Origin of the sequence: Pseudomonas sp. FeN3W (assembly GCA_030263805.2) — a bacterium.
Lineage (GTDB): Bacteria > Pseudomonadota > Gammaproteobacteria > Pseudomonadales > Pseudomonadaceae > Stutzerimonas > Stutzerimonas stutzeri_G.
This window is the reverse complement of record CP136010.1, coordinates 288,358-346,028: the sequence shown is the minus strand read 5'-3', so window position 1 is coordinate 346,028 and position 57,671 is coordinate 288,358. Positions and strand designations below refer to the sequence as shown.

40 protein-coding genes (2 of these 40 only partly in view) are annotated in these 57,671 nt (G+C 64.0%); 19 read left to right on the top strand and 21 right to left on the bottom strand.

Annotated elements, in window-relative coordinates; translation table 11 throughout:
- The 5 genes from malQ to P5704_001480 form a co-directional block, all read left to right on the top strand.
- Positions 1-914, top strand: the 3' portion of a protein-coding gene (gene malQ, locus P5704_001500) for a 4-alpha-glucanotransferase (GenBank protein WOF79207.1). It extends 1,162 nt beyond the left edge of the window; only the last 914 of its 2,076 coding nucleotides appear in the window; its start codon lies off the left edge, out of view; its stop codon occupies positions 912-914.
- Positions 914-3,724, top strand: a complete 2,811-nt coding sequence (locus P5704_001495; GenBank protein ID WOF81146.1) for a malto-oligosyltrehalose synthase — start codon at positions 914-916, stop codon at positions 3,722-3,724. Before malQ ends, P5704_001495 begins: the two co-directional genes overlap by 1 nt.
- A complete protein-coding gene (locus P5704_001490; protein ID WOF79206.1) occupies positions 3,721-4,071 on the top strand; it encodes a DUF2934 domain-containing protein in 351 nt (116 codons plus the stop codon). Before P5704_001495 ends, P5704_001490 begins: the two co-directional genes overlap by 4 nt.
- Before the next feature lie 99 nt (positions 4,072-4,170).
- Positions 4,171-6,321, top strand: coding sequence for a glycogen debranching protein GlgX (gene glgX / locus P5704_001485; GenBank protein ID WOF79205.1), 2,151 nt, complete (start codon positions 4,171-4,173; stop codon positions 6,319-6,321).
- Positions 6,322-6,553: 232 nt separating this feature from the next.
- On the top strand, positions 6,554-7,405 hold the full coding sequence (locus P5704_001480; protein WOF79204.1) for a M23 family metallopeptidase: 852 nt from the start codon (positions 6,554-6,556) through the stop codon (positions 7,403-7,405).
- A gap of 67 nt (positions 7,406-7,472) precedes the next feature.
- Here P5704_001480 and P5704_001475 read toward each other — a convergent pair whose 3' ends face one another.
- The 3 genes from P5704_001475 to P5704_001465 are packed head-to-tail and all read right to left on the bottom strand — an operon-like array spanning position 7,473 to position 9,158.
- Positions 7,473-7,994, bottom strand: a complete 522-nt coding sequence (locus P5704_001475; protein WOF79203.1) for a cytochrome b — start codon at positions 7,992-7,994, stop codon at positions 7,473-7,475.
- A gap of 28 nt (positions 7,995-8,022) precedes the next feature.
- Entirely contained in the window at positions 8,023-8,304 is a 282-nt protein-coding gene (locus P5704_001470; GenBank protein ID WOF79202.1) for a DUF2218 domain-containing protein, read from the bottom strand.
- A gap of 29 nt (positions 8,305-8,333) precedes the next feature.
- A complete protein-coding gene (locus P5704_001465; GenBank protein WOF79201.1) occupies positions 8,334-9,158 on the bottom strand; it encodes a class III extradiol ring-cleavage dioxygenase in 825 nt (274 codons plus the stop codon).
- Between the two features lie 102 nt (positions 9,159-9,260).
- Between P5704_001465 and P5704_001460 the strand changes: the two genes are divergently transcribed.
- The 5 genes from P5704_001460 to P5704_001440 all read left to right on the top strand — a co-directional run bounded on the left by P5704_001460 (position 9,261) and on the right by P5704_001440 (position 14,411).
- Positions 9,261-10,181, top strand: a complete 921-nt coding sequence (locus P5704_001460; protein WOF79200.1) for a LysR family transcriptional regulator — start codon at positions 9,261-9,263, stop codon at positions 10,179-10,181.
- Between the two features lie 270 nt (positions 10,182-10,451).
- Positions 10,452-11,369 carry a DUF72 domain-containing protein gene (locus tag P5704_001455; protein ID WOF79199.1) on the top strand — a complete coding sequence of 306 codons (918 nt, stop codon included), beginning with the start codon at positions 10,452-10,454 and terminating at the stop codon, positions 11,367-11,369.
- Positions 11,366-12,169, top strand: a complete 804-nt coding sequence (locus P5704_001450) for an endonuclease/exonuclease/phosphatase family protein (GenBank protein ID WOF79198.1) — start codon at positions 11,366-11,368, stop codon at positions 12,167-12,169. The genes P5704_001455 and P5704_001450 overlap by 4 nt, the downstream gene beginning before the upstream one ends.
- Complete coding sequence (gene clsB / locus P5704_001445; GenBank protein ID WOF79197.1) at positions 12,166-13,407, top strand: cardiolipin synthase ClsB; 1,242 nt, start codon at positions 12,166-12,168, stop codon at positions 13,405-13,407. The genes P5704_001450 and clsB overlap by 4 nt, the downstream gene beginning before the upstream one ends.
- Positions 13,404-14,411: a lysylphosphatidylglycerol synthase domain-containing protein gene (locus P5704_001440; GenBank protein ID WOF79196.1), complete on the top strand. Its 1,008-nt coding sequence runs from the start codon at positions 13,404-13,406 to the stop codon at positions 14,409-14,411. The genes clsB and P5704_001440 overlap by 4 nt, the downstream gene beginning before the upstream one ends.
- 299 nt (positions 14,412-14,710) lie before the next feature.
- Here P5704_001440 and glgB read toward each other — a convergent pair whose 3' ends face one another.
- From glgB to P5704_001420, 4 genes are all read right to left on the bottom strand, one after another.
- Positions 14,711-16,924 carry a 1,4-alpha-glucan branching protein GlgB gene (gene glgB, locus P5704_001435; protein ID WOF79195.1) on the bottom strand — a complete coding sequence of 738 codons (2,214 nt, stop codon included), beginning with the start codon at positions 16,922-16,924 and terminating at the stop codon, positions 14,711-14,713.
- Entirely contained in the window at positions 16,917-20,243 is a 3,327-nt protein-coding gene (gene treS / locus P5704_001430) for a maltose alpha-D-glucosyltransferase (protein WOF79194.1), read from the bottom strand. Before treS ends, glgB begins: the two co-directional genes overlap by 8 nt.
- A gap of 138 nt (positions 20,244-20,381) precedes the next feature.
- A complete protein-coding gene (locus tag P5704_001425; GenBank protein WOF79193.1) occupies positions 20,382-22,394 on the bottom strand; it encodes an alpha-1,4-glucan--maltose-1-phosphate maltosyltransferase in 2,013 nt (670 codons plus the stop codon).
- 129 nt (positions 22,395-22,523) lie between these two features.
- A complete protein-coding gene (locus P5704_001420; protein WOF79192.1) occupies positions 22,524-22,745 on the bottom strand; it encodes a hypothetical protein in 222 nt (73 codons plus the stop codon).
- On the opposite strand from P5704_001420, the gene P5704_001415 reads away from it, so the two are divergent.
- On the top strand, positions 22,744-22,908 hold the full coding sequence (locus tag P5704_001415; protein WOF79191.1) for a hypothetical protein: 165 nt from the start codon (positions 22,744-22,746) through the stop codon (positions 22,906-22,908). The genes P5704_001420 and P5704_001415 overlap by 2 nt on opposite strands.
- A gap of 24 nt (positions 22,909-22,932) precedes the next feature.
- On the opposite strand, the gene ligD is transcribed toward P5704_001415, so the two are convergent.
- From ligD to P5704_001395, 4 genes are all read right to left on the bottom strand, one after another.
- A complete protein-coding gene (ligD, locus tag P5704_001410; GenBank protein ID WOF79190.1) occupies positions 22,933-23,853 on the bottom strand; it encodes a non-homologous end-joining DNA ligase in 921 nt (306 codons plus the stop codon).
- A 12-nt stretch (positions 23,854-23,865) separates the two neighbouring features.
- Positions 23,866-24,816 carry a Ku protein gene (locus tag P5704_001405; protein ID WOF79189.1) on the bottom strand — a complete coding sequence of 317 codons (951 nt, stop codon included), beginning with the start codon at positions 24,814-24,816 and terminating at the stop codon, positions 23,866-23,868.
- Positions 24,817-24,840: 24 nt separating this feature from the next.
- Positions 24,841-25,698, bottom strand: a complete 858-nt coding sequence (locus tag P5704_001400; GenBank protein ID WOF79188.1) for an SDR family oxidoreductase — start codon at positions 25,696-25,698, stop codon at positions 24,841-24,843.
- Between the two features lie 106 nt (positions 25,699-25,804).
- Positions 25,805-26,821 carry a zinc-dependent alcohol dehydrogenase family protein gene (locus P5704_001395; GenBank protein ID WOF79187.1) on the bottom strand — a complete coding sequence of 339 codons (1,017 nt, stop codon included), beginning with the start codon at positions 26,819-26,821 and terminating at the stop codon, positions 25,805-25,807.
- A 257-nt stretch (positions 26,822-27,078) separates the two neighbouring features.
- On the opposite strand from P5704_001395, the gene P5704_001390 reads away from it, so the two are divergent.
- The 7 genes from P5704_001390 (at position 27,079) to P5704_001360 (ending at position 36,801) form a co-directional block, all read left to right on the top strand.
- Positions 27,079-27,996 (top strand): LysR substrate-binding domain-containing protein, encoded by a 918-nt coding sequence (locus P5704_001390; GenBank protein ID WOF79186.1) that lies wholly within the window; start codon positions 27,079-27,081, stop codon positions 27,994-27,996.
- 305 nt (positions 27,997-28,301) lie between these two features.
- The gene (locus P5704_001385) at positions 28,302-29,531 is read left to right on the top strand and encodes an efflux RND transporter periplasmic adaptor subunit (protein WOF79185.1); all 1,230 of its coding nucleotides are present in this window, start codon (positions 28,302-28,304) and stop codon (positions 29,529-29,531) included.
- 96 nt (positions 29,532-29,627) lie between these two features.
- Complete coding sequence (locus P5704_001380) at positions 29,628-32,798, top strand: efflux RND transporter permease subunit (protein ID WOF79184.1); 3,171 nt, start codon at positions 29,628-29,630, stop codon at positions 32,796-32,798.
- The gene (locus tag P5704_001375; protein ID WOF79183.1) at positions 32,795-34,183 is read left to right on the top strand and encodes a TolC family protein; all 1,389 of its coding nucleotides are present in this window, start codon (positions 32,795-32,797) and stop codon (positions 34,181-34,183) included. The genes P5704_001380 and P5704_001375 overlap by 4 nt, the downstream gene beginning before the upstream one ends.
- A 263-nt stretch (positions 34,184-34,446) precedes the next feature.
- On the top strand, positions 34,447-35,235 hold the full coding sequence (locus tag P5704_001370) for an aminoglycoside nucleotidyltransferase ANT9 (protein WOF79182.1): 789 nt from the start codon (positions 34,447-34,449) through the stop codon (positions 35,233-35,235).
- Positions 35,235-35,591 carry an MmcQ/YjbR family DNA-binding protein gene (locus P5704_001365; GenBank protein WOF81145.1) on the top strand — a complete coding sequence of 119 codons (357 nt, stop codon included), beginning with the start codon at positions 35,235-35,237 and terminating at the stop codon, positions 35,589-35,591. The genes P5704_001370 and P5704_001365 overlap by 1 nt, the downstream gene beginning before the upstream one ends.
- A 217-nt stretch (positions 35,592-35,808) precedes the next feature.
- A complete protein-coding gene (locus P5704_001360; protein ID WOF79181.1) occupies positions 35,809-36,801 on the top strand; it encodes a TRAP transporter substrate-binding protein in 993 nt (330 codons plus the stop codon).
- A gap of 76 nt (positions 36,802-36,877) precedes the next feature.
- On the opposite strand, the gene P5704_001355 is transcribed toward P5704_001360, so the two are convergent.
- The 4 genes from P5704_001355 to P5704_001340 form a co-directional block, all read right to left on the bottom strand.
- Positions 36,878-38,371: an efflux transporter outer membrane subunit gene (locus P5704_001355; GenBank protein ID WOF79180.1), complete on the bottom strand. Its 1,494-nt coding sequence runs from the start codon at positions 38,369-38,371 to the stop codon at positions 36,878-36,880.
- Complete coding sequence (locus tag P5704_001350; GenBank protein WOF79179.1) at positions 38,368-41,472, bottom strand: efflux RND transporter permease subunit; 3,105 nt, start codon at positions 41,470-41,472, stop codon at positions 38,368-38,370. The genes P5704_001355 and P5704_001350 overlap by 4 nt, the downstream gene beginning before the upstream one ends.
- A gap of 184 nt (positions 41,473-41,656) precedes the next feature.
- Positions 41,657-44,737: an MdtB/MuxB family multidrug efflux RND transporter permease subunit gene (locus P5704_001345; protein WOF79178.1), complete on the bottom strand. Its 3,081-nt coding sequence runs from the start codon at positions 44,735-44,737 to the stop codon at positions 41,657-41,659.
- Positions 44,734-45,975: an MdtA/MuxA family multidrug efflux RND transporter periplasmic adaptor subunit gene (locus tag P5704_001340; protein WOF79177.1), complete on the bottom strand. Its 1,242-nt coding sequence runs from the start codon at positions 45,973-45,975 to the stop codon at positions 44,734-44,736. The genes P5704_001345 and P5704_001340 overlap by 4 nt, the downstream gene beginning before the upstream one ends.
- Before the next feature lie 282 nt (positions 45,976-46,257).
- Here P5704_001340 and P5704_001335 point away from each other — a divergent pair, with 282 nt between their 5' ends.
- Positions 46,258-47,724, top strand: coding sequence for a lipid II flippase MurJ (locus P5704_001335; GenBank protein WOF79176.1), 1,467 nt, complete (start codon positions 46,258-46,260; stop codon positions 47,722-47,724).
- Between the two features lie 105 nt (positions 47,725-47,829).
- On the opposite strand, the gene P5704_001330 is transcribed toward P5704_001335, so the two are convergent.
- The 6 genes from P5704_001330 to P5704_001305 form a co-directional block, all read right to left on the bottom strand.
- Complete coding sequence (locus P5704_001330; GenBank protein WOF81144.1) at positions 47,830-49,023, bottom strand: NAD(P)-dependent oxidoreductase; 1,194 nt, start codon at positions 49,021-49,023, stop codon at positions 47,830-47,832.
- 311 nt (positions 49,024-49,334) lie between these two features.
- Positions 49,335-49,835 carry a thiol peroxidase gene (gene tpx / locus P5704_001325; protein ID WOF79175.1) on the bottom strand — a complete coding sequence of 167 codons (501 nt, stop codon included), beginning with the start codon at positions 49,833-49,835 and terminating at the stop codon, positions 49,335-49,337.
- A gap of 139 nt (positions 49,836-49,974) precedes the next feature.
- Positions 49,975-51,318 (bottom strand): sodium:alanine symporter family protein, encoded by a 1,344-nt coding sequence (locus P5704_001320; protein ID WOF79174.1) that lies wholly within the window; start codon positions 51,316-51,318, stop codon positions 49,975-49,977.
- A gap of 504 nt (positions 51,319-51,822) precedes the next feature.
- On the bottom strand, positions 51,823-55,500 hold the full coding sequence (locus P5704_001315; GenBank protein WOF79173.1) for a translocation/assembly module TamB domain-containing protein: 3,678 nt from the start codon (positions 55,498-55,500) through the stop codon (positions 51,823-51,825).
- Entirely contained in the window at positions 55,500-57,227 is a 1,728-nt protein-coding gene (locus P5704_001310) for an autotransporter assembly complex family protein (GenBank protein WOF79172.1), read from the bottom strand. The genes P5704_001315 and P5704_001310 overlap by 1 nt, the downstream gene beginning before the upstream one ends.
- A 150-nt stretch (positions 57,228-57,377) precedes the next feature.
- Positions 57,378-57,671 carry the end of a GNAT family N-acetyltransferase gene (locus tag P5704_001305; GenBank protein ID WOF79171.1) on the bottom strand. It continues 342 nt past the right edge of the window, so only the last 294 of its 636 coding nucleotides appear in the window; its start codon lies beyond the right edge, outside the window; the stop codon is at positions 57,378-57,380.

Here is a 57,671-nt window from a genome sequence, read left to right as displayed (position 1 = left end):
AGGCCTGGAGCCGCCAGGCGGAGCTGTTGGCATCGCTGAGCGTCGGTGCGCCGCCGGACATCATGAATCGCGACGGCCAGAACTGGGGTATTTCGGCGTTTTCGCCCTGGGGCCTGCGGCAGAATGGCTTTCGCGCCTATATCGAAATGCTGCGCGCCAACCTTGCTCATGCCGGCGGCATGCGTATCGACCACGTACTAGGCCTGAAGCGCCTCTGGGTTGTGCCTGCCGGCGCTGACCCGAAGCGTGGCGTGTACCTCAACTTCCCCTTCGACGACATGTTGCGCCTGCTCTGCCTCGAAGCCTGGCGCCATCAGGCAGTGATCCTCGGCGAGGATCTCGGCACCATTCCCCATGGCCTGCGGGATGTCCTCGCGGCACGGGGAATTCTCGGCATGCGGGTGCTGCTGTTCGAACAGCACGACGGGCATTTCCAGCCCCCAGGCCAATACCCGGCGCAGGCGCTGGCGACCAGCACCACTCATGACATCCCGACTCTGACGGGCTGGTGGCAAGGTCACGATATCGACTGGCGTATCAAGGTCGGCCAGGTGCCCGAATCCGACCGCGACGCCCAGTGGCGAGCCCGCGAGAAGGAGCGTGCCGGGCTGAATCGCGCCTTGTGCGACTACAGCGGCAAGAATCCGGATGTGTTGTTGAATGCAGCTGACGCGGTCGATGCCGCCATCTGCTTTCTGGCGCACACCCCGGCGCCGCTGGTACTGGTGCCGGTGGAAGATGCGCTCGGTCTGGAAGAACAGACCAACATGCCCGGCATCGTCGAAACCCATCCCAACTGGCGTCGCCGCTATCCCGGCGACAGTGCAACGTTGCTCGACAGCCCGGTCAGCAGCCGTCGGCTGGCATCCTTCGCGCAGGCCCGTCGTAACCATCGTGGAGCTGCGAATCGATGATGAAAGACCTTACCGCCACACTGCGACTGCAGTTTCACCGCGATTTCACGCTGGACGACGCCACCGCACTGGTGGATTACTTCGCGGAACTCGGCATCAGCCACATCTACGCCTCGCCCCTGCTGACCGCCCGCCCCGGCTCCATGCACGGTTACGACGTGATCGATCCGACCCGCATCAACCCTGAGCTGGGTGGCGAGCCAGCCCTGCACCGCCTCGTCGATGCCCTGCGCGACAAGGGCATGGGGCTGATCCTCGACATCGTGTCCAACCACATGGCGGTCGGTGGCTCGGGCAACGCCTGGTGGCTGGATGTACTGGAGTGGGGCCGCCGCAGCCCCTACGCGCAGTTCTTCGATATCGAATGGAATTCACCGGACCCCCTGCTCGAAGGGCAGCTGTTGGTACCCTTCCTTGGCAGCGACTATGGCGAGGCGCTGCAGCAAGGCACCGTGAAGCTGCGTCTAGATATCGACAATGGCGCGCTCTACGCCGAGCATTACGAGCATCGCTTCCCCATCACCCCGCCGAGCTACGGCGAGGTATTGCGCGCCGCCGATCATCCGCAGCTGCGCGCCTTGGCGCAGCATTTCGATGCCCTGAAGACCGAACCCGCGCCATACCAGGCAGCTCGTTTGCTGCGCACCGAACTTGCCGAGCAGCTGCAGGACGCCAGCACCCGCCAGGCGCTGGAGCAGGCGCTCAACTGCTACGACTCGACCACCGATGACGGCTTCCGCCGCCTGCACAGCCTGCTCGAACGGCAGAACTACCGGCTGGCCAGCTGGCGGACCGCGGGTGACGACATCAACTGGCGGCGTTTCTTCGACATCAACGAGCTGGGCGGCCTGCGCGTCGAACGCCCGGTGGTCTTCGAGGAAACCCACGCGAAGATCTTCGAGCTGATCGGTGATGGTTTGGTCGACGGCCTGCGCATCGACCATATCGACGGCCTGGCCGATCCGCGCGGTTACTGTCGACGCCTGCGCCGGCGTGTCGATCGGCTGAATGCCGGGCGCCCGCAGGACGCGGTGCAGGATCACGTGCCGATCTACGTCGAGAAGATTCTCGCCGGCGGTGAGCGCCTGCATGACGACTGGGGTGTGGATGGCACCACCGGTTACGAGTTCATGAACCAGGTTTCGCTGCTGCAACATGACCCGGCAGGCGAATCGCTGCTCTGCGCCTTGTGGAGCGAGACCAGCGGGCGCACCACCGACTTCATGGAAGAGGCTCGCCAGGCGCGGCAGCTGGTATTGACCGGCCCACTGGCGGGCGATTTCGAAACCGTCGCCCTGGCGTTGCTGCAGGTTGCTCGCGGCGACGTGATGACCCGCGATATCACCCTCGGTGCGATTCGCCGCGCCCTGCTGGAGCTGATCATTCACTTCCCGGTGTATCGCACCTACATTGCCGCACCGGGCCGCCGCGAGGCCGATGAGCCGTTCTTCCAGCAGGCGCTGGACGGCGCGAAGGCGACCTTGAGCGAAGCCGACTGGCCGTTGCTCGAGCATCTGCAACGCTGGCTCGGCGGTGAAAGCCTGCGGCAACTGCCACGCAGCCTGCGCAAGATTCGCCGTTACGCCTGCACACGCTTTCAGCAGCTGACCTCCCCGGCTGCGGCAAAGGCCGTCGAGGACACCGCCTGCTACCGCTCCGGCATTCTGCTGTCGCGCAACGATGTCGGCTTCGACCCGCAACATTTCAGCGCGCCGTTGCAGGCATTCCACGACGAATGCCTGCAACGTGCCGAGCACTTCCCGCGCAACATGCTGACCACCGCGACCCACGACCATAAGCGTGGCGAGGATACCCGTGCGCGCATCGCAGTGATCAGCGAGCGCGCCGAGTGGTTTGCCGGCAAGGTGCGGCGCTGGCGCGAGATGAGCGCCAGCCGAATCCAGCAGCTCGGCGATGGTGCGGCGCCCTCGCCCGGCGATGAGCTGATGCTGTTCCAGATTCTGCTCGGCAGTTGGCCGCTGGACCTGCGGGCCGACGATAGGGCGGCGATGGAGCAGTACTGCACGCGCATCCTGCAGTGGCAGGAAAAAGCCCTGCGCGAAGCCAAGCTGCGTACCACCTGGAGCGACCCCAACGGCGATTACGAAAGCGCCTGTCGGCAGCACGTCGAGTACCTGCTGCTCGCCGACCAAGGTGCACCATTACGGGACGAAATCGCTGCGGCCGCCGCCGAACTGGCCCCTGCCGGTGCGTTGAACAGCCTTGTGCAAAGTTTGCTGCGCATGACCACCCCCGGCGTGCCCGACCTCTATCAGGGCACCGAGTATTGGGACTTCAGCCTGGTCGATCCCGACAACCGGCGGCCGGTGGACTTCACTGCACGGCAAAACAGCCTCGCTAGCACCGCCCCGCTCGATGAATTGCTGCAAAGCTGGCACGACGGTCGCATCAAGCAAGCCGTGATCCGCCGTACGCTGCAGCTGCGTCGACGCCTTCCACGGCTGTTCAGCGAAGGCCGCTATCTGCCGCTTGCGGTGTCTGGTGAACAGGCCGAGCAACTGCTGGCCTTCGCCCGCGAGCTGGAAGGCGAGTGGGCGGTAGTCGTGGTACCCCGGCTGGCGGCGGATCTGCTGGGTGATCGTGGAGTACCGAGCATTCCGGCGCAGCGCTGGGGCAACACCCGGATCGCACTGCCCGAGGCGCTAAACGGTAGTGAATTCGAGCGACTTTTCGACGGAACGACAGTCTCATCCCAACAAGCCAGCCTAGAGGTTGCGCGCGTTCTGGACGGACTATCGGTGGCCGTCCTGCATACGTCTATGACCGCAAATGGAGAATCCCAACAATGAGTTCAGAAGAGCAACGTATCCGCGAGTTCGCTTATCAGATCTGGCAATCCGAGGGTTGCCCGGAAGGGGAAGATGAGCGCCATTGGGCCATGGCGCGCAAGCTGGTCGAGGCCGAACACGGCGCTGCCGATGCCAAACCTGCCAGCCGCCCACGCAAGACCACCAAACCCACCGACGCCGTACCCAAAGCCAAGGCCAAAGCCAAGGACGTGAAAGAACCGAAAGACGCGCCGACTGCCAAGCCTCGCGCGAGCCGTGCTGCACCCAAGGCTGGCACTGACGCCAAGGCCGGCACCCCCGAAACCATCAAGAAAACACGCACCCCGCGGGCAAAGAAGGAAAGCTGACCGGCGGCAGGCATCTTGTCGGCGTCGGATCGGTCGAATGATCGTCCGCGCCGACACCCGCCTCGGCACGTCATCCGGAATGCGCCTTTTGGAGATTTCATGAGTAAGAAAAAGCCCTACGTGCCGCAGGTTACGACCCCATCCAGGATCAGCGAGGGCTTGCCCTTCCCTCTTGGGGCAACCTGGGATGGTCTGGGCGTCAATTTCGCCATTTTCTCCGCCCATGCCACCAAGGTAGAACTCTGCCTGTTCGACCCCAGTGGTGAAATAGAACTCGAGCGTATCGAGTTGCCCGAGTACACCGATGAGATCTGGCACGGCTACCTGCCGGATGCGCATCCCGGGCAGATCTACGGCTACCGCGTATACGGTCCGTACGACCCGGAGAACGGCCACCGCTTCAACCCGAACAAGCTGCTGATCGACCCCTATGCCAAGCAGTTGGTGGGCGAGCTGAAATGGTCGGAGGCGCTGTTCGGCTACACCATCGGCCACCCTGATGGCGACCTCAGTTTCGATGAGCGCGACAGCGCCCCCTTCGTGCCCAAGTGCAAGATCATCGACCCGGCCTTCACCTGGGGTCGCGATCATCCGGTGCAGGTGCCCTGGGACAAGACGATCATCTACGAGACTCACGTGCGCGGTTACACCATGCGCCACCCGGCGGTAGCGGACGATGTGCGCGGCACCTTCGCCGGCTTCAAGACGCCGGAAGTGATCGACTACATCCGCAAGCTTGGCGTTTCCTCGATCGAGCTCTTGCCGATCCATGCCTTCGTGCAGGACCAGCATCTGCTGGAAAAGGGCATGGCCAACTACTGGGGCTACAACAGCATCGCCTTCTTCGCGCCGCACCCGAAGTATCTGGCCAGCGGCAAGATCACCGAATTCAAGGAGATGGTCGCGCACCTGCACAACGCCGATCTCGAGGTGATTCTCGATGTGGTCTACAACCACACGGCCGAAGGCAACGAGCGGGGCCCGACCCTCTCCATGCGCGGCATCGACAACGCCTCGTACTACCGCCTGATGCCGGACGACAAGCGCTACTACATCAATGATTCCGGCACCGGCAACACGCTGGACATGAGTCATCCCTGCGTCCTGCAGATGGTTACCGACTCGCTGCGCTACTGGGCGACCGAGATGCACGTGGATGGCTTCCGCTTCGATCTAGCGACCATTCTCGGCCGCGAGCACGATGGTTTCGACGAGCGTCACGGCTTCCTCGTCGCCTGCCGCCAGGATCCGGTGCTGGCCAAGACCAAACTGATTTCCGAGCCCTGGGACTGCGGCCCCGGTGGCTATCAGGTCGGCGGTTTCCCGCCGGGCTGGGCCGAGTGGAACGACCAGTTCCGCGATACGGTGCGCTCGTTCTGGAAAGGTGACGACGGCCAGCTGGCCGATTTCGCCAGCCGTCTCACCGGTTCCGGCGATCTGTTCAACCAGCGCGGGCGGCGTCCGTTCAGCTCGGTCAACTTCGTCACCGCTCATGACGGCTTCACATTGAAGGACCTGGTGTCCTACAACCACAAGCACAACGAAGACAACGACGAAGACAACCGCGACGGCAGCGACAACAACCTGTCGTGGAACCACGGCGTCGAGGGGCATACCGACGACCCGGAGATCAACGAGCTGCGCTATCGGCAGATGCGCAATTTCCTCGCCACGCTGCTGTTCTCCCAGGGCACGCCGATGATCGTTGCCGGTGATGAATTCGCCCGCACCCAGCACGGCAACAACAACGCCTATTGCCAGGACAGCGAGATCGGCTGGGTCAACTGGGACATCAGCGAAGATAGCTATGGCCTGCTGGGCTTTGCCCGCAAGCTCATTCGCTTGCGCCAGCGCTTCCCGATGCTGCGCCGCGGGCGCTTCCTGGTCGGTGCCTACAATGAAGAACTGGGCGTGAAGGACGTGACCTGGCTGGCACCGAATGCCGAGGAGATGTCCATCGAGCAGTGGCAGGACGCGCACAACCGCTGTATGGGCATGCTGCTCGACGGCCGAGCCCAGCCCACCGGCATCCGACGTGCAGGCTCCGACGCGACGCTGTTGATCATCGTCAACGCCCATCACGGCCTGGTGAATTTCACGTTGCCGGAGGTGCCGCAGGGGATCTACTGGAACCGCCTGATCGACACCAACCACCCGACCGCTCGACCGGAACGGTTCGACTTCAACGACGAATACGCCGTGACCGGCCGTTCGCTGCTGATGCTCGAACTGATCAAATCCGACGAGTGACCAAATACGCCTCGGCCCAGTGCGGCCGGGGCGCTTTCGCTTTCTTTATCCGGGTACGTACCCCGGTATCCGCTACAGGTTTACTCCCGCACCCGCGCGCAAAAAACGACACGCGGTAGTGAACCTCATTGCGTGACTCAAGTCCCAAAACCAGCGCGGCCCCTAACCAACCCAACGGATTCGTTCTGCTCGTCGCCGGCAGCCTTGTCTTTTCCGTGATGGATCACACGTCATGCTCCCTCTGCGACCGCTTCTTTATCCCCTTCTATTAGTGCTCGGGCTGACACCTCTGGTGCCGGCCTTGGCTTCCAGCAATCAGGCAAAAGCCGACAAACCGGGCTCGGTGCGCCTGTTCATCAACCGTGCCGGCAGCGGCAAGGCGATGGACGTCAGCAACACGCTGGAAGTACCGGTCGAGGTCACCTTGCGGCTGACGCGCATGGTCAATGTGGCCGGCGTTGGCAACGGTGTGATTCGCAAGACCATACCGGCCAACAGCCGCGTTCGCGTGGCTACCCTGAGCAAGCGCAAGGCCGGCGGGCCGATCATGTTCAAGCATTCGTTCAGCTACGCGATGCTGTTCTCGCCGGAGCCGGATCAGCCTGATTCGGTCTCGGTGCCAGGGCCGGCGTATGCGCTGCCCTGGCAAGGCGGACCGTTCCGCATCTCCCAGGGCGCTGGCGGCGATTTCAGCCACAACTCGCCCAGCGGCCGCTATGCCGTGGATATCGCCATGCCTGTCGGCACCCCGATCGTGGCGGCGCGGGCGGGCACCGTGGTGAAGATTCGCAATGGCCAGGGCGGTCGGTTTCCCGACCCGGCCGGCAACTATGTGCGCATCGAACACGAGGACGGCACCCACAGCGCCTACCTGCATCTGAGCCGCGGATCGGTACGGGTCAAGCCAGGGCAGCAGGTCAAGGTCGGAACGCTGCTGGGCAAGTCCGGCAACACCGGCCGCAGCACCGGCCCACACCTGCACTTCGTGGTGCAAAAGGCCTATGGCAGCTCGATGTTGTCGATTCCCTTCCGCTTCAACCAGCCGGTTAGCTCGCTGCCCAACTTTGCGTTGAGCAGCCAGTGAAGCCAGGGCGTAGGGTGCGCCCGTTTCGTATACGGCCCTCCGGTTTGCGACGAAACGGGAACAGCCCCTAGAGCATGCGCTGCATGATGTCGTCGCGCTTGATCAGGCGGTGATACAGCGCAGCGCCGATATGCCCGAGCACCAGCAGAACGGTGAGCCAGGCCAGCGGTGAATGCACGCTGCCGAGTGAGGCGGCCCTGGCGATTTCCGGGCCTTTCTCCACCATCTGCTGACCGAACACCTTGAGCCCGTAGCCATTGCCGACCAGATACAGCACACCGCTGATCGGCATCAACAGCATGCAGCCGTACAGCGCCAGGTGACCGCCCTTGACCAACCACGCCGTGGCCGGATCGTGCGGTGGGCGCTGCTTGAGCTGGCTCGCCGCCCAGACGATGCGCAGTACCACCAGTACCAGCAGCACCGCGCCCAGGGAAACGTGCCAGGGCACCAGGGTCTGCCCGACCCAGTGCTCGCCTTCGGCGATGCGGTCGCCCAGCTTGAGAAACTGCCAGACGATCAGCAGCGCCATCAGCCAGTGGAATGTTCGCGAGATGCTGCCGTACTTCGTTCTCGAGTCGTTGATCATGGGGGCTTGCTCCTTGTGGTTGACGATCTCAGGACTGCCAGTCGATGCTCAGTGGCTCGTCACCAGCCATGCGCAGCAGATGATCGGCGACCACCGTCTGCAGGCGCTGCAGTTGCTCCTGATCGGCAGAGGCCAGCTGCGCGTCCACATGGCCTTCGGCAATGCGCAGGTTGCAGTTCCCGAGCGGTAGCTCGATAGCCCCGCCCTGCTCGTCCAGCTGCACGGGAAACTTGTGCCGCCAGTGGTTGCACAGCCGCTTGATCAGCCGCTGCGGGTTCTCGGCCGCGATATGAGCATGTGATCGATACATCGTTTGTTCTCCTCTAGAAAATTTCCGTGTCAGCCGAAGCGATAGGCTGACAGCGTGGTGTGCATGACACGGTCGCTGAAAACCTTGCGCCCGATGGAGTCGCCGCCCGCGCCAGCCGCGACCAGCAGCGGAAGCAGATGCTCCTCGGCGCGCGGCGGATGGCATAGACGTGCCGACGGCGCCTGTTCCCAGCGTTGCAGCGCAAGCTCGCGTTGCTCGGGCGCGGCTTCGATCGCGGCGCTCAGCCAGTGATCGAACTCGTCGGAGATCGCCGCGAAACGTGGGTCGCCGTAGCCGCGCATGTTGTGGAAGCTCATGCCGCTGCCGACGATCAACACCCCGTCCTTGCGCAGGTCCTGCAAGGCACGACCGGCCTCGATATGCGCCCGAGGGTCGAGATCACTGCGCAGCGAGAGCTGCACCACCGGAATATCCGCGTCGGGAAACATCAGCTTCAGCGGGATGAACATGCCGTGGTCGAAGCCGCGCTGCGCGTCCTCGCGGCCACCGAGCGAAGCGCCTTCGAGCAGGCCGGCGATACGCGCAGCCAGGCGCGGTTCACCTGTAGCCGGATAGCGCAGCTCATAGGTATGTGGCGGAAAGCCGTGATAGTCGAAGATCAGCGCCGGCCGTGCAGCGCTGGTGACGCTGAACGTCGGCTGCAGCCAGTGCCCGGAAATCAGCACGATGGCCGTGGGCTTCGCCGGCAGCGTCGCAGCGATGCCCTTGAGGAAATCGGCCGTGGCATTCCAGGCGGTCGGCGGGTTCCACTCCATGAAGAAGCAAGGCCCGGCGCCATGCGGCACGAACAGCGTCGGCATGGTTCGATCGGTAGCAGGATCACTGGCAATCATCAGCGGACTCCATGAAGGACGTGCGACAAAGCATGGCCTACACTCACTGGTTATAGAACCCGCTAAAAAGCACAGACAGTTTTAACCAGGAGTAGGAGCGCGATGCTCGATCGAATCACCGGCATGCGCGTATTCGTCCGCGCCGCCACGGCTGGCAGCCTCTCGGCAGCGGCGCGTCATCTGGACATGTCGCCGGCGATGGCCAGCAAGCATGTCGATGCGCTGGAAGCCCGCCTCGGGGTCAAGTTGTTCCACCGCAGCACGCGTCGCCTGAGCCTTACCGAGGCCGGCAGCAACTATCTGGAGGCCTGCCAGCGCATCCTTCCGGAGATCGAGGAAGCCGAGGCCAGCGTTGCGTCGCAGCGGATCGAGGCCACCGGGCTGTTGCGCATGAATGTGCCGCTGACGTTCGGCACGCAATTCATCGCCCCGCTCATTCCGGAATTCAGCCGTCGCCATCCCGCGGTGAAAGTGGAGCTCGGCCTGACCGACAGCCGGATCGACCTGATCGATGGCGGCTGGGACATGGCCGTGCGCATCGGCAGGCTGCAGGACAGCCCCATGCAGGCGCGGCAGCTTGCAGACTGCCCGTTATTGGTCTGTGCCGCGCCGCGCTACCTGGATGAGCGAGGCGTGCCGCGCAGCGTCGCCGATCTGGGACAGCACAACTGTCTCGGTTACAGCCTGGCGAGCCTCGCCGCGGGCAAGGTCTGGCCTTTCGGTCGCAATGCCGAAGTGCGGATCGCAATCAGCGGCGATCTGGTCGCCAACAATGGTGAAGCCCTGGTGGCCGCCGCGGTCGGTGGCCAGGGCGTGATCTACCAGCCGCAGTTCATTGTCGCCAAGGCGCTGCGCAGCGGTGAGCTGGTCGCCCTCGAGCTGGATCAGCCGTGCGTCGAGCTCGGTGGGATTCATGTGGTCTACCCGCCTGATCGCCGTCCACCGGCCAAGGTCCGGGTCATGATCGACTATCTGGTCGATGCCTTTTCCGTTGACCTGCCGTGGAGCCTGCAGTTGGACTGAGTCGGCCCTACTCCAGCCGCGCAAGCGCAGCCCAGAGCGCATCCACCACGCTAAAACTGCCACCTCAGCGATAGAAAAGGTGAACCGCTACTGCGCGCAAAAGTCGGAACAGATGTGCGCACTGGCGATGTACGCACTTGTCTGGGCGAATTGGAGTGGTTATGAAAGCGGTCAATCCCATCACCGGTGAAACGCCCTGCAGAGCAGCTGCCGTCGCCGGTGCTTCGGCAAGCGCAGCGTTCGTTCTGATTGCACGGTAGGGCCGACCGCATGGCAAACATCCATATCGGCATATCCGGCTGGCGCTACGCGCCCTGGCGCGGTGATTTCTACCCCAAGGGACTGACGCAGAAGAAGGAACTGCAGTTCGCCTCGCGCGCGGTGAGCAGCATCGAGATCAATGGCTCGTTCTATTCGCTGCAGACCCCGGAGCGCTATGCCGACTGGTACGCCGATACGCCAAAGGGCTTCGTCTTCAGCATCAAGGGACCGCGCTATATCACCCACATTCGTCGCCTCAACGACGTGGAGATGCCCCTCGCCAACTTCTTCGCATCGGGTATCTTTCGGCTCGAGGAAAAATTGGGGCCGATCCTCTGGCAGTTCCCGCCTTCGTTTAAATTCGATGCGGCACTGTTCGAGACTTTCCTTCGCCAACTGCCCCACGATACCGAAGCCGCGCTGGCCATCGCCAAAGCATGTGAGCCCCGCATGGAGGGGCGCAGCTACCTGTCCATCGACCGCAAGCGGCCGATGCGGCACGCGGTGGAAATCCGCAACGCCAGTTTCGTCGAGCCCGAATTCATCGACCTGCTGCGCAAGTATCGGGTCGCGCTGGTGGTGGCCGACACCGCCGGCAAGTGGCCGCACCTTGAAGACCTCACCAGCGACTTCGTCTACATCCGCCTGCATGGCGCCGAAGAGCTCTATACCAGCGGCTACACCGATACCGCGCTGGACCACTGGTGCCATCGCATCCAGCGCTGGAGCGACGGCGAGCAGCCCGATGACGCGCGCCTGACCAGCCCACGCAAGCCACGGCCGCGAAAATCCCGCGCGGTGTACTGCTATTTCGACAACGACGTGAAGGTTCGCGCGCCCTATGACGCGCGGCAACTGCTGCGCCGGCTCGGCCTGGATGAACATCTGCAGGCCACGCCTGGCCAACTGGAAGGAGCAATGGTTTGACTCTGGACAAAAATCACCCGATCGAAAGCGCCGACCTCGATGCCCATATGGCCACAGCGGTCAATTCGATCCGCATTCTCACGGTCAATACGCACAAAGGCTTCACCGCACTCAACCGTCGCTTCATCCTCCCCGAGTTGCGTGAGGCGGTACGCAGCGTCTCGGCGGATGTGGTGTTCCTGCAGGAAGTCCTCGGCACGCACGACAAGCACGCACTGCGCTTTCACAACTGGCCGTCCACGCCGCAGTACGAGTTCCTGGCCGACAGCATCTGGACCGATTTCGCCTACGGCCGCAACGCGGTCTACCCGGACGGCGACCACGGCAACGCCCTGTTGTCGAAGTTTCCGATCATCCGCTACGAGAACCTCGACATCTCCATCGCCGGTCCCGAACGGCGCGGCTTGCTGCACAGCGTGCTGCAGGTGCCGGGCCACGAGGAGTTCCATGCCATCTGCGTGCACCTCGGCCTGCGTGAGGCGCACCGCCAGCAGCAGCTGGAGCTGCTCTGCAACCTGCTCGACTCGCTGCCCACAGGTGCGCCCGTGGTGGTCGCCGGGGACTTCAACGACTGGCGACTCAAGGCCACCAAGACGCTGGACCGCTGCGCCGGCCTGCATGAGGTCTTTGCCGTGTCCCAGGGCCGGGTGGCGAAAACCTTTCCGGCACGCTGGCCGATGCTGCGCCTGGACCGTATCTACGTGCGCAATGCCAGCAGCCACGACGCGCGAATCCTCGGTAACAAACCCTGGACGCACTTGTCCGATCATCTGCCCCTAGCGGTGGAGATACATCTATGAGTTACCACTGGAGAGACGGAAATCGCCTTCAGTTACTGGAAAACGGCGAAGAGTTCTTTCCTCGAGTGTTCGAGGTCATCGCCCAGGCCAAGAAAGAAGTGCTGCTGGAAACCTTCATCCTGTTCCAGGACAAGGTAGGCACGGAGCTACAGAAAGCGCTGATCGCCGCCGCGGAAAACGGCGCCAGCGTCGATGTGACCGTGGACGGCTACGGCTCGGCGGACCTGCATGGTGAATTCGTCACCGCCATGACCCGGGTCGGCGTGCGTATCCACATGTTCGACCCCGGCAAGCGCCTGCTCGGCCGCCGACTCAACGTGTTCCGCCGCATGCACCGCAAGATCGTCGTGGTCGATGGCGAGATCGCCTTCATCGGCGGTATCAACTTCTCCGCCGATCACCTGGGCGACTTCGGCCCGGCTGCCAAGCAGGACTATGCCCTGCAGGTGGAAGGTCCCGTGGTGCGTGATATCCACCACTTCGCACTGGCGCAGATCGCACCGGACAAGCCGACCCATCGCTGGTGGCGGCGGCGCATGCGCCATCAGACGCCGGGTTACGGTGGCGTCAGCCGCGGCGAGGCGCGAGCGTTGTTCGTCATCCGCGACAACGACCAGCACCGCAACGACATCGAGCAACACTACCTGCAGGCGATTCGAGATGCACGCTCCAGACTATTGATTGCAAACGCTTATTTCTTTCCTGGCTATCGCGTGCTGCGGGAAATCCGCAATGCCGCGCGGCGCGGCGTACGGGTGCGGCTGATCCTCCAGGGCGAGCCGGACATGCCCATCGCCAAGTTCGGCGCGCGCATGCTCTACAACTACCTGATGCGCGATGGCGTGGAGATCCACGAGTACTGCCGCCGCCCGCTGCATGGCAAGGTCGCGCTGGCCGACTACGAGTGGTCCACGGTGGGCTCGAGCAACCTCGATCCGCTGAGCCTGTCGCTCAATCTGGAGGCCAACCTGATCATTCGTGATCATGTGTTCAATCGCCACCTGCACGAGCGCCTCGACCATCTGCTGCAGACCGACTGTCGGCGCATTCCGCTGGAGCGGATCATCCGCGGTTTCTGGTGGCGCGCGCCGCTGGCCTTCCTGATCTTCCACTTCCTGCGGCATTTCCCGGGGTTGGTGAGCCTGTTCCCCGAGCACAAGCCGCGCCTGGAGCTGATCGACCCGGACAACCGCCCACTCGACCCCGTACCCTCCCCCTTGCAGCGAGACCACCAATGAGCCAGACCACCCCGGCCGAGGCGAAAAGCGGCTGGCGCCGACGCTGGCCGCTGATCAAGAAGATCCTCACCTATGTCTTCTTCGCCCTTATCGTCGGCCTGCTGATCGGCCTGGCGCGCAACCTCGACTGGGCAGAGGTCTACAAGACCCTGCGCAACTACCAGGCGAAAACGCTCTGGATGGCCGGCGCGGCCGCCTTTGGCAGCTACCTCGTGTACTGCTTCTTCGACGTATTGGGCAAGCGCTACGCACGGCATGACCTGCCGGTCCGGCAGATCCTGCCGGTGACCTTCGTCTGTTATGCCTTCAACCTCAACCTGAGCGCCTGGGTCGGCGGCATTGCCCTGCGTTTCCGCCTGTATTCGCGTCTGGGGTTGAAGCCATCGCAGATCACGCGGGTGTTCACCATGAGCATCCTGACCAACTGGCTGGGCTACATGTGGCTGGCCGGGGTGATCTTTGCCATGGGCTGGATCCAGCCGCCGGCCAACTGGGAAATCGGCTTCACCGCCCTGCGGGTGCTCGGTGCCGGCCTGCTGGTCGCGTGCGTGGTGTATCTGTGGCTGTGCGGTTTCTCCAAGCGCCGCTCGTGGACCATACGCGGCCATGAGATCCAGCTGCCTTCATTGCGCCTGGCGCTGATTCAGCTGGTGCTGGGCGCAGCCAACTGGTCGCTGATGGCGCTGGTGGTGTACTTCATGCTCTCCCAGAAGGCCGCCTATCCCGAAGTGCTCGGCATCCTGATGATCAGCAGCATCGCCGGCGTGGTTACCCACATCCCGGCCGGGCTCGGGGTCATCGAGGCGGTATTCGTGGCGATGCTCGCCGACGAGATGAGCAAAGGCGCCATCGTCGGCGGTCTGATCGGCTACCGGGTCATCTACTTCCTGATCCCGCTACTGTTCGCCACCTTGGTCTATGTGGTGCTCGAAGCACGGGCGAAGAAACTGCGTAGCAGCAACCAGGCCGGCGACCAGCAGGCTGCCTCCCAGGAAACGAGCTGAGGGTTAGCGAAGCGACTTTCTGGGAAGACCGCGACTTCAGATGTGCTCCGTTCGACGCGAAGGCCGCTCCCGCAAGGGCGGGTGCTCCAACGGAGCTAGCCGCCTGACGGCTCTGTCAGCGACATGCTCGATCGCGGTATCTGTGGAAGTGGCCTTGACCGAGAATCGGGGTACGTAACGGCGTCTACGACGCATCTTCCAGGCACTCAAGAAAGCAAAGGCACGCCCCAAGAGGCCCTCTCCTTTCCCTCAAAAAAACGCCGCTCAGGTTGCCCCGAGCGGCGCTTGATCGCTGCGTCTCAGACCTGCGGCCGCAATACCAGCACGCCCAGCGGCGGCAGGGTCAGTGACAGCGAGACCTTCTCGCCGTGGCTCTCGATCGGCTCGGCCAGCATGCCGCCGCCATTGCCGGTGTTCGAGCCGCCGTAGCATGCCGCGTCGCTGTTGAACACCTCCAGCCACTTGGCCTCCACCGGAACGCCGATGCGGTAGGCCTCACGCACCACTGGCGTGAAGTTGGCGAGCACCAGCAGCGGATGCCCGGTCGAGCTCTTGCGCAGCCAGGCGAACACGCTGTTGGCGCGGTCGTCGCCTATCAGCCACTGAAAGCCCTGCGGGTCGCTGTCCAGTTCGTGCAAAGCCGGTTCCTGGCTGTACAGTCGGTTCAGATCGCGCACCAGGTTCTGCACGCCACGGTGATCGGCCTCTTCCAGCAGGTGCCAGTCCAGTTCGCGGTCGTGGCTCCACTCGCGCCACTGGCCGAATTCGCAGCCCATGAACAGCAGCTTCTTGCCCGGATGGGTCCACATGAACGAAAGATAGGCGCGCAGGTTGGCGAACTTCTGCCAGCGATCCCCGGGCATCTTGTCCACCAGAGAGCCTTTGCCGTGGACCACTTCGTCGTGGGAAATCGGCAGCACGAAGTGCTCGGAATAGGCGTAGACCATGCTGAAGGTCATCTTGTCGTGGTGGTACTGCCGATTGATCGGGTCTTCCTGGATGTACTTCAGCGAGTCGTGCATCCAGCCCATGTTCCACTTGTAGGAGAAGCCGAGACCACCTTCGCTGGTGGGCTTGCTGACCCCTGGAAAGGCCGTCGATTCCTCGGCGATCACCAGCGCGCCGGGGGTTTCCGTGGCCACCACGTCGTTCAGATGACGGAGGAAATCGATCGCCTCGAGGTTCTCGCGCCCGCCGTGGCGGTTCGGGATCCACTCGCCCTCCTTGCGCGAGTAATCGCGATAGAGCATCGACGCCACCGCATCGACACGCAGGGCATCGACGTGGAATTCACGCAGCCAGTGCAGCGCCGAAGCGAGCATGAAACCATGCACCTCGGTGCGGCCGAGGTTGTAGATGTAGGTATCCCAGTCCTGATGGAAGCCCTCGAACGGGTGCGCGTATTCGTATAGCGCGGTGCCGTCGAATTCGCCGAGGCCATGGGCGTCGGTGGGAAAGTGCGCCGGCACCCAGTCGAGGATCACGCCGATGCCGGCGTTGTGGCAGGCGTCGACGAACTCGGCGAAATCATGGGCGTTGCCGTAGCGCGCGCTCGGTGCGAACTGCGAAAGCAGCTGGTAACCCCAGGAACCGCCGAACGGATGCTCCATGATCGGCATCAGCTCGATGTGGGTGAAGCCCATGTCCACCACGTAGGGGATCAGCCGCTCGGCCAGCTCGTGCCAGTCATACAGGCGGCCATCGTCACCGCCGTCACGTCGCCAGGAGCCCGCATGCAGCTCATAGATGCTCATCGGTGCCTTGATCGACTGGCGCGCCGCGCGCTGCTGCAGCCAGCCATGGTCCTTCCATTGGTAATCCAGCGGACGGGCGATGACCGAAGCGGTTCCCGGCGGATGCTCGGTTGCCAGGGCGATCGGGTCGGCCTTGAGCGGCAGGATGCCATTCGGCCCGAGAATCTCGTACTTGTAGGTGTCACCGGGCTGCAAGCGCGGAATGAACAGCTCCCAGACGCCGGACGGAAAGCGCAGCCGCATCGGATGACGGCGGCCGTCCCAGCCGTTGAAGCTGCCGACCACCGACACGCGCCGAGCATTGGGCGCCCAGACGGCGAAACGCACGCCCTGCACACCGTCGACTTCCAGCACCTGCGAGCCGAATACCCGGCCGATCTGCCGGTGATTGCCTTCGGAGAACAGGTGCATGTCCAGCTCGCCCAGTTGCGGGCCGAAGCTGTAGGGATCTTCGGTGATCTGCTCGCCGCCGGCCCAGCGAATCTTCAGCAGGTAGGGTTGCTGATGTGGCAGGCGAACGAAAAAGAACCCGGGCACCTGCCCCTGCTCCATCACGGCGAGCAGTTGCTCATCGCGATCGAGCACTTCGGCACCCAGGGCGTTGGGCAGGTAGGCGCGAATCACCATTCCCTCGCCGTCCGGGTGCGGCCCGAGAATGGAAAACGGATTGCCATGCTCGGCTCGCACCAGCGCGTCCACATCGGCGTCGCTGGGCATCAGGGTTTCCCCTGGCATGGTCAGAACCGGGCGATCAGTCATTGGAGCCTCCATCGAAAAGCTGTTGTGCCAGGGCCAGCAATCCCTGTAGCGGGACGGGCAACCAAGTGGGTCGGTTCTCCGCTTCGTAAACGATCTCGTAAGCGCATTTTTCCAGGCTGAACAGCAGCAGTGCAGCATTCGCGCCATCCGCGTCGCGCCAGTCGTGCGGCAATTCGGCGGTCGCCTGGCGATAGGCTTCGAGGAAGGCCGTCTGCGCACTGCTCTGGTAGCTCGCCGCGATACGTTGCCGCGCCTGATCGGCTTCGGACGTGCTGTCGCTGATCTGCGCACCGCGAATGGTCATGGCCGCGGCGTATTCGAACGAACGCAGCAGGCCTGAGACATCCTTGAACGGACTATGTTTGGCACGCCGTTCATCCAGCGAGCGGGCCGGCTCCCCTTCGAAGTCGATGAAGTAGGCATCGCCCTGCACCACCAGCACTTGGCCGAGGTGCAGATCGCCGTGGACACGGGTCCGCACGCCACCAACGGTTCTAGCAGCCAGACGTTGCACTTGTTCGAGCAGTTCGTCGCGCCGCGCCAGCAGCTGGCCGAGCGCGGTGGCCTCCTTGCGATCGAAGCTCGAGCGATGTTCCTCGAGGCGCTGCAGCGCCTGCTCCAGCTGCGCGCTGACGCTCTGCTCCCACTGCTTGGCGTCGGCTTTGCTGGTGCTTTCGTAGGCAAAGGCCGGATCTTCAGTCGGCGTGGCAAGCGCCATGTGCATCTCGCCGAGCCGCTGGCCGAGCAGGCGGTTGAAGGCCTGCAGTTCGTCGAGGGCGCTGAACTGGTTCTCGTGCATCGACACGCCACCAGCGATCTCGTCACGCACCGCGCGGTCGAGGTTGTTCAACGTCCACACCCAGGCGTCGCCCTGGCTGTCGAGGAAGTGCTGGATCACCATCAGGGCCACCGGCTCGCCCTGCTTGTTGATGCGGCTGACCTGGCCGAGCATGCCGGAGATATGGGCGAAGCCGCGTTCGGTGAGGAAACCGCCCATTTCCAGTTCAGGGTGGATGCCCGGTGCCACGCGACGGAGCAATTTGATCATCACCTTGTTGTCGATGATCGCCGAGCTGTTCGACTGCTCCGCGGAGATGAAGCGCACCTCGGGGTGCGCCGGCAATTGCAGGTCGGCCAGCTGCGGCATCGGCACGAAGCGGATCTCACCGTCGTTGCAAGGCAGCACCAATTCATCGCGCAGGCCCTGAATCACTGCGGCGCTGAATTGCTCGAGGGCGAAGGCATCGGTCATCAGGCCGACCTGCGGCCCGCGGCGCACCCGCGCCAGGGCCAGTTGCTGCGGCAATGCGACCTCGAACTCGGTCTCGGCCAGGAAACCCAGCGGCAGCTGGTATAGATCGCTGCGCCCGGCGGATTCCACACAAAGCTCGCTGAGCAGCACCGGGCGGTTCGGATCGCCGAACGGCACGCAATAGCTGATGCGGATCGACTCGATCGCTACGTCCTTGGCCGCGAACCAGCGCCGTTTCGGCAGATAGGCCGGCAGCGCTTCGGTTTCCAGAATGCGCCGATTGGTAGCGGTCAGGGTATCCAGGCGCTTGAGTACCAGCGTCTGGAAGTCCGGCATGGTGTCCACCGGCTCCTGGTGCCAGCTTGGCATCTGGTTGGTCAGCGCGAGCTGGAACCAGTAGAAGCCATAGGGCGGCAAGGTCAGCAGATACGGCAGTTGGCCGATGGGCGGGAAGGCACTGCCGCCGACCATCTCCACCGGCACCATGCCGGCGTACTGCGACATTTCCAGCTCCGCAGCCTGGGCGGAGCGCGAGACGTTGGCGACGCAGAAGATGATCTCGGTTTCGCCGTTCGCTCCGGTGAATTCGCGCAGGTAGGCGAGGATGCGCCGGTTGCTCGGGGCGAGCATCTTCAGCGTGCCGCGGCCGAAGGCCTTGAACTGCTTGCGGATGGTCAGCATCCGCCGCGTCCAGTTGAGCAGCGAATGCGGATCGCGCTGCTGCGCCTCGACGTTGATCGTGTAGTAGCCGTAGAGCGGGTCCATCACCGGTGGCAGCACCAGGTTCGGTGGGTCGGCGCGGGAGAAACCGCCGTTGCGGTCCACCGACCACTGCATCGGCGTGCGTACGCCGTCGCGGTCGCCGAGAAAGATGTTGTCGCCCATGCCGATCTCGTCGCCGTAGTAGATCACCGGCGTACCGGGCATGGAGAGCAGCAGACTGTTGAGCAACTCGATCCGCCGCCGGTCACGCTCCAGCAGCGGCGCCAGGCGCCGGCGTATGCCCAGGTTGATCCGTGCACGCTTGTCCGAGGCGTAGTAGTTCCACAGGTAGTCGCGCTCCTTGTCGGTCACCATCTCCAGCGTCAGCTCGTCGTGGTTGCGCAGGAAGATCGCCCACTGGCAATTGTCCGGGATGTCCGGCGTCTGGCGCAGGATGTCGGTGATCGGGAAGCGGTCTTCCTGAGCGATGGCCATGTACATGCGCGGCATCAGCGGGAAGTGGAAGGCCATGTGGCATTCGTCACCCGGCCCACCGTCTTCGCCGCCGAAATACAGCTGGGTGTCTTCCGGCCACTGGTTGGCTTCGGCGAGCAGCATGCGGTCGGGGTAGTTGGCGTCGATTTCGGCGCGGATCGCCTTGAGCACCGCATGGGTCTCCGGCAGGTTCTCGTTGTTGGTGCCGTCGCGTTCGACCAGGTAAGGAATCGCATCCAGACGCAGGCCGTCGATGCCCATGTCCAGCCAGTAGCGCATCACCGCCAGCACGGCCTTCATCACCTGCGGATTGTCGAAGTTGAGGTCCGGCTGGTGCGAATAGAAGCGGTGCCAGAAGTACTGCTTGGCCACCGGGTCCCAGGTCCAGTTGGATTTCTCGGTGTCGAGAAAGATGATTCGCGTGCCGTCGTATTTCTTGTCGGTATCCGACCAGACGTAGAAATCCCGGGCCGCTGAGCCCTTCTTTGCCTTGCGTGCACGCTGGAACCAGGGGTGCTGGTCGGACGTGTGGTTGATGACCAGCTCGGTGATCACCCGCAACCCACGCTTGTGCGCCTCGGCGATGAAGCGACGGGCGTCGGCCATGCTGCCGTATTCGGGATGCACACCGCGGTAATCGGCGATGTCGTAACCATCGTCACGCCGCGGCGACGGATAGAACGGCAGCAGCCAGATGGTATTCACCCCGAGGTCGGCGATGTAATCCAGCTTCTCGATCAGGCCGGGGAAGTCGCCGACGCCGTCGTTGTTCGAATCGAAGAAGGATTTCAGGTGCACCTGATACACCACCGCGTCCTTGTACCAGAGCGGGTCCTTGATGAAAGCGGCGGGCTTGCGCGGTTTTGCCATGTTCTTCATTCCTGTCGCGGTGTGAAGGCCCCAAGCCGGATCGGCGCGTAAGGCAACGGCAGAGCTACAGCTGAAGCCACATCAACAAAGCTTCATAAGTCTTTGATATGTTTTGGGTTAGCAGCTGCGCTCGAGAATTCACTTGAGGTCCGGGTCCGGCTCCTGTGCGGTCAGGCGCCAGATGCCGAACGGCAGATGCCAGGGTTCGATCCGCATCCACTGGGTCTTGCCGTACCAGGTCCAGCGATGGCCATTCATCAGGTCCTCGCCCTGGGTATGGGCGTCATCCGGCAGGCCGAGCTCCCACAACGGCAACTCGAAATTTGCCTCCTGGGCGTTGTGCGGATCGAGGCTGACGGCCACCAGGATGAAGTTCGACAGGTCTGGTGTGCGCTTGCCGAAGTAGAGGATGTTGTCGTTCCAGGCCATGTAGGCCTTGAAGCCCAAGTGCGTCTGCAGTGCCGGGTTCTGCCGGCGGATGCGGTTGAGCTGGGCGATCTCGGCAATGATATTGCCCGGTGCGCGGTAGTCGCGGACGCGAATCTGGTACTTCTCCGAGTCCAGATATTCCTCCTTGCCCGGAATCGGTGCCGACTCGCACAGCTCGAAGCCCGAATACATGCCCCACAGCCCCGAACCCATGGTCGCCAGCGCGGCGCGGATCAGGAACCCGGCGCGGCCGGAGTCCTGCAGGAAAAACGGGTTGATGTCCGGCGTATTGACGAAGAAGTTCGGCCGGTAGCAGTCGCGCAGCGGCGGCTCGTTCAGTTCGGTGAGGTACTCGCTCAGCTCGGTCTTGGTGTTGCGCCAGGTGAAGTAGGTGTAGCTCTGGCTATAACCGATCTTGCCCAGACGCGCCATCATGCCGGGGCGAGTGAAGGCCTCGGAGAGGAACATCACGTCGCGGTCGCGCTCGCGGATATCGGCGATCAGCCATTCCCAGAACGGCAATGGCTTGGTGTGCGGGTTGTCGACCCGAAACACCTTCACGCCCTGCTCCACCCAATGCCAGACCACGTCGCGCAGCGCCAGCCAGAGCTCGGGCATGGCGTCTTCGGCATAGAAGTCGACGTTGACGATGTCCTGGTACTTCTTCGGTGGGTTTTCGGCGTATTTGATCGTGCCGTCCGGCCGCCAGGAGAACCAGCCCGGGTGCTCTTTCAGCCACGGGTGGTCCTGCGAGCACTGGATGGCGAAGTCCAGGGCGATCTCCAGGCCATGCTCGCGGGCCGCGGCGACCAGCTCGCGGAAATCGTCGAGCGTGCCCAGCTCGGGATGGATGGCATCGTGACCGCCGTCCTCGCTGCCGATGGCATAAGGGCTGCCCGGATCGTTCGGGCCGGCCTGCAGACTGTTGTTCGGGCCCTTGCGGTGCTGGCGACCGATCGGGTGGATCGGCGGGAAATACAGCACGTCGAAACCCATGTCGCGAATCGCCGACAGGCGCTTGTGCACATCGCGGAAGGTGCCGTGGCGATTGGGATCGTCGGTCTCCGAGCGTGGAAACAGCTCGTACCAGCTGGCGAACTGTGCCAGCGGGCGTTCCACATCCAGCGGATACACACGGCTGCGGCTGCAGTGCTCGCGTGGGTCTGCCGCAGCCATCGCCACGGCCGTCTCCTGTGCGAGCAACAGCGACACGCGCTCGTCATCGGTATGCGCCATGCCAAGGCGGTGCATCAGATCGTCGAGCACCGCGCGATTCTCGCCCTGTGCTCGTGCGGTGGCCTGCTCCAGCAGCAGACGCCCTTCTTCCAGCTCCAGATGCACCGGAACACCGGCCGTGTGCTTCTTCGACAGCTCGTAGCGGTAGCTCTCGAATACGTCCCACCAGGCCTCGATGACGAACTCATGTTCGGCGACCTGGGTGGGCGTGAACTGGCCTTGCCAGGCGTCGTTACCGAGCAGCTTCAGCCGTGCCCGTCGCCAGCTGGTTTCGCCTTTTTCACGCCAGCACACGGCGGCGGCGAGCTGGTCGTGGCCGTCAGCGAAAATCTTGCTGGTCACGACCACTGGCTGGCCGATGACCGCCTTGGCAGCGAAGCGTCCCTCATCCAACACCGGCAAGGTGGATTCGATGGCGATGCGCGGCATCTGCAGGGCTTCTTCGAGTCGAGGGTGAATCGTCGCGGTAGGCTGTGCATCGCTCATCGAACGGGCTCCTGGGGCGCATGGGTTCGGGTTGCCCGAGCCGCCTCTGGACGCGTCATCGTCGGTTCGGGAGGCGACCGGTACGGTTTTCGTCGGCTCTTTCTTCCGAGCCAAGGGACCCTGGAAAGTTCAGCCCCGCGCGGCCGTTAGCCAGCCCGTCCGGCGACCGGTCGAGGGAATGCTGCGGTTACCGGTTTCAAGCCTCGGCAAGCGGGTACCGAACCCGCCCACGCCGACTGTCGTCAGTGCCGCGAGCGCCGACGATTGGCCGGAACCCCATCCATACAGGCCGATCAATGCAGAACGGCCGCCAAGGTTACGCTGGCGGGCGAACACCAGGAGAACGAGCATGACTCACGTGCGACCCGATGTGCCGCAACCCGACCCGATCGTGCATGACAAGCCGGGCGATGTGCCGCAGGTGCCTTGTGCCGAGGAGCTGGACGAGCACAAGCCCGGCGCGCCATACGGGAACCAGACCGTGGCGGACACCGACGATCCCCAGACGACCTGATCGCTCGTCAGCCACGCCGTTGCATCAACCCTTCTCCAGGCGCTTGAGCAGTGCCTGCGTCAGTCCCTGGCGAACGGCGCCGTAGCGCGCCCAGGGGTCGCTGCGCAATGCCTGCAACCGTTCATCCAGGTTGCCGATGTTCCAGCAGTCCGCGCTTTCCAACTGCGCCAGCTCCTCACGCTCAATAGGTACGGATACCGCCAGCCCCGGACGTGCCCTGACCGAGTAGGCGGCAACGGTGCTCGCCCCGCGCTGGTTGCGCAGGTAATCCACGAAAATTCGCCCGACCCGATTCTGCGGCCCCATTTTGTCGACGATCAGCTCCGGCGCCTCGCGCGCCAGCCGCTCAGTGACCGAGCGAGCGAACTGCCGGACCAGGTCCCAGTCGTGCCGACGGTCGAGCGGCACCACGACATGCATGCCGCGGCCTCCGCTGGTCTTGAGGAAGGCCTGCAGTCCCAGGTCGTCCAGCAGCTGCAGGGTCAGCTCGGTCGCCTCCACCATGCTCGACCAGGCTAATGCGGGATCGGGGTCGAGATCGAAAATGACTCGATCGGGCCGCTCGACGCGATCGCTGCGCGCGTTCCAGGTGTGGAACTCGACGGTACCCATCTGCACGGCCTCGATGACCGCGGTGATGTTGTCCGCCTGGATCAGCCGCGCATGCTCAGGGTCGAGGTTTTTCGGCAGTGCGCGCATGTGCGGCATCTTCAACCGACCACAATGGCGCTGGAAAAAGCTCTCGCCGTCGACACCGTCGGGCGCACGAACGATGGACAGTGGCCGGCCAGCCAGTTGCGGCACCAGTCGGTCGGCGATTCCCAGGTAGTATTCGGCCAGCGCAAGCTTGGTTGCCCCGCTGGCCTTGTCGATCACCCGTTGTGGATTGCTGATGCCGACGCCGCCCACCAGCGGGCGGCTGCCGCTCTTGCGCTGTTCTGGCATGGGTTACCCCGATCAGCTCGCCTTCTTGCTGGATTTGCTGCCCGCCGCTGGCGCCTTGCGCGTGCGCGAAGCCGACGAGGAGGACTTGCTGGTCTTGGCCTTGCTCGCAGTCTTGGGCTTGACCGGCGCTTTTTCCTTCTCCTCGTCATCTTCGTCTTTGCTGGCCTTGCCCGACTTGCCGGCAAGGCTGCGCTTGAGCAATTCGGTAAGGTCGATGACATCCGCCGAGCGACGATCCACCGCCTCCTCCGGCCCGCCGACGGCTTCCAGCTTGCCTTCGCGGGCCTTCTTCTCCACCAGCGCCATGATCTGGTCCTGGAAGGTGTCCTTGTACTGTTCCGGCTTCCACTTCTCGGTCATGTCCTCGACCAGGCGCTTGGCCATGTCCAACTCACGCTCGGCCAGCTCCGGATCGAGGGCCTCGTCCTTCAGCTCCAGGTACTCGACGCCGCGTACCTCGTCGGCCCAGCGCAGGGTGTTCATCACCAGCGCCTTGCCCAGCGGCATCAGCACTGCCAGGTGCTGTTTGTTGCGCAGCACCACGTTGGCGATGCCGACCTTACCGGTCTGGATCAGTGTCTCGCGCAGCAAGGCATAGACCTTTTCGCCACGGCGGTCCGGCGTCAGGTAATACGGCGTGTCGATGTAGAGAAAGGAAATGTCCTTGGCATCAACGAAGGCGACGATATCCACGGTCTGGGTCGCCTTGGGATGCGCGCCTTTGATCTCGTCATCGCTGATCACGACGTAGTGACCCTTCTCGTACTCGACGCCCTTGACGATGTTCTCGCTGTCGATGTCTTCGCCGGTGGTCTTGTTGATGCGCTTGTAGCCGACCCGGTCCATGCTGCGTTTGTCCAGCCAGTCGAAATCGATGCCCTGGCGGGTGGTGGCCGGTACTAGCGCCACCGGGATGTGTACCAGTCCGAAACTGACTGCGCCTTTCCAGATCGTGCGTGGCATGGTCGTTCTCCAGCATGGGTTGGCTCAGCCGTTAACCACCGTGCCGCCATTGACGTGCAGCACCTGACCGCTGACATAGGCCGCATCGCTGCTCGCCAGGTAGACGTAGGCCGGCGCCACTTCATCGGGCTGGCCGGGGCGTTTCATCGGTGTATTGGAGCCGAATTCGGCCACCTTGTCGGCATCGAAGGTCGAAGGAATCAGCGGCGTCCAGATCGGCCCCGGTGCGACGCCGTTGACGCGAATGCCGCGCTCGGCGAGGTTCATCGACAGCGAACGGGTGAAGGCCGTGATGGCGCCCTTGGTTGCCGAATAGTCCAGCAGCTGCGGGCTGCCCTTGTAGGCGGTGACCGAGCTGGTGTTGATGATCGAAGCGCCCTTGCCCAGATGTGGCAGCGCCGCCTTGGTCATTTGGAACATGCCGAAGATGTTGGTGCGGAAGGTCTTTTCCCACTGTTCTTCGCTGATGTCTTCGAGCTTTTCCTGCGGGTGCTGCTCGGCAGCGTTGTTGATCAGAATGTCGAGCTTGCCGAACGCGGCGAGGGTTTCGTCGATGACCTTGCGGCAGACCTCGCGATCGGCCACGTCGCCGGCGAAGGTCAGGCAGCGGCGACCGTATCGTTCGACCACGCTGCGGGTTTGCTCGGCGTCCTGATGCTGGTCGAGATAGAGAATCGTCACATCGGCGCCCTCGCGGGCGTACAGCACCGCGACCGAGCGACCGATGCCGCTGTCACCACCGGTGATGATCGCGACCTTGCCTTCGAGCTTGCCCGCCGCCTTGTAGTCTTCGCCGCGGTATTCCGGGCGCGGGTTCATCAGCCCTTCCTTGCCGGGCTCGGGCTGCTCCTGCGGCGGTAGGGTCTGCTTGTCTTCGGCCATGGAAGATCCTCCGTCAAGGTTGTGAGCCTGTCTTCGGAGGACTGGAACGGTGCGAGAAAAGTTTCTGCGGGGTGATGAGAGGACTCTGTACCGGGCCCTCGAAGAATCAGTTCAGCGTCAGCACGACGCGGCCGCGAGGTACGCCGCTTTCGACATATTGGTGGGCTTCGATTGCCTGCTCGAAGGGGAACTGTCGGTCGAGCTGCGGCCAGATCAGCCGGTCCACTGTGAGCTGGTTGATATGCTGCAGCGCACGCTCCACGGCTTCACGGTTCTGCTCGATGCCCAGCTCCGGCTGCCCGGTGAAGTCGCACAGGCAGTGCAGGAAGAACTTGAAGTTCTTCTTGAAAGCCGCACACACCGGCAGGGCCGTTTCGTTGCCGCCGTTCATGCCATAGAGAATCAGCTTGCCCAGTGGCGCCATGACGTCGCCGAGCAGTTTCATCTGCGAACCGCCACAGGCATCCAGCACCACGTCTACGCCGCGGCCTTCGGTCACCTTCTGCAGGCGTCCGACCAGGTCTTCCTCTTCGGTGACGATCACGGTCTCCGCGCCCAGCTCGCGCAGGTAGTCGCGGTCCTCGCTGGTGTCGCAGGTGGCGATCACCCGTCCACCCAGCGCCTTGGCCAGCTGTACGGCTGCCGGCCCGGTGCAGTGCGCCGCCTGGTTGATCAGCACGTATTGGCCGGCTTCCAGCTGAGCAAGTTCGACCAGCGCGAAGTAGCTGACCAGCATCGGCGTGTAGTGGATCGCCGCCTCGCTGGCGCTGAGCATGTCCGGGTAACGCACCAGCGCCTGCTGCGGCAACAGTGCATGCTCGGCGTAGAGCGGATACTGATTGAGGTCGTGGGCCGGGAAGCCGGCAACATGATCGCCGACGCTGAAGCCCTGAACGCCCTCACCCACCGCCAGCACCTCGCCCGCCACCTCGCTGCCGAGCCCGGCAGGCAGACGCGCGTGTCGTGGCGCGAGGTCCTGGCGCCAGAGCACGTCATTCCAGCTGACGCCGATGGCTCGCACGCCAATCAGCACCTCGCCTGGGCCGGCAACCGGCATTGCGCGTTCCTCGTGGCGCAACACGTCGGCCGGGCCGAATTGATGAAAACGGATGATGCGGGACATTTCGACCCCTCACTTACTACTTGTGCGAACGGACTCTATCGTCAGTATCGTCACAACTCCAGCGCACGGCGTGGATTCCCATCGATAGTTCCCATGCGCAGCAATGATGGAACTGCGTATGTATGCTTGCCGGGCGCATTGCAGCTTTATGCATTTCGAAAGCGGGATCGGGCATGCCGTTGGCAGGCGAAGCTGTCTAGAATGCAGACCACCCTCCAGAGCCGGACGCCCGGCTGCAGGCTCGACGTGAACCAGGTATGAATCGCAACGACCTCCGCCGTGTTGACCTCAATCTGCTGATCGTCTTCGAAACGCTGATGCACGAGCGCAGTGTGACCCGCGCAGCGGAAAAGCTGTTTCTCGGCCAGCCGGCGATCAGTGCCGCGCTGGCACGACTGCGCACGCTGTTCGACGACCCGCTCTTCGTCCGTACCGGCCGCAGCATGGAGCCGACCGCGCGCGCGCTGGAGATCGCCCAGCTGCTTTCACCGGCGCTGGACTCGATCTCCACCGCCGTCAGCCGCGCCTCGACCTTCGACCCGGCCACCAGCACCCAGGTGTTTCGCATCGGCCTGACCGATGAAGTCGAGTTCGCCCTGCTACCGCCGCTGCTGCGTCGCCTGCGCGCCGAAGCGCCGGACGTGGTGCTGGTGGTGCGCCGCGCCAACTATCTGTTGATGCCCGGCCTGCTTGCGTCCGGCGAGATCTCGGTGGGCGTCTGCTACACCGAGGAGCTGCCGGCCAATGCCAAACGCAAGGTACTGCGCCGGCCCAGGCCGATGCTGCTGCGCGCCGACAGCATTCCCGGCCGGCTGAGCATGGAGGATTACTGCAGCCGCCCGCATGCGATGGTCTCCTTTGCCGGCGATCTCAACGGCTATATAGACGAGGAACTGGCCCTGCACGGTTGCAAGCGCAAGGTGGTCCTGGCGGTGCCGCAGTTCAACGGTCTGGCCAGCCTGCTTGCCGGAACCGACATCATCGCCACCGTTCCGGACTACGCCGCCGCGGCACTGGCGGCCAATGGCGGCGTGCGCGCCGAACCCTTGCCCTTCCAGACCAGCCAGGACTTCGAGCTGTCCATGGCCTGGCGCGGCGCCCAGGACAACGACCCCGCCGAGCGCTGGCTGCGCTCGCGCATCCAGATGTTCGTCGGCGATCCGGATAGCCTCTGACCGCGGTAGGTTGAGCGTAGCGAAGCCCAACGAGCGTGGTATCCGGCAACGCATTCGCCATGGTATTGAACTTCGACAACGGACGTGGTGTGGGCCGAAAGCGCGGTCGCGTTGGGCTTCGCCGCGGAGCGGCTCAACCCAACCTACGAGATCACGGATCGTCGGTGAATGGCCTCGCGTATACGTGATGACGAGCGCGCAACCATCACCGCCAATGATATTCACCTTTGCCTCGTTCGATTTTTGCTGAACGGTTTGACCACGCAGACTCCCGCCATCAACAAATCCGACTTGCGGAGTCAAGCATGGAACGTTCGTTCAACGCCTTGCGTTTTCCTCTTATCGCCCTGACGGTGCTGATCACCGCCGCTTGCGGCAAGGCACCGGAGGCCACCCAGTCGGGCACGCCGCCGCCCGTCGTCAGCGTCGCGGAAGTCATCGAACAGCAGGTGACCGAGTGGGACGAACTCACTGGCCGTCTGGAAGCGCCGGAGTCGGTGGAGATTCGTCCGCGCGTATCCGGCTTCATCGACAAGGTGGCCTTCGAGGAAGGTGCGCTGGTGAACAAAGGCGACCTCTTGTTCCAGATCGACCCACGTCCGTTCCAGGCCGAGGTCAAGCGCCTGCAGGCGCAACTGCAACAGGCTCGCGCCAATCAGCAACGTACCGTCGCCGAAGCAGAACGCGGCGAGCGCCTGCGCAAGAAGAACGCGATTTCCGACGAGCTCGCCGACGCCCGCGTCAGTGCCGCCAGTGAAGCCCGCTCGGCAACCGCGGCGATTCAGGCGCAACTGGACCGCGCGCAGCTGGATCTCTCCTTCACCCGCGTGACCGCGCCCATCGACGGTCGCGTCGGCCGCGCGCTGATCACCGCCGGCAACCTGGTCAACGCCGGCGAGGCGCTGCTGACCACGCTGGTCTCCACCGACCGGGTCTATGCCTATTTCGAGGCCGATGAGCGTACCTACCTCAAGTATCGCGAGCTGGCACGCAATGGCGACCGTGGCGAGGCGACCCCGGTCTATCTCGGCCTGTCCAGCGATGACGGCCATCCGCACCTGGGCCACATGGACTTCGTCGACAACCAGGTCGACCCGCGCACCGGCACCATCCGTGGTCGCGCTGTGTTCGACAACCGTGACGGCAGCTTCACCCCCGGCCTTTATGCGCGCCTGAAGCTGGTCGGCAGCGCCACCTACGACGCCGTGCTGATCAAGGACGCCGCGGTCGGTACCGACCTGGGCAAGAAGTTCGTCCTGGTGCTGACCGAGGACGGCACCGTCGCCTACCGCCCGGTCGAAGTCGGTCCCAAGCTCGAAGGGCTGCGCATCGTTCGCAGCGGTCTGGCCAAGGGCGAGAGCATCGTGGTCAACGGCCTGCAGCGCGTACGCCCGGGCAGCCCGGTGCAGCCGGAGTCGGTGCCCATGGCCGACGCCGAGACGCTGGCCACCCTGCGCCAGCAGAACCGCGCGATCAGCGAGGCGATGAAACCACAGGTCGTCGAGCGCAGCCTGGCCCAGCGCCCTAGCAGCTGAGTACCCCCGCAACTGCCCTGAACTCCGGCGCGCCTGCCGCGCCAATCCGATCGATCCGCCAGGGCGCCAGACGCGCGCCCTACCCCGGAGTGCGCCATGAATTTCTCGCAATTCTTCATCAAGCGGCCGATTTTCGCCGCCGTGCTGTCGCTGGTGATCCTCATCGGCGGGGCCATCTCGCTGTTCCAGCTGCCGATCAGCGAATACCCCGAAGTCGTCCCGCCCACCGTGGTGGTGCGCGCCGAGTTTCCCGGTGCCAACCCCAAGGTGATCGGTGAAACCGTCGCCTCCCCGCTGGAGCAGGCCATCACCGGCGTCGAGGGCATGCTCTACATGTCGTCCCAGGCCACCGCCGACGGCAAGCTGACCCTGACCATCACCTTTGGACTGGGCACTGATCTCGATAACGCCCAGGTGCAGGTGCAGAACCGCGTCACGCGCACCATGCCGACCTTGCCCACCGAGGTGCAGCGCCTCGGCGTGACCGTGGACAAGGCCTCCCCGGACCTGACCATGGTGGTGCACCTGACCTCGCCGGATCAGCGCTACGACATGCTCTACCTGTCCAACTACGCCACACTCAACGTCAAGGACGAGCTCGCGCGGCTGGATGGCATCGGTGATGTGCAGCTGTTCGGCATGGGTGATTACTCCCTGCGCGTCTGGCTCGACCCGGAGAAGGTCGCCTCGCGCAACCTCACCGCATCGGACGTGGTCAACGCGATCCGCGAGCAGAACCGCCAGGTCGCCGCAGGTTCTCTGGGCGCGCCGCCGGCACCGGGTGCCACGGACTTCCAGCTGTCGATCAACACCCAGGGTCGGCTGGTCACCGAAGAAGAATTCGAGAACATCATCATCCGCGCCGGCGAAGACGGCTCGATCACCCGTCTGCGGGACATCGCCCGGGTCGAACTGGGTTCCAGCCAGTACGCGCTGCGTTCGCTGCTGAACAACCAGCCCGCCGTCGCCATTCCGATATTCCAGCGCCCGGGTTCGAACGCCATCGAGATTTCCGACTCGGTGCGAGCACGCATGGCGGAGCTGAAAGGCGACTTCCCGGAAGGCGTGGACTACGAGATCGTCTATGACCCGACCATCTTCGTGCGCGGCTCCATCGAGGCGGTGGTGCACACCCTGCTCGAGGCCATCGTGCTGGTGGTGCTGGTGGTGATCCTGTTCCTGCAGACCTGGCGCGCCTCGATCATTCCACTGGCCGCCGTGCCGGTGTCGCTGATCGGCACCTTCGCGGTCATGCACCTGCTCGGTTTCTCGCTCAACGCACTGTCGCTGTTCGGTCTGGTGCTGGCGATCGGCATCGTGGTGGACGACGCCATCGTCGTGGTGGAGAACGTCGAGCGCAACATCGGCCTCGGCAAGTCGCCGGAGGAAGCGACCCGTCAGGCGATGAAGGAAGTGACCGGGCCGATCATCGCCACCGCGCTGGTGCTCTGCGCGGTGTTCATCCCCACCGCGTTCATTTCCGGCCTCACCGGGCAGTTCTACCAGCAGTTCGCGCTGACCATCGCCATTTCCACGGTGATCTCGGCATTCAACTCGCTGACCCTGTCGCCGGCGCTGGCGGCCAGCCTGCTCAAGGCCCACGACGCGCCGAAGGACGGCTTCTCGCGACTGCTCGACCGCATGCTCGGTGGCTGGCTGTTCGCGCCGTTCAACCGCATGTTCGATCACGCCAGCCACGGCTATGTCGGTCTGGTACGACGCATCCTGCGCGGCAGTGGCATTGCGCTGCTGGTCTATGTCGGCCTGGTCGGCCTCGGTTACCTGGGCTTCGCCAGCACGCCGACCGGTTTCGTCCCGCCGCAGGACAAGCAATACCTGGTCGCCTTCGCCCAGCTGCCGGACGCCGCCACGCTGGACCGCACCGAGGACGTGATCAAGCGCATGTCGGAAATCGCCGGCAAGCACCCCGGCGTGGAGAACACCGTGGCCTTCCCGGGCCTGTCGATCAACGGCTTCACCAACAGCCCGAACAGCGGCATCGTCTTCACTCCGCTCAAGCCGTTCGATGAGCGCAAGGACCCGTCACTCTCGGCCAACGCCATCGCGGCGGACCTGAATGGCCAGTTCGCGCAGATTCAGGATGCCTTCATCGCCATCTTCCCGCCGCCACCCGTACAAGGCCTGGGCACCATCGGCGGTTTCCGCGTGCAGGTGCAGGACCGCGGCAACCTCGGCTACGAGGAGCTGTACACCCAGGTGCAGAACGTCATCGCCAAGAGCGCCGACTATCCGGAGCTGGCCGGCCTGTTCACCAGCTACCAGGTCAACGTGCCGCAGGTGGATGCCGACATCGACCGCGAGAAGGCCAAGACCCACGGCGTGGCTATCGACGAGATCTTCGACACCATGCAGGTCTACCTTGGCTCGCTGTACGCCAACGACTTCAACCGCTTCGGTCGTACCTATCAGGTCAACGTCCAGGCGGACCAGAAGTTCCGTCTGGCCCCGGAGCAGATCGGCCAGCTGAAAGTGCGTAACGACCGCGGCGAAATGGTCCCGCTGTCGACCTTCGTCAACGTCACGGATAGCGCCGGCCCGGATCGGGTGATGCACTACAACGGCTTCCTCACCGCCGAGATCAACGGCGCCGCCGCACCGGGCTACAGCTCGGGGCAAGCCGAGGCCGCCATGGAGCGTCTGCTCCAGGCCGAGCTGCCCAACGGCATGAGCTACGAATGGACCGAGCTGACCTACCAGCAGATCCTCGCCGGCAACACCGCGGTGTTCGTCTTCCCGCTCTGTGTGCTCCTGGCGTTCCTGGTGCTGGCGGCGCAATACGAGAGCTGGAGCCTGCCGCTGGCGGTGATCCTGATCGTGCCGATGACCCTGCTCTCGGCGATCACCGGGGTGATCCTGGCCGGTAGCGACAACAACGTGTTCACCCAGATCGGCCTGATCGTGCTGGTGGGCCTGGCGTGCAAGAACGCCATCCTCATCGTCGAGTTCGCCAAGGACAAGCAGGAGGAAGGCATGGACCGGCTGGCCGCCATCCTCGAAGCCTGCCGCCTGCGTCTGCGGCCGATCCTGATGACCAGCTTCGCCTTCATCATGGGCGTGGTGCCGCTGGTGCTCTCCAGCGGGGCCGGCGCCGAGATGCGCCATGCCATGGGTGTTGCGGTGTTCAGCGGCATGCTTGGGGTGACCTTCTTCGGTCTGCTGCTGACCCCGGTGTTCTATCTGGTGATTCGTGCCTTCGTCGAGAAACGCGAAGCCCGCAAAGTGGCTTACAAGGAGGCCCGCGCATGAAGTTCTTTGCCCTTTCCCTGCTCACTCTGGCACTGAGCGCCTGTGCGGTCGGCCCCGATTACCGGGCACCGCAGCCGGAACCGGCGCGTATCGGCGGCGCATCGGCTGGCGACTACGACCGCTCGCGCTTCGAAGCGGCCTGGTGGCAGCAGTTCGACGATCCGACGCTGGACGCCCTGGTTGGCGAAGCCCTGGCCGAGAACCGCGAACTGCGCATCGCCTATGCCCGCCTGCGGGCGGCACGGGCGATTCGCGATGACGTCAGCAATGATCGTCTGCCCACCGTCACCGCGGGCGCCAGCGCCGATATCGGCAAGGCCCAGCAACCGGGTTTCAGTGAAGAGCGGGTGAACGCCGAGCGTTACGATCTGGGCCTGGACATGGCCTGGGAACTGGACCTGTTCGGCCGTATCCAGCGCCGCCTGGAATCCAGCGAGGCGCAGGCCGATGCCGTCGAAGCCGAGCTCTACCAGCTGCAGGTCAGCCTGATCGCCGAGCTGGTGGATGCCTACGGTCAGCTGCGCGGTGCCCAACTACGCGAGCGGATCGCCCGCGACAACTTGGCCAACCAGCGCAATTCCCATGAACTGACCGAGCAGCTGCGCGAAGCGGGCGTCGGTAGTGAGCTGGATGTCCTGCGCGCCGATGCCCGTCTGGCGGCCACCGAAGCCAGCCTGCCGCAATTGCAGGCGCAGCAGGCGCGTGCGCGCAACCGCATCGCTACTCTGCTCGGCCAGCGCGCCGATCAACTCGCCGTGGACCTCGCTCCGCGCGATCTGCCGGCAATCGCCAAGTCGCTACCGATTGGCGATCCAGGCGAGCTGCTGCGCCGGCGCCCGGACATTCGTGCAGCAGAGCGCCAGCTGGCCGCGGCCACTGCCGATGTCGGCGTGGCGACAGCCGATCTGTTTCCGCGCGTGAGTCTGTCGGGCTTTCTCGGCTTCGTTGCCGGGCGCGGCTCGCAGATCGGCTCCAGCGCAGCGCGGGCCTGGGGCGTGGCGCCGAGCATCAGTTGGGCAGCGTTCGACCTCGGCAGCGTGCGGGCCCGCCTGCGTGGCGCCGAGGCCGACGCCGATGCGGCGCTGGCCAGCTATGAGCAACAGGTATTACTGGCGCTGGAGGAATCTGAAAACGCCTTCAGCGATTACGCCAACGCCCAGCAGCGCCTGCTCTCCTTGATCCGCCAATCGACGGCCAGCCGCGCCGCCGCACAGCAAGCGGAAATCCGCTATCGCGAAGGCACGGCGGACTTTCTCGTACTGCTCGATGCCGAGCGCGAACGACTTCTGGCCGAAGACGCTCAGGCTCAGGCCGAAGTCGAGCTCTACCGCGGCGTGGTTGCCATCTACAAGGCCCTCGGTGGCGGCTGGACGCCGAGCGCCTGATACCGGCTCTCTCGTTGGATCGCCTCCTGGTCGATCACTTCTGCCCCGGGTGCGGCAACGCCACGGGGCATTTTTTGCCTGTTCGGCAGCACGCAATCCAGTCGACCACCTTGGGGGCTGAACGCCTCAGCCATTTCCCGCAACGTACGCTCCCGATGAATGCGCCGGGATAGCGCTATCGTCGCCCTGTTTGTATTGTCGGAGCCGGGCAACCACCTCTTGCCTCTTAATCCGGTCTGACTCTGATGCCCCTAGAAGCGTTCATGAATACATCGGTATCCAGCCAGGTCGAGCAGGTACTGGCCCTGCTGCAGCGTCACCTGGGCGGGAACCTGCTGGCCGTGCATCTGTTCGGCTCGGCCGTTGTCGGTGGGCTGAAACCCGGCAGCGATCTCGACCTGCTTGTTACGGTTGCAGCCCCCCTGCCGGAGGCCACGCGCCGCACAGTCATGGACGAGCTGCTGATGCTTTCCGCCTGGCCGGCCAGCGAGCGTCTGCGTCCGCTGGAAGTCACCTGGGTGGTACGCAGCTCGGTATGGCCCTGGCGCTATCCGGCAATGCGCGAGCTGCAGTTCGGCGAATGGCTGCGCGCCGATATCGAAGCCGGCCGCATCGAACCGCCCCAGGAAGACCACGACCTGGCCATTCTTCTGCACCAGGTGCGCAAGCACGGCATCAGCCTGCTTGGCCCAAGCGCGGCCGAGCTGTTCGAGCCGGTGCCCGAGCGAGACATGCGCCAAGCCTTGCACGACACGCTGGCGCAATGGTGCGAGCCTGCCGACTGGCAAGGCGATGAGTGCAACGTGGTATTGGCCGTGGCGCGCATCTGGCTGACCCTGACCACGGACGCCATCGCCCCGAAGGACGTCGCAGCGGCCTGGTTGCTCGAATGTCTGCCGGACGAGCACCGTGCCGTACTGGAGACAGCCCGCCAGGCCTATCGGGGCGACACGATCGAACAAGCTGCCCTGCGCCCACAGGCGGTGGAGGCGTTCATCCGGCATGCGCGCGCGCAGTTGCAGCTGCCGCAACCAACAGGAGCGGACCGATGATGACTACGGATCAGATCGCCGCCTTCTGCCTGACGCTTCCCGGCACCCGTGAAGACCTCAAGTGGGGCAGCAACCGGGTGTTCTCGGTAGCGGACAACAAGATGTTCGCCGTCCTCGATTTTCTTGGCGAGCACCTGGCATTCAAGGTCCATAGCGACCTGTTTCTGGGTTTCGTGGACCGTCCCGGCATCCGCCCGGCTCCTTACCTGGCCCGGGCGCACTGGATCAGCATGAGCGGTCGGCAGATTCCTCTAGCCGACGAAGAACTGCGCGACCTGCTGACCCGCGCACACCAGTTGGTGGTACGCAAGCTACCGAAACGCCTGCAATCAGGGCTATTGCTGGATCTGGATTAAGCCACCAGCGGATTGGAGAGCCGGGCCAGGCAGTGCACTCCACTCTGTTATGCCGCCACCGCAAATGTGACGTAGTGCCGCTCCCGCTGGGTTGGTTGGGGAAAGCGCTTTCAGTCGTCACCTATCTTTGGCATAAGAAGCGGTTGAAAGCCTAGAAGCGTCCTTGCGGTCGGTCCGCCTGGACGAACTGCCAACCAACCAGAATAAAGAGTCTTTCATGAAGCCGATCATTACCCTTGCCGGGCTTGTGCTGGCGGTCACCAGCGCATTCGCCCAGGCTGAGCCCATCGTCATCAAGTTTTCTCACGTAGTGGCCGAGGACACGCCCAAGGGCAAGGGTGCACTGATGTTCAAGCGCCTGGCCGAGGAGCGTCTGCCCGGCCAGGTAAGCGTCGAGGTCTACCCGAATTCGACGCTGTTCGGTGATGCCACGGAGCTGGAGGCATTGCGCAACAACGAAGTGCAGCTGCTGGCGCCGTCACTGGCCAAGTTCGAGCAATACACCAAGCAGCTGCAGGTATTCGACCTGCCCTTCCTGTTCGACGATATCGACGCGGTAAACCGCTTCCAGAAGCGCACCAAGGGCAAACAGCTGCTGCGCTCGATGGAAGACCAGAACATCACCGGCCTGGCCTACTGGCACAACGGCATGAAGCAGCTCTCGGCGACCCGTATGCTGCGCCTGCCGAGCGATGCATCGGGGCTGAGCTTCCGCATTCAACCCTCGGCCGTGCTCGAAGCGCAGTTCGGTGCAGTCGGCGCATCGACCCAGAAAATCCCCTTCGCCGATGTCTACGACGCCCTGCGTACCGGCACCGTACAGGGCGCGGAGAATCCCTGGTCGAACATCTACAGCAAGAAGATGCATACCGTGCAGCCCTACATCATCGAGAGCGATCACGGTGTGCTCGATTACATGGTGGTCAGCAACACCCGCTTCTGGATGGGCATGCCGCACAAGATCCGTTTCGAGCTGGAAGCCATCCTCGACGAGGTGAGCTACATGGTGAATCGCGAAGCCGAAGAGCTGAATCAGGCCGACCGCGAGCGCATTCGCCAGGCGGGAACGACCGAGATCGTCAGCCTGACTCCGGAAGAGCGCGAGCGCTGGCGCGAAGCGATGCGTCCGGTGTGGCAGCAGTTCGAGCCGGTGATCGGCGCGGACATCATCAAGGCGGCCCAGACCGTCAATCGCAAGCAACGCAATTAAGCGACGCCGCTTAGAACGCAAAAGCCCCGCGATCAAGCGGGGCTTTTGGTTTCCGGAAGCGGCTTCGCGGATGGAGTCAGCGCGCGTCCGGCACGGTCGCCGCCGTCGGTGGCTGATCCAGCTGCTGGCTGTCCCAGCCACCGCCCAGCGCGGCGATCAGCAGCACACTGGCAGTCAGTCGATCGCCTAGCAGGGTCAGGTTGGTGCGCTCGTTGTTCAGCGCGGTGGTCTGCACCGTGGCAACGCTGAGGAAATCGACGGTGCCTGCCCGATACTGGTTCTCGATCAGACGCAGGGACTCCTGGGCCGCCTCCAGCGCCTCGCGCTGCACCACCGCCTCCTCTTCCAGCACCCGTAACTGCACCAGGTAATCCTCCACCTCGCGGAAGCTGTCGAGCACGGTCTGCCGGTAAGTGGCCACGGTCTGGTCGTAACTGGCTTCGGCACGCTCCAGTTCGGCGCGGCGGCTGCCGAAGTCGAGCAGCGTCAGCGCCAGTTGCGGGCCGAGCGACCAGAAGCGGTTGGGCACGCTGAACAGGTCGCTGAAGCTGCTGTTGCGGTAGCCACCGCTGGCGGAGAGCGTCAGGTCCGGGTACCAGGCCGCTTCGGCGACGCCGATGTTGGCATTGGCCGCCATGACCTGGCGCTCGGCAGAGGCGATATCGGGACGCCGCTCCAGCAGCTGCGACGGCACGGCCAGCGGCACGCCTGGCAACGCCGGGATATCCGCGCGCACCGCGATGTCCAGTTCCGAGGGTGCAACGCCGATGAGCACGGCGATCGCGTGCTCCATCTGTGCCCGCTGCCAGCGCAGGTCGATGGCCTGGGCCTGGGTGCTCTTGAGTTGCGTCTGCGCCTGGGCGACGTCGGATTTCGGCACGATGCCGGCCCGATACTGGTTCTCGGTCAGACGCAGCGAGCGCACGTAGGCCGCGACGGTCTGATCAAGCAGGCGCTGATGTTCGTCGATCACACGCAGTTGCAGGTAGGTCTGCACCAGCTCGGCTTGCAGGCTCAGTCGCACTGCGGCCAGGTCTGCGGCGCTGGCCTGCATGCTGGCGCGGTTCGCTTCCAGATTGCGCCGCAGCCGGCCCCAGATATCCGCCTCCCAGGACGCACTCAGGCCCGCTTCGTAGCTTTCGCTGACGCCACTGCCGAACGAGCCGCCGCTGGTGTCCGAGCTACCGCTGCCCTGCGCCGAGCGGGTCACCCCGGCGCTGCCGGAGAGGATCGGAAATAGCTGTGAGCGTGCACCACGCACCAGTGCCCGCGCCTGACGGAACTGCGCCTCGGCGGCGGCCAGGTTTTGATTGTCGACGTTCAGCCGGGCGACCAGGGCGTCCAGATCGGCATCGTTATAAAGCCGCCACCACTCGCCACGCGCCAACACATCGGCCGGCGCCGCGGCTTTCCAGCCTTCGGCCTGTTTGAATTCGGTAGCCACGGGCAGCTCCGGACGTTGATAGTCCGGGCCCAGGGTGCAGGCGCCCAACGACAGGGTCAGCACGGCAGCCGCGAGGGGCCGCAGGGCATGCTTCAGCGATGAGGGGTTCAGCGACGACGGATTCATAGCGGGTTTTCCAGGGCGGCATCGGTGCGAACACCGCGCCAGCTGTTGAAACGATGACGCAGGCGGTCCAGGTACAGATAGACCACCGGCGTGGTGTAGAGGGTCAGGATCTGACTCAGCAGCAGACCGCCGATGATGGTCAGCCCCAGCGGCTGGCGCATCTCGGCGCCTTCCGCGCCGCCGAGCAGCAGCGGCAGCGCGCCGAGGATGGCGGCCATGGTGGTCATCAGGATCGGCCGGAAACGCAGCAGGCAGGCGCGATGGATCGAATCGGTGGGCGACAGGCTGTCGTTGCGTTCGAACTGCAGGGCCAGGTCGATCATCAGGATCGCGTTCTTCTTCACCACGCCGATCAGCAGGAACAGCCCGAGCAGCGAGATCAGGCTGAATTGGTCGCCGGTGAGGATGATCGCCAGCAACGCGCCGACCCCGGCCGACGGCAGTGTCGAGAGAATGGTCAGCGGATGGATATAGCTCTCGTAGAGGATGCCCAGCACGATGTAGACCAGCAGCAAGGCACCGAGAATCATCAGTGGCTGGCCTTGCTGAGTGCTTTCGAAGGCGCTGCCAGTGCCACCGAGGCGGCCCTGCACCTCACTCGGCATGCCGATGGCGGCGACGGCGCGCTCGATGGCCAGGGTCGCCTGATCGAGGCTGACGTCAGGAGCGAGGTCGAAGTCGATGTTCTCCGCAGCGAACTGCCCGTCGTGGCTGACCCTATCTTCCTCCAGGCTGCGCTCGTAGCGGGCGAGCGCGGCGAGCGGCACGCGCCGGCCATCCTCGGTGACGACGTGGATTTGCTCCAGCACCTCGGGATACTGCGCGTAGCTCGGATCGATCTCCATCACCACCTGGTACTGGTTGAGCGATTCGTAGATGGTAGAAATCTGCCGCTGGCTGAAAGCGTTGTTCAGCAGCGTGGTCACGGTACTCATGTCGATGCCCAGACGCTTGGCCGCGTCGCGATCGATCTTCAGGCTGATCTGCTGCGCGCCTTCGCCGTCATTGGCGTCGATGCTGGTCAGTTCCGGCAGCGCCGACAGTGCCTGGGTGACCCGCGGCACCCAGGTGCGCAGATCATTCAGGTCGCTGGCCAGCAGCGTGTAGGAATAGGCCGAACTGCTCTGCCGACCACCGCCGAACTGCAGGTCCTGATCGGCCATGAGGAACATGCGTCCGCCAGGTACCTTGGGCTGGTTCTTGCGGATGCGCTCGATGACCTTCTGCGCCGAAATCTTCCGCTCGCTCAGCGGCTTGAGGCGCACGATCATGAAGGCGTTGTTGATACCGCCCTGCCCGCCGATGAAGCCCGCCACGCTCTCCACCGCCGGATCGGCGAGCACCGCCTTGCGGAAGACTTCCATCTTCGGCTGCATGACCTGGAAGGACAGGCCGTCATCACCGCGGATGAAGCCGGTCAGCTGGCCGGTGTCCTGTTGCGGCAGGAAGGTCTTGGGCACCTGCACATAGAGCACAACGTTCAGCGCGATGGTCGCCAGCAGGCTCAACAGGGTGATGCGGCGATGCCGCAGTGCCCAGCTCAGCGACCGGTCGTAGTGACGCAGCAGCCACTGATGGGCCTGGTGGCTCCAGCGCTGCAGGCGGCCTTCCTGCGCCGGCTGGTGTGGCTTCAGCCAGCGCGCGCAGAGCATCGGCGTCAGGGTCAGCGACACCAGCAGGGAGACCAGAATCGCCGCCGCCAGGGTGATGGAAAACTCGCGGAACAGGCGCTCGACGATGCCACCCATGTAGAGAATGGAGACGAACACCACCACCAGCGAGAGGTTCATCGACAGCAACGTGAAACCGACCTCGCGGGTGCCGACGTAGGCGGCCTTCAACGGTGGCATGCCGTCGTCGATATGCCGGGCGATGTTCTCCAGCACCACGATGGCGTCGTCCACCACCAGGCCGGCAGCGAGAATCAGCGCCATCAGCGAGAGGATGTTCAGCGAAAAGCCGAACAGGTACATCACGGCAAAGGTACCGACCAGCGACACCGGTACCGCCAGCGCCGGGATCAGTGAGGTGCGCAGGCTGCCGAGAAACAGGAACACCAGCACGATGACCAGCCCTACCGCGATCAGCAGCGTGCGCTCGGCCTCGTGCAACGTGGCGCGGATCACCGGCGAGCGGTCCATGGCAACGTTCAGATCGACGCTGCCGGGCATGATCGCCTGCAACGCCGGCAGTTCGCGGCGGATGCCCTCGATGGTTTCGATGATGTTGGCGCCGGCCTGGCGGTTGACGATCAGCAGCACCGCCTGTTCGTTGTTGAAGAAGCCACTGTTGTAGCGGTCCTCCACCGAATCGCGCACCTTCGCGACATCACCCAGGCGCAGCGCCGCGCCCTCCTGGTAGCGGATGATCAGCGGTGTGTAGTCGGCCGCATCGTGCAACTGGTCATTGGCGCGAACCTGCCAGTGACGGTCTGCATCCTCGACCATGCCCTTGGGCCGGCGCACGTTGCCGTTGGCGATGGTCTGGCGCACTTCGTCCAGCGACACGCCGTACTGTTCCAGCTGCTGCGGCTGCAGTTCGATGCGCACGGCGGGCAGCGAGCTGCCGCCGACCTGAATTTCGCCGACGCCGGACACCTGCGACAGCTTCTGCGCCAGGATGGTCGAGCCGATGTCGTAGAGATCGGCCTTGTCCAGCACGTCCGAGGTCAACGAGAGCACCATGATCGGCGCCTGGGACGGATTGATCTTGCGGTAGGTGGGCATGCTGCGCATGCCGCTGGGCAGCAGGTTGCGCGCGGCGTTGATGGCCGCCTGCACATCGCGGGCGGCACCATTGATCTCGCGATCCAGATCGAACTGGATGATGATCCGCGTCGAGCCCTGGCTGCTGCGACTGGTCATCTGGCTGACCCCGGCGATACTGCCCAGCGAGCGCTCCAAGGGGGTCGCGACGCTGGAGGCCATGATCTCCGGGCTGGCGCCCGGCAGGCTGGCCTGCACGGTGATCACCGGGAAATCCATATTCGGCAGCGGCGATACCGGCAGCAGGCCGAAGCTGACGCCACCCAGCAACAGGATCGCCAGACTGAGCAACATGGTCGCCACGGGACGGGCGATAAAGGGAGCGGAGAGGTTCATGGGTGCGCTCCAGAGGAGAGCTGGAAGCCGGAAGCTGGAAGCTGGAAGCTAAAAGCACGGCTCGTGACAATACCTGCTGCCGACCGAACGGAGCGACCACCCGTTTTGGCCAATATCGGGCGCTTTCCAGCATGCACGCATTGCTCTGCTTCCAGCTTCCAGCTTCCAGCTTCCAGCTCGACACTCACGCTCCAACCCCCTGTCCCACTTCGTCCTTGCGGGCAAAGCGCTGGCCGAGCCGATCGAAGAACAAATAGATCACCGGGGTGGTGAACAGCGTCAGCAGCTGGCTGAGCAGCAGACCGCCGACCAGCACCAGACCCAACGGTTGGCGCAACTCGGCGCCGGAGCCGGATGCCAGCATCAGCGGAATCGCACCAAACAGCGCCGCCAGAGTGGTCATCAGGATCGGCCGGAAACGCAGCAGCGCCGCGCGGTAGATCGCATCCTGCGGACTCATGCCCTGCTGCCGTTCGGCCTCCAGGGCGAAGTCGATCATCATGATCGCGTTCTTCTTGACGATGCCGATCAGCAGGATGATGCCGATGATCGCGATCAGCCCGAGGTCGTTGCCGGTCAGCAACAAGGCAAGCAAGGCACCGACCGCCGCCGACGGCAGCGTCGAGAGGATGGTGATCGGGTGGATATAGCTCTCGTAGAGCACGCCGAGCACGATATACATGGTCACCACCGCGGCGAGAATCAGCAGCAGTGTGCTCGACAGCGAGGCGCGGAACGCCTCGGCCGCACCCTGGAAGCGCGTCTGGATACCGGCCGGCAGCCCGATCTCCTGCTCCACTGCCTCGATCACTTCAACCGCCTTGCCGAGCGAGACGCCGCTGGCCAGGTTGAACGACAGGGTCACCGCCGGGAACTGGCCGATATGGTTGATCAGCAAGGGCGCGTTGCGTTGCTCCAGCGTCGCCAGGCTGGACAATCGCACCGGCGTGCCGCCTTCGCTCTGCACGAACAACTGCTCCAGCGCCTGCGGGCCTAGGCGGTTGCCTGCCTCTGCCTCCAGCACCACGCGGTACTGGCTGGCCTGGGTGAAGATGGTCGAGATCTGCCGCTGGCCGAAGGCATCGTAGAGCGCGTCGGTGATATCCGCGACCTGGATGCCCAGGCGCGCCGCGGCGTCACGGTCGATGTCCAGATAGATCTGCAGACCGTTGCCTTGCAGGTCGCTGGCGACGTCGGTGAGTTCCGGGCGCTCGCGCAGCGCCTCGACCAACCGCGGCGTCCACTCCTGCAGCAGGTTGCTGTCCGGCGTTTCCAGGCTGAACTGGAACTGGGTGCGACTGACCCGGTCCTCGATGGACAGATCCTGCACCGGCTGCAGGTACAGCTCGATACCCGGCACTTTGGCCAGCTCCGGTCGCAGCCGGTCGATGATCTGGCTGGCAGTCAGATCGCGCTCACCGTGGGGCTTGAGGTTGATCAGCAGGCGGCCGCTGTTGAGCGTGACGTTGTCGCCATCCACGCCGATGTAGGACGACAGGCTGTCCACCGCCGGATCGGCAAGAATCACCCGCGCCAGTGCCTGCTGGCGCTCGCTCATGGCGCGGAAGGAAATCGATTGCGGTGCCTCGCTGATGCCTTGGATCACACCGGTGTCCTGTACCGGGAAGAAGCCCTTGGGCACCGCCAGGTAGAGAACGACGGTGAGCCCCAGGGTCGCGACGGCGACGAGCAGGGTCAGCATCTGGTGCCCGAGCACCCAGGTCAGCCAGCGCGAATAGCCGCCGATCAGCCGCTCGACCCAGTCCGGCTTGGCCTCGGCGGCGGTTTCCGCCTTGAGCAGCTTGGCGCACATCATCGGCGTCAGCGTCAGCGACACCACCAGCGAGATCAGAATCGCCACCGCCAGGGTGATGGCGAACTCGCGGAACAGTCGGCCAACCACGTCTTGCATGAACAGCAGCGGAATCAGCACGGCGATCAGCGAGAAAGTCAGCGAGATCAAGGTGAAACCGATCTGTTTCGCGCCCTTCAGCGCGGCGTTGAGCGGTGTCTCGCCCTCCTCCAGGTGTCGCGCGATGTTCTCCAGCATGACGATGGCATCGTCCACCACGAAGCCGGTGGCAATCGTCAGCGCCATCAGGGTCAGGTTGTTCAGGGAGAAACCGCAGACGTACATCACCGCGAAAGTGCCGACCAGCGACAGCGGCACGGCAATCGACGGGATCACCGTGGCCGAGAGTTTCTTGAGAAAGACGAAGGTGACCATCACCACCAGGAAGGTGGCGAGCATCAGCTCGTGCTGCACGTCGGTGACCGCCGCGCGGATTGTCTGGGTACGGTCGGTGAGCACCACCACATCCAGGCCGGCCGGCATGCTGGCAGTCACTTCCGGTAGCAGCGCCTGGATGCGCTCGACCACGTCGATGACGTTGGCACCGGGCTGGCGCTGGACATTGAGCAGCACCGCCTGGCTGTCGTTGGCCCACGCCGCGAGGCGCTCGTTCTCGGCGCCGTCGATGATGTCGGCGACATCCTTCAGCCGCAGCGCGGCGCCATCCTCGTAGGTGAGGATCAGCTCGGCATATTCCTCTGGCGTCTTCAGCTGGTCGTTGGCATCGAGCATCGACACCCGGGTCGGGCCGTCGAAGTTACCCTTGGGCTGATTGACGTTGGAGCTGGTGATCAGCGAGCGCACGTCGGCCAGCGACAGACCGTACGCGGCAAGTGCTTCCGGGTTGGTGCGGATACGCACCGCCGGGCGCTGGCCACCGGCGATACTGACCATGCCGACGCCGTTGATCTGCGCCAGTTTCTGCGCCATGCGCGTGTCGACCAGATCATGCAGTTTGGGCAGTGGCAGCGATTCGGATGTCACCGCCAGGGTCAGCACCGGCGTATCGGCCGGGTTGACCTTGTTGTACACCGGTGGCGCCGGCAAATCGTTGGGCAGCAGGTTGTTCGCTGCATTGATCGCAGCCTGCACTTCCTGCTCGGCCACATCCAGCGCCACATCCAGCGAGAAACGCAGGGTAATCACCGAGGCGCCGCCGGAACTGGTGGATGACAGCTGCTCGAGGCCCGGCATCTGCCCGAACTGGCGCTCCAGCGGCGCGGTGACGGCGCTGGTCATGACTTCGGGGCTGGCCCCGGGATACAGCGTCATCACGCGGATCGTCGGGTAGTCCACCTGTGGCAATGCCGCCACCGGCAACAGCTTGTAGGCGATCAGCCCTGCCAGCAGGATTGCGATCATGCTCAGCGTGGTCGCAACCGGTCGCAGGATGAACAACCGCGAGATGTTCATCGCTCTTCGCGCTCCGCAGCCTCACCGCCCCCGAGTACCGGATTTTCCGCGGCCTGTTCGGCCATGCGCTGACTGCCCACGACCTCCACTTCAGCGTCATCGCGCAGTCGGTCGGTGCCCTCCATCACCACCCGCTCGCCCACCTTCAAGCCCTCGAGCACTACCGTGGTCGCACCGTTGGTAGGCCCGGCCTGCAGCGTCCGCAGCTCCACCTTGTTGTCGTCACCGACGACGTAGACGAAGGTACCGCGCGAGCCGAACTGCAGCGCCGCAGACGGAATCAGCACGGCATCGCGCAGGGTCTCCACCCGCAGGCGCACGTTGACGAACTGGTTGGGGATGAGCAGCTCCGCTTCATTGTCGAAACGCGCCTTCAGGCGCAGTGTGCCGGTGGCCGCGTCGATCTGGTTATCGATGCTCTCCAGCACGCCCTCGCCAAACTGGATCTTTTCACCGCGATCCCAGATCTGCACGGCCAGCTGATCGCCCTGGCGATAGCGGGTGAGCACCGGCAGCAACTCGCCCTCGGGCAAGGTGAAGCTGATGGACATCGGCTGGGTCTGGGTGATCACCACCAGCGGCGTGGTGTCGTTGGCCGTGACCAGATTGCCTACATCGAGCTGACGCAGGCCGACCCGACCATCGATGGGTGAGCGAATCTGGGTGAACTCGAGATTCAGGCGCGCCTCGTTGACCGCCGCCTGATTGGCAGCCAGCGTGCCCTGGTACTGGCTGACCAGCGCTTCCTGGGTATCCAGCGTCTGCTTGGCAATGCTGTCGTCGGCGTAGAGGCCGCGATATCGCTCGAAGTCCACCTGCGCGTTCTTCAGCTGGGCGCGGTTCTGCTGCAAGGTGCCCTCTGCCTGCTGCAACGCGACCTTGTAAGGGCGCGGGTCGATGACAGCCAGCAGATCGCCCTGCTTGACGCGCTGCCCCTCCTCGAAACGCAGCTCGACCAGTTCGCCGCCTACCCGGCTGCGCAGATTCACCGTGTTCAAGGGCGTCACGCTGCCGAGCGCCTTGTTGAAGACCTCGAACTCCCCCTGCTCCACCTTGGCCACGCGCACGGGCACTGGCCCGCCAAATGCGCCGAAGCCTGGCCGCCCGCCTGGACGCTGAGGGGTTTCCTGAGGTGCAGGCCACAGCCACCAGACCAACAGCCCGATGGCAGCTATGGCGAGGATGATGAGCAGCCAACGAAGGCTGGAACGTGCGGAAGAAGGATGAGCCACGGTCATGAACGGGGTTCGCTTGAAAAGGAGCGTGAACCATAAGCAGTCGCGAACCGCTCGCAAAGTGCCTTTACGGCATTTTTACGTATCGGCATGTATGAAGAGCCCCAGACCGACCTGTGCGCGTCGGAACCATGTGCCGGGTCTTAAGTCTATTTAGCGTTCTTCTCGGGCCAGCGAGCTGCGAGGGGAAGAGCTGTAAGCAGGCCGTATGGTCTGCCAGCACGTCGAATCGGACATTGTCGTGTCGCTAACGGGCCATCATCGATGGCCAGCAAGGATCAAGGAATGAATGTATCGCTGGTCATTCTGGCGTTGACCGTCGCCAGTTTTCTTCTCGGGTTTCTTCGCGATCTGTTCATCGCCCGCTCTTTCGGCCTCAGCTGGGAAGCGGACCTCATCTTCGTCGCCCTGATCCTGCCGCTGTTCTTCGAGAACTTCCTCGGTCTCGCCTTGCGCGACGCCATGATCCCGTACCTGCAGAAGCTGCGCAGCCAGTCGCAATCGCTGTTCGAGGCGGTCGCGCGCTGGCTGTACTGGCGCATCATGCTGCTCGGTGGGGCGGCCTGCCTGCTGATACTGCTGACCAGCTACTGGGTGCTGAACGCCCTGGCGCCGGGCTGGACACCGGAACAGGTCGCCAACGGACAACTGGTCTTCTGCATCGGTGCACTACTGATCGGCGTACAGGCCGCGCTGTACTGCCAGGGCGCGTTGCTCAACATGGACAACGTGTTCGTCATGCCGATGACGCGGACCCTGCTGCTCAATGCCGGAGCAATCATCGGGATTCTGCTGTTCGAACCCAGCGGCATGGTGATCTTCCTCGGCATGCTGTTGCCGCAGCTGGCCCTGATCGTCGTGCAGCACCGCCGCATTCGTTACCTGCGAGGAGAAGCGCAACCGCTGGAAAAAGGCCACGGCAGTCAGTTTGGCCTGGCATTCGCCCCGGTACTGCTGGCCGCCGGTGCCCAGCAGGCGTGCATCCTGGCCGAGCGGATGTTCGCCTCGTTCCTCGAGGAAGGCAGCATCACCATGCTGTCGTTCGCCTTCCGCATCGTCACTATCCCGCTGACGCTGTACGCGATGTCCGTGCTTTCCGTGCTTTTCCCGCAATTCTCTTCCAGCTGGAACGAGCAGGATCACAGTGCTCATGCCGCGGTTATCCGCAAGGGACTGCTGGCGACGTTGCTGTTTCTGGTGCCGGCCACCGTCGTGCTGTGCTCCTTCCCGGAAGCGGTTGTCGCGGTACTGCTTGAACGCGGCGAGTTCGGCGCCACGCAAACCCAGGCGACGGCCTCGCTGATGGTCATCTACGCGCTCGGTCTGCCGTCGATGGGGCTCGCCTTGCTCTGGGGCCGCGCCCTGCTCGCCCAGCACCAGGTTCGCCTGTTTCTGGTGATCACGCTGATCAGCTCGGCCATGACCATCAGCCTGGATGCCGCGCTTTACAAGCCCTATGGGGCTGCAGGCCTGGCGCTGGCCTTCTCCTGCGGTGTCACGTTGCAGGCGCTGTTCATGGGGCTGTTCGTCTATCGCGCTTCGCCCAAGGGCGCCGGTGTGGCTGTGCTCGCGCGCTGGGCTGCGACCGCAACGGTGTTGGCCACGGCGCTGCACTTCGTGCCCCAGCCACAAGGCTTTATCGAACTCTGCGTCTATATCGGGCTGGTGCTGATCGGTTTCGCCGCCGGCGTGACTCTGCTCGGCGAGCGCGACCTGTTCAAGCGACACTACTGGTCCATGCGCAAAGCCTGACGGCAGCGCGGCGGTCCCTGCATCGCCGCTCTTTCGATCCTCACTGACAGCAAAAACAAAAAGGCCGCTGACATCGGACAGCGGCCTTGTTGGTTCGAGGGTCGTTCAACCGCCGAAGGCGAGCATCCCCATGGTGTTGGTGTTGATGCCAGGTTCAGCACAGTCTGACGGTTTGCTCTCGACTTCGCTCATGCGCGGCTTGCGCTGCTCCAGCACGATATCCAGAGCGCGACTCGGCAGAATGTCGATGTCGTCGAAGGTGATGATCTGGCCAGGCTCGACGGCGCGTTTGAGCGCAGTCTTGCGCAGCAGACCGATCGGCACGTGATCCGAGTGCTCGGCGAGCTTGATCGCCTCGCCACGGAACTGGAAACCACCGATGCCACGCTCGATCAGTTCGCCCGGCTTCATGGCGCGCTTGGCGATGGCCGCGACACCGAGGGTCGGTTCGGTCGAGTTGTTGAGCAGCACACCGCCGCCATTCAGCACGCGGCGTACGGTCTTGCCCACTTCCAGCGAGCAGAGGTGGAACGGACGCACCAGCGTGTAGAAGGGCCCGCGGCCCAGCTTGAAGTATTCGATTGCCTGCGCCTGATCCTCGTCATGCCTGCCCACCAGGAACACGCCGCCGGCCGGGTAGCCGGAAGGAATGACGTAGTCGACGATTGGCTGCCCGGCGCGCTCGGCCATCATGCCGAGCAGGCTGGCACTGTCGTCCAGGTTGGTCGAGGCCAGACCTTCCATGCCCTGACGGGTGATGGTGGCGCCCAGGCCGTTACCAATGATCACCTGCTCGATCTGCACCTTGGTGCCGTCGGTGAAGGACGTAGTCTGGTCGACGCTGATCCCCTGCCGATTGGCCCAGTAGACCATGTCTTCCGGAGTCGGATCATGGTTCAGATAGCCCTTCATATTGCCGTACACCAGCGGCTGAAAGCCCATCTGCAGCGCGTCTTCATGCAGGGCCGCAAGGGAACCCGGCTGGTCGCCCTCGGCTTCGGTAAGGAAGCCTCTGCCGGCCAGGTAGGAGCCCGTGGTCACTTGCAGCTCTGCATTGACCGTTACGACCTGCAAACCGGCTTCAAAAGCACGTTCGATGACTGAAGTCCCATGGAACACGTCACCACTGCACTCGACGATCAGATCGGAATGATCGATCAGCTCGTCCAGCGAGTTGGTGAGTACGTCTGCCAGCGGGAAGTCAGCCATCGTTGAGAGCGGTCGGCGTGTCAGGACGCGCGAGATTTCCATGTCCGGATAGTGTTTCTTGATTAGCCGCACGAAGCCGCGGGCGATCATTCCGGTTCCGGATACACCGATTTTCTTGATCTCTGAGGTAGGCATAACTGAATCCATTCAATGGGCATCAGCGCTATGACAGCAGCTGAGCGAAAAGATTTTTGAAAAGCTGCCTATTTGCCACTTTTGCAGACTTCTCCACACCCGGAACGCTGAAGCCAGGCGGCATGCATGAAAGTAGTTGCCTCGGAGGGTTAGCGCTAATTGACGACGACGGGCGGTTTTGCACCTATCGATGGATTTCTGTCGCCAGAAACGAAACGGCGAGCGCGTTTGAAAGCGACTCGCCGTTTCGTTCCCAAAAAGGCCGATCAGCCAAGCGAGGCGATGGCTGCCTCGTAGTTCGGCTCACTGCCAATTTCGCTGACCAACTCGCTGTGCAGGACGCGATCCTGCTCATCGAGCACGACTACCGCGCGTGCCGCGACCCCGGCCAGCGGACCGCTGGCAATCGCTACGCCGTAATCCTTGAGGAACTCGGCACCGCGCATGGTGGACAGGTTGATGACATTTTCCAGCCCCTCGGCGCCGCAGAAGCGTTTCTGCGCGAATGGCAGGTCGGCGGAAATGCACAGCACCACGGTGTTTTCCAGGGCATTGGCCTGCGCGTTGAACTTGCGCACCGAGGTGGCGCAGGTCGGCGTGTCGATGCTTGGGAAGATGTTGAGAATCTTGCGCTTGCCGGCAAGGCTCGACAGCTCGACATCGGAAAGGTCAGCGCCCACCAGGCGGAACGCATTGGCCTGCTGGCCGGCCTGCGGGAAGTCACCGGCTACTTGGATCGGTGTGCCTTTCAGGGTGATTTCAGTCATTTGCTTCGCTCCTCGATATGCATGGGCATAAAAAAGGTCGTGGAACGCAGAGCTCCACGACCTGGGTGGTCGACACGGGCCTTGTTCCTACACACGACCGATGCAGCGCAGGTTGGCCTGCACCGGTCGCCATCGGACATCAGCTGCGTGCGAAATATTCCTTGGTCAGCTTGACCACTACCGGACTCAGCAGCAACAGCGAAACCAGGTTGGGGATCGCCATCAGGCCGTTGAGGGTATCGGCCAACAGCCAGGCGAAGTCGAGCTGGGCGATGGCACCGAACGGCACCGCCAGAACCCAGATCACGCGGAACGGCCAGATGGCTCGCGTGCCGACCAGGAACTCCCAGCATTTCTCGCCGAAATAGCTCCAACCAAGGATGGTGGTAAAGGCGAAGACCACCAGCGCGATGGTCAGGATGACGCCACCGATACCCGGCATGGCCGACTCGAAGGCTGCCGCAGACAGCGCTGCGCCGCTTTCGCCGCTGGTCCAGACGCCGGTGCAGATGATCGCCAGACCGGTCATCGAACAGACGATGATGGTGTCGATGAACGTACCCAGCATGCCGATCATGCCCGAGCGCACCGAGCTGGTGGTGGTGCCGGCCGCCTGAGCGATACCGGCGGTACCAAGGCCCGCCTCGTTGGAGAAGATGCCGCGGGCAACACCGAAGCGAATCGCCGCCATGACCGCAGCGCCGGCGAAACCACCGGTAGCGGCGATCGGGGTGAAGGCGTGGGTGAAGATCAGGTCAAACGCCGCCGGAATGGCCGATGCATTGACTACCAGCACCACTACAGCAGCGATCAGGTAAGCCAGGCACATGAACGGTACCAGCGACGCGGCGACCACACCGATGCGGCGAATACCGCCAAGAATTACCAGGCCGACGATCACCATGGTGATCAGGCCGGTCGCCCACAGCGGCACCGAGAAGGTGGTTTCCAGCGCATGGGCCATGCTGTTGACCTGCACCATGTTGCCAATGCCGAAGCCGGCCAGGCCGCCGAAGATGGCGAAGGCCGTGCCCAGCCAGACCCACTTCTTGCCCAGCCCGTTCTTGATCGCATACATCGGGCCGCCGACGTGCTCGCCACGGTCGTCCTTCTCGCGGTAGTGAACGGCCAGCACGACTTCGCAGTACTTGGTGGCCATACCCACCAGCGCGGTGCACCACATCCAGAACAGCGCACCCGGCCCGCCGAGGAAGATGGCCGTGGCCACGCCCGCGATGTTGCCGGTGCCCACGGTCGCCGCCAGCGAGGTCATCAATGCCTGGAACGGGCTGATTTCACCAGTGGCTTCGTCGCCTTTGGCACGCCCACCCCACATCAGCGCAAAACCGGTCGGGATGCGGGTCAGCGGCATGAATTTGAGGAAGATCATCAGGAACAGGCCGGTACCGAGGATCAGCACCAGCATGGGTGGGCCCCAGACGAGGCCGTTGACGCTATTGACGAGGTTATTCAGAAATTCCATTCGAGCACCTTATTTCTTATAGGCGAGTTCCCTCGCGTTAGGGTCGCGCTACCGTGGAGCCGTTGAAAAACATGGCGCTTGTGGCGGTGGTTTTTCAGCGACCAGGTAACGGCGATTCCGATACGCCTCTGGAGCTTGCGCTGCGCTGAGGTCCGCGAGCGCTTTGCAAGACTCGTGCTAGAGCGTTGCGCAGTTATGACCGCGACGTTCGGAAGCGTGGATGCTACCACTGCATTCGCCCATTGGGCTCGGGGCAATCGCGCCAGATTCGATGATCGAATCGTCGCGAAAACCAGACCGAACGGTCAGACCCCGTCAACTCAACCCGGTCGAGCCAGAAATGACATGGAAAGCGAAATCAGCGTAGCCCACTCTGGTGCGCCTGCCAGTGCGGATTGATGCCGTTTGGTGCGCACGACTGAGGACGGCATCCATGTTTCGTCAGGGGCGTTGCTCGCGACTCGCTCGTCGCGCACCAGCCGGGTGCCGGTGCGGTGCGCTTGCTCAGAAATTGCGGCGATAGAACAGGTCCAGCGAACTGGCCAATCCGCTGGCCGCCTCGAGGAAGATCCGCCGCGTCAGCTGATAGCGCAGCGCGATGGTATTCGAAGGCTCGAACACGCCGACGCCGTAGCGCAATGCCAGCCGTTCCGTCAGCCGTCCGGTGGCGACCACGCTGGTGCCGACGCCGGTGCCTTCGGTGTCCAGCTGGAAATCCTGAATGCCCAGGCGTTGCGCCAGGCCACCGGTGATGGACGAACTACCCGCCAGGCCAAGGCCCAGCGCCGCCTGGGCTAGCAGGTTGCTGTCCCCGGTATCGGCACCCAGCGGTCGCCCCAGCACCAGATAGGCCAATGCCTGCTCCTGACTCATGGCGGGTTCGGAAAACACGTCGATGCGTGGCTGCTCGGCGCTGCCGGTGATGCGCAGGCCGGCGACCACGTTGTCCGCCTCGATCCGCCGGATCGCCTCGATGTTGAGGAACGGTTGACTGATCACGCCAGTGAACAGCAATTCGGCACGGCGGATGGTCAGCCGCTGGCCGTAGGCCCGGTAGCGGCCGTTCTTCAGCTGCAGCTCGCCGCGCGCATCCAGGTTGTCGCCGATGTGCAGATAACCGGCGAGATCCGCGGTCAGGCCGAAGCCGGAGAAGCGCAGGCGGTCCTGGCCCACCTCGACATCGATGTCCATCTTCACAGCCAGCGGTGTCGCCGGCTCCTCGGCTTCACGACCGATGATCACCGTGTCCTCGGAGACCTTCACCGTCGCCGGCGGTAGCTCGCGAACCGTGATCGCGCCGCGCGGCACTTCCACCCGACCGCTGACGGCCAGGTCCTGACCGCTGAGTACGATGCGCAGGTCAGGCTCGACTTCGAGGTCGGCGTAAGGCTCGACCACCACCGGCAGGCGACTGCCCTTGATCGCGAGGTCCAAATCCAGTTCGTTCCGCCAGTCCAGTGCGCCGCTCAGGCTGCCGCGCCCCTGTTCGCCGGCCCACCAGTTGCCGTCGATGTTCAGTCGCTCACCTTCGATCAGCAGGCGTACCCGCAGATCTTCGAAGGTCGTCGGCAGTTCGCTGCCGGCGATTTCCCCGTCACTCAACAGCAGCTGGCCGTTGAGCGTCGGCTGCTGCAGGCTGCCGGCCAGCTGGCCGCTGCCATTCAGTTCGCCACGCAAGCGCTCGACCATTGGCACGAATGGGCGCGCCACCGACAGATCGAGACCGCTCAGGCGAAATTCGCCGTCGATTGGCTTGGCTGCGGGCCGCGGATCGATCTGCAGCTGCACGTCAAGCTCGCCCAGCTCACCGCCCTGGAAGCGCAGCTGGCTGTCGATCCGCTCCGGCAGCAGGCGACTGTTCAGCGCCAGGGTCTGATAGGGGAAATCGTGCCACTCGTCCACATCGCGAATGCGCAGCACGCCGGGGCCGGCATCGACCTGAACCCGGCCATTGGGTCCGCCAGCGGGAAGGTCCAGCTCGATATCGGCATTCAGCTCGCCCTGCCAGCGGAAATCTTCGGGCAGATACTCGGCCAGGGTCTGCAGCGAGAAATCGCGCAGGCGATAGCGAATCTGCGGCTCCGGCAGCAGGCGCTGATTCTCCGCGCAGAGGCTGGCGGGCCCGGAGCGCCAACAATGCGCACCGAATTCCACTCGGCCATCGGCGAAACGCTGCAGCGTGGCCGGCCGTTGCAGGGCCCAATCCTGCTGCTGCGCGCTGAGTTCGCCACGTGTCAGCCGGCCAAGCCAATCCTCACCGCGCAATCTGCCATCGAAGGCCAGCGCCAGGTCGAGCGATGGGCCTTGCAGTTGCAGCTCGGCCTGATGCCGTTCCGCAGTGCCTTCGGCATTGATCCGCAGCGCGCCAAGATCGGTTTCGCCGGCGCGGATTCGCTCGGCATCTAGCGCCAGCCGACCGCGCTCCCCATCGGATAGCTGACCCTGCACGCTGAGACGACGCAGCCGATTGTCCTGATAAGCGAGGTTGCGACCGCTGAGCTCGAGCTGCCCGCTCGGCGCCGCTGCGGTTCCCGCCAGCGTGACCTCGCCGCTCACTCGCCCCCGGAGGCCGGGCCACAGCTGCGCCAGGCGGCTCAGTTCCAGTTGCAATCGACCCTCCAGCGTCTGTGCCCAGGTGCCGCTGCCGTGTACGCGGTTATCGCCCATGCGCAGGTCGATGACCGGCAGGTTCCAGCGCTCGCCTTCGCCGTTGGCCTGCAGCTGCAGGCTGGTGTTCTGATCGCGCAGGCGCCCGGCGATATCGAGGCTCGCCTCGGCCTGCAGCTGCTCGTCGCGCAAAGCGCCCTGGCTTTTCAGCGAACCACCGAGATTGCCCGGCAGCTCGGCCAGCCAGTACGCCGGATCGAGTTCGCTCAGCGTCAGGTCGGCTTTCCAGTCGACGCCCTCGGCGAAGCCGATGCTCAACGAACCCGTCGCACTGCCCTGCCCGGCTTGCAGTTGCAGTTGTGGCAGATGCACGGCTTCGAGGTTGCCGCTGACCGGGCTGTTCAGTGTGAAATCTCCGGCCGGGCCGGTCATGGCCGATTCGAAGTTGCCGAGATAGTTGCCGTCGTCGTACTGAATCTGCGCCTTGAGCTCGCGCAACGTCACCGGTGGCTCTTCGATCGCCGGGTAGAGCCGTCGCCAGGGAAAATCGCGCCAGAGCAGATCGGCATTCGCGGTCAGACCGTCCTGCCAGTCGACATCGCCACTCAGCCGCACATCGCGTTGCTGCCCAGCATCGAGCTCGAGCATCTCGATCTGCGCTCCGCTCGGACTGACGACACCTTCCAGCGCCAGCCGCACCGCGCCGCCCTCGCCTGGCAGCTCGGTGGTGCCGAGCAGACGGTAGCCGTCCTGCAGGTTGCCACTCGCTGTCAGCTCCAGATCGTTCAGGCGCAAGGTGTCCGGCAGATCGGGCAGCGCCTTGAACCCATCAGCATTCAGCCTGAGCGTCGCCGGTAATTGCTCATCGAGGGCCCGCAACTGACCGCTGAGGCTGCCGTCCAGATAGCCCTGACTCTCGACCTTGAGTTGCAGCTGCTCGCGCAGATCGCCATCCACGGCGATCATCAGCGCCCACGGCTGTTCATCCGGCGACTGCAGCGCGGCCTGCCCCTCCAGCGTCAGCGGCCAGTCACCGCTGGGCTGCAGCCGGCCAGTCACCGACAGATCCACATCCGTCCGGCGCAGGTCGAGGCGCTGGATATCCAGGCCATCCGCGCGCCAGTTCGCCTGCAGGCGCAGGCTTCGCACCTGCTCGCTTTCATTGAGCGTCACCCGGCCGATTTCGACGCGCTCGACTTGCAGTGCCAGCGGCAAATCGAGCTCCGGCAAGCTGAAGGGCTCCGCCGCTGGGTCGGGCTCGCTGGGCGGAAAGCTGAGGACGATGTCGCCGGTCACCAGCTCGTCGATGCACAGCGTGCGCTTGAGCAGGCATGCCGGCGACCAGGCAAGACGGGGCTGTTGCACTTCGACGTGACTGCCGCCCTGCTCCCAGATCAACCGGTCGGCTTGCCAGCGCTGGCCGAGCCGGCCCTCGAACGCTTCGACCGTCAGCCCCGGAACCTGCCCCAGCAGCCAGCGGCTACCGCTGGCAGTGCCGAGCAGCACGGTGGTGACGATGAGCACGAGCAGTATCAGCCCAAGCAGCGTCCAGCCCAGCCCACGCAATACCCGCATCACAGCTCCGGCCCCATGGAGAAATGCAGGCGGACGCCACCGTCGCCATCCAGCGGATGAGCGACATCGACGCGAATCGGACCGACCGGCGATACCCAGCGCACACCGACGCCGACGGCACTTTTCAGCGTGGGAATTTCCAACGAGTTGAAGGCGTTGCCCTGATCGACGAAGGTCGCGACACGCCATTTCTCGGCGATGGAATATTGATACTCGGCGCTGACCGCGAACTGATAGCGGCCGCCGATCTTGTCGCCATCGGAATTGGTCGGTGACAGGCTCTGGTAATCGTAGCCACGCACGCTCTGATCACCACCGGCGAAATAGCGCAGCGAAGGCGGCACGTTGACGTATTCATCGGTCCAGTTGCCACCAAGCTGCACGCGACCGAGAAAGCGATGCCGCTGGGCCAGCGTGGTCAGCCCCCGCAGCTGCACGTTGGCGTGGACCAGGTCGGCGTCGGAAAGCACCCCGGCCTTCGCGGCGGCCACTTCGAACTGCAGGCGATAGCCGCGGCTCGGGTCGATACGGTTGTCGCTACGCAGGTAGCTGTAGGCGACGCCGGGCATGAGCAAGGTGCTGATTCCGGAATCGTCCCCGAGGCGATATTCCTCGTGCTGCCACTTCAGCGACAGCACGCGCAACCAGCCGCTGGGCAGCTGACTGTGCCACTCCGGGCCGACCTTGAGCAGGCGGCTGAGGCTGTCGGTGCCGGCGATCTCTTCGTACTGGTAGCCGCCGACGAAGCGCAGCTTGTCGGTCAGTGGCGGGTCCAGCGGAATGTCGTACCAGAAACCGACGTTCTGCCGCGGCGCCGACAGTTCCGCCTCGGCACCGTAGCTATGGCCTTGCGGGTTGACCCAGTGGCGCGTCCAGTCCAGCCGGACCCGCGGGCCGACGTCGGTGGAATAACCAAGACCGAAGCCAAAGGTGCGCGGCTTGCGCGTGGTGAGCGCGACCGAAACCGGGATGCGCTGCTGGTTGGCGCCGCTCGGATTGGCATCGACGCGCACACCCTCGAAATAGCCGCTCGATTGCAGTGCCTGGCTGAGTTCGGCGATCAGTTCGGAGTCGTACGGGGTATCCGCCTCGAACGGCACCATGCGCGCGAGCAGGTCGTCATCGAATGGCGAATCCCCCTCGAAACGCACGTCGCCCAGGCGGTAGCGTGGCCCGCTGTCGAACACCAGTTCGACGTCGGCGACGTTCTCCCGCGGATCGACGGCAAGCCGCTGCTGAGTGAAGCGGCCATCGAAATAGCCGAAGCGCGAGGCCTGGTTGAGAAACTGCTGTTTCACCTCCTCGTACCGTCCGTGGTTCAACACATCGCCCTGACGCAGGGTACGCTCGGCGACGCGAAAGCCGGAGAACTCCGCGGCCGGCCCGTCCAGCCGGACGGTGATATTGCGCAGCCGCACCGGCTCGCCGGTACGCACGCGCAACACCAGTGCCGGTTCGTCACCCTCACGCACGTCGGTACGGATGCGGCTGCGGTAGTAGCCCAGCGCTTGCAGTGCCTTTTCCGCCTGACTCTGCGCGACCCGGCTGTAGCGCAGCAGCTCGCGCGCGTCGCGGTCGCCCAGGTCGCCTATGTAGTTCTCGATATTTTCTCGGAGCGCCCGGTTCTCGGGCTCGATGCGAACGTCGAGCTCAGCGGCGCTGGCATGGATACCGCTCAACATAAAAAGTGCGGCTACCAGCGGGCCGATTCGGTTCGATTTGCACATGGCCAGCGATGCTAGCACGTGTTTCCGAGCAAGCCCGAACGTGCGGGCTAGACAGTGTGTAAGGCAATCTTGCGGTGGGGCGGGCATCGGCTGACATCGCGTGGCTTCTGACCAGTCAGACTGGCCCGCCCGGATAAAATTCGGCCACACCTAGCGCGCCGCTTCCATCCGCCTGGGCGCCGGATGAAAGAAGATGTGTTCGACCACCGGGCCGACGGCGATCTGGCCGATCTCCTCGTAGCCCTGCCGCTGGTAGAAATTCAGATAGCGCGGGTTGCCAGTATCGATCACCAGCCCCTGGGAGGTTTCATCCTCGGCGCACCACTCGTGCACCGCCTGCAGCAGATGCTCACCATATTGCTGTCCCTGAAACTGCGGATGCACACCGAGCAACGGCAGCAGATGCACCGCGCCGGTCGGCAGACACGCCAGCACCGCCGCGTG

Excerpts from the sequence above, each read along its gene's own strand:
- P5704_001365 (WOF81145.1), top strand. The coding sequence starts at position 35,235 with ATGACTACGGATCAGATCGCCGCCTTCTGCCTGACGCTTCCCGGCACC.
- P5704_001490 (WOF79206.1), top strand. The coding sequence starts at position 3,721 with ATGAGTTCAGAAGAGCAACGTATCCGCGAGTTCGCTTATCAGATCTGG.
- glgX (WOF79205.1), top strand. The coding sequence starts at position 4,171 with ATGAGTAAGAAAAAGCCCTACGTGCCGCAGGTTACGACCCCATCCAGG.
- P5704_001345 (WOF79178.1), bottom strand. The coding sequence starts at position 44,737 with ATGAACATCTCGCGGTTGTTCATCCTGCGACCGGTTGCGACCACGCTG.
- P5704_001370 (WOF79182.1), top strand. The coding sequence starts at position 34,447 with ATGAATACATCGGTATCCAGCCAGGTCGAGCAGGTACTGGCCCTGCTG.
- tpx (WOF79175.1), bottom strand. The coding sequence starts at position 49,835 with ATGACTGAAATCACCCTGAAAGGCACACCGATCCAAGTAGCCGGTGAC.
- P5704_001420 (WOF79192.1), bottom strand. The coding sequence starts at position 22,745 with ATGCTCGTTCTCCTGGTGTTCGCCCGCCAGCGTAACCTTGGCGGCCGT.
- P5704_001425 (WOF79193.1), bottom strand. The coding sequence starts at position 22,394 with ATGAGCGATGCACAGCCTACCGCGACGATTCACCCTCGACTCGAAGAA.
- P5704_001335 (WOF79176.1), top strand. The coding sequence starts at position 46,258 with ATGAATGTATCGCTGGTCATTCTGGCGTTGACCGTCGCCAGTTTTCTT.
- P5704_001340 (WOF79177.1), bottom strand. The coding sequence starts at position 45,975 with ATGACCGTGGCTCATCCTTCTTCCGCACGTTCCAGCCTTCGTTGGCTG.
- P5704_001460 (WOF79200.1), top strand. The coding sequence starts at position 9,261 with ATGCTCGATCGAATCACCGGCATGCGCGTATTCGTCCGCGCCGCCACG.
- ligD (WOF79190.1), bottom strand. The coding sequence starts at position 23,853 with ATGCCAGAACAGCGCAAGAGCGGCAGCCGCCCGCTGGTGGGCGGCGTC.
- P5704_001310 (WOF79172.1), bottom strand. The coding sequence starts at position 57,227 with ATGTGCAAATCGAACCGAATCGGCCCGCTGGTAGCCGCACTTTTTATG.
- P5704_001400 (WOF79188.1), bottom strand. The coding sequence starts at position 25,698 with ATGGCCGAAGACAAGCAGACCCTACCGCCGCAGGAGCAGCCCGAGCCC.
- P5704_001470 (WOF79202.1), bottom strand. The coding sequence starts at position 8,304 with ATGTATCGATCACATGCTCATATCGCGGCCGAGAACCCGCAGCGGCTG.
- P5704_001495 (WOF81146.1), top strand. The coding sequence starts at position 914 with ATGAAAGACCTTACCGCCACACTGCGACTGCAGTTTCACCGCGATTTC.
- P5704_001475 (WOF79203.1), bottom strand. The coding sequence starts at position 7,994 with ATGATCAACGACTCGAGAACGAAGTACGGCAGCATCTCGCGAACATTC.
- P5704_001395 (WOF79187.1), bottom strand. The coding sequence starts at position 26,821 with ATGTCCCGCATCATCCGTTTTCATCAATTCGGCCCGGCCGACGTGTTG.
- glgB (WOF79195.1), bottom strand. The coding sequence starts at position 16,924 with ATGACTGATCGCCCGGTTCTGACCATGCCAGGGGAAACCCTGATGCCC.
- P5704_001375 (WOF79183.1), top strand. The coding sequence starts at position 32,795 with ATGAAGTTCTTTGCCCTTTCCCTGCTCACTCTGGCACTGAGCGCCTGT.
- P5704_001385 (WOF79185.1), top strand. The coding sequence starts at position 28,302 with ATGGAACGTTCGTTCAACGCCTTGCGTTTTCCTCTTATCGCCCTGACG.
- P5704_001405 (WOF79189.1), bottom strand. The coding sequence starts at position 24,816 with ATGCCACGCACGATCTGGAAAGGCGCAGTCAGTTTCGGACTGGTACAC.
- P5704_001355 (WOF79180.1), bottom strand. The coding sequence starts at position 38,371 with ATGAATCCGTCGTCGCTGAACCCCTCATCGCTGAAGCATGCCCTGCGG.
- P5704_001360 (WOF79181.1), top strand. The coding sequence starts at position 35,809 with ATGAAGCCGATCATTACCCTTGCCGGGCTTGTGCTGGCGGTCACCAGC.
- P5704_001330 (WOF81144.1), bottom strand. The coding sequence starts at position 49,023 with ATGATCGCCCGCGGCTTCGTGCGGCTAATCAAGAAACACTATCCGGAC.
- P5704_001455 (WOF79199.1), top strand. The coding sequence starts at position 10,452 with ATGGCAAACATCCATATCGGCATATCCGGCTGGCGCTACGCGCCCTGG.
- P5704_001390 (WOF79186.1), top strand. The coding sequence starts at position 27,079 with ATGAATCGCAACGACCTCCGCCGTGTTGACCTCAATCTGCTGATCGTC.
- P5704_001320 (WOF79174.1), bottom strand. The coding sequence starts at position 51,318 with ATGGAATTTCTGAATAACCTCGTCAATAGCGTCAACGGCCTCGTCTGG.
- clsB (WOF79197.1), top strand. The coding sequence starts at position 12,166 with ATGAGTTACCACTGGAGAGACGGAAATCGCCTTCAGTTACTGGAAAAC.
- P5704_001315 (WOF79173.1), bottom strand. The coding sequence starts at position 55,500 with ATGCGGGTATTGCGTGGGCTGGGCTGGACGCTGCTTGGGCTGATACTG.
- P5704_001440 (WOF79196.1), top strand. The coding sequence starts at position 13,404 with ATGAGCCAGACCACCCCGGCCGAGGCGAAAAGCGGCTGGCGCCGACGC.
- P5704_001350 (WOF79179.1), bottom strand. The coding sequence starts at position 41,472 with ATGAACCTCTCCGCTCCCTTTATCGCCCGTCCCGTGGCGACCATGTTG.
- P5704_001415 (WOF79191.1), top strand. The coding sequence starts at position 22,744 with ATGACTCACGTGCGACCCGATGTGCCGCAACCCGACCCGATCGTGCAT.
- P5704_001480 (WOF79204.1), top strand. The coding sequence starts at position 6,554 with ATGCTCCCTCTGCGACCGCTTCTTTATCCCCTTCTATTAGTGCTCGGG.
- P5704_001465 (WOF79201.1), bottom strand. The coding sequence starts at position 9,158 with ATGATTGCCAGTGATCCTGCTACCGATCGAACCATGCCGACGCTGTTC.
- treS (WOF79194.1), bottom strand. The coding sequence starts at position 20,243 with ATGGCAAAACCGCGCAAGCCCGCCGCTTTCATCAAGGACCCGCTCTGG.
- P5704_001380 (WOF79184.1), top strand. The coding sequence starts at position 29,628 with ATGAATTTCTCGCAATTCTTCATCAAGCGGCCGATTTTCGCCGCCGTG.